42 protein-coding genes (1 of these 42 only partly in view) are annotated in these 41,344 nt (G+C 62.7%); 17 read left to right on the forward strand and 25 right to left on the reverse strand.

Translation table 11 applies throughout. The annotated features are described in order from the left end of the window. On the forward strand, window positions 1–208 hold the 3' portion of the coding sequence (locus NKH73_RS11805; protein WP_352931436.1) for a GFA family protein. 194 nt of this gene lie to the left of the window's left edge; only the last 208 of its 402 coding nucleotides appear in the window; its start codon lies off the left edge, out of view; the stop codon is at window positions 206–208. A 123-nt stretch (window positions 209–331) separates the two neighbouring features. On the opposite strand, the gene NKH73_RS11810 is transcribed toward NKH73_RS11805, so the two are convergent. Then, window positions 332–1,198, reverse strand: coding sequence for an alpha/beta fold hydrolase (locus NKH73_RS11810; protein WP_352931438.1), 867 nt, complete (start codon window positions 1,196–1,198; stop codon window positions 332–334). Continuing rightward, complete coding sequence (locus tag NKH73_RS11815; protein WP_352931440.1) at window positions 1,195–1,797, reverse strand: TetR/AcrR family transcriptional regulator; 603 nt, start codon at window positions 1,795–1,797, stop codon at window positions 1,195–1,197. The genes NKH73_RS11810 and NKH73_RS11815 overlap by 4 nt, the downstream gene beginning before the upstream one ends. Before the next feature lie 125 nt (window positions 1,798–1,922). On the opposite strand from NKH73_RS11815, the gene NKH73_RS11820 reads away from it, so the two are divergent. Together NKH73_RS11820 and NKH73_RS11825 are read left to right on the forward strand one after the other, a co-directional pair. Beyond that, window positions 1,923–2,738 carry an oxidoreductase gene (locus tag NKH73_RS11820; protein ID WP_352931442.1) on the forward strand — a complete coding sequence of 272 codons (816 nt, stop codon included), beginning with the start codon at window positions 1,923–1,925 and terminating at the stop codon, window positions 2,736–2,738. Window positions 2,739–2,859: 121 nt separating this feature from the next. Next, complete coding sequence (locus NKH73_RS11825) at window positions 2,860–3,861, forward strand: NADP-dependent oxidoreductase (RefSeq protein WP_352931444.1); 1,002 nt, start codon at window positions 2,860–2,862, stop codon at window positions 3,859–3,861. A 32-nt stretch (window positions 3,862–3,893) separates the two neighbouring features. Here the strand turns inward: NKH73_RS11825 and NKH73_RS11830 are convergent, their stop codons facing one another. The 7 genes from NKH73_RS11830 to NKH73_RS11860 form a co-directional block, all read right to left on the reverse strand. Further along, the gene (locus NKH73_RS11830) at window positions 3,894–4,622 is read right to left on the reverse strand and encodes an amino acid ABC transporter ATP-binding protein (protein ID WP_352931446.1); all 729 of its coding nucleotides are present in this window, start codon (window positions 4,620–4,622) and stop codon (window positions 3,894–3,896) included. 29 nt (window positions 4,623–4,651) lie between these two features. Next, entirely contained in the window at window positions 4,652–5,326 is a 675-nt protein-coding gene (locus NKH73_RS11835; RefSeq protein WP_352931449.1) for an amino acid ABC transporter permease, read from the reverse strand. Continuing rightward, window positions 5,323–5,994, reverse strand: coding sequence for an amino acid ABC transporter permease (locus NKH73_RS11840; protein WP_352931451.1), 672 nt, complete (start codon window positions 5,992–5,994; stop codon window positions 5,323–5,325). The genes NKH73_RS11835 and NKH73_RS11840 overlap by 4 nt, the downstream gene beginning before the upstream one ends. A 76-nt stretch (window positions 5,995–6,070) precedes the next feature. Next, a complete protein-coding gene (locus tag NKH73_RS11845) occupies window positions 6,071–6,877 on the reverse strand; it encodes an ABC transporter substrate-binding protein (RefSeq protein WP_502893898.1) in 807 nt (268 codons plus the stop codon). Window positions 6,878–6,980: 103 nt separating this feature from the next. Next, on the reverse strand, window positions 6,981–8,144 hold the full coding sequence (locus NKH73_RS11850; protein WP_352931452.1) for a saccharopine dehydrogenase family protein: 1,164 nt from the start codon (window positions 8,142–8,144) through the stop codon (window positions 6,981–6,983). Then, entirely contained in the window at window positions 8,141–8,662 is a 522-nt protein-coding gene (locus tag NKH73_RS11855; protein ID WP_292402594.1) for an Lrp/AsnC family transcriptional regulator, read from the reverse strand. Before NKH73_RS11855 ends, NKH73_RS11850 begins: the two co-directional genes overlap by 4 nt. A gap of 146 nt (window positions 8,663–8,808) precedes the next feature. After that, window positions 8,809–9,732: a LysR family transcriptional regulator gene (locus tag NKH73_RS11860; RefSeq protein ID WP_352931455.1), complete on the reverse strand. Its 924-nt coding sequence runs from the start codon at window positions 9,730–9,732 to the stop codon at window positions 8,809–8,811. A gap of 93 nt (window positions 9,733–9,825) precedes the next feature. Between NKH73_RS11860 and NKH73_RS11865 the strand changes: the two genes are divergently transcribed. Next, a complete protein-coding gene (locus NKH73_RS11865) occupies window positions 9,826–10,656 on the forward strand; it encodes an NAD(P)H-dependent oxidoreductase (RefSeq protein ID WP_352931457.1) in 831 nt (276 codons plus the stop codon). Between the two features lie 50 nt (window positions 10,657–10,706). On the opposite strand, the gene NKH73_RS11870 is transcribed toward NKH73_RS11865, so the two are convergent. The 4 genes from NKH73_RS11870 to NKH73_RS11885 all read right to left on the reverse strand — a co-directional run bounded on the left by NKH73_RS11870 (window position 10,707) and on the right by NKH73_RS11885 (window position 16,208). Next, window positions 10,707–11,432 carry a 3-keto-5-aminohexanoate cleavage protein gene (locus NKH73_RS11870; protein WP_352931458.1) on the reverse strand — a complete coding sequence of 242 codons (726 nt, stop codon included), beginning with the start codon at window positions 11,430–11,432 and terminating at the stop codon, window positions 10,707–10,709. Window positions 11,433–11,649: 217 nt separating this feature from the next. Further along, window positions 11,650–12,855, reverse strand: coding sequence for a tetratricopeptide repeat protein (locus tag NKH73_RS11875; RefSeq protein ID WP_352931460.1), 1,206 nt, complete (start codon window positions 12,853–12,855; stop codon window positions 11,650–11,652). A gap of 124 nt (window positions 12,856–12,979) precedes the next feature. Beyond that, entirely contained in the window at window positions 12,980–14,338 is a 1,359-nt protein-coding gene (locus NKH73_RS11880) for a sigma-54-dependent transcriptional regulator (RefSeq protein ID WP_352931462.1), read from the reverse strand. A gap of 13 nt (window positions 14,339–14,351) precedes the next feature. Beyond that, on the reverse strand, window positions 14,352–16,208 hold the full coding sequence (locus NKH73_RS11885; protein WP_352931464.1) for a sensor histidine kinase: 1,857 nt from the start codon (window positions 16,206–16,208) through the stop codon (window positions 14,352–14,354). A 241-nt stretch (window positions 16,209–16,449) separates the two neighbouring features. On the opposite strand from NKH73_RS11885, the gene NKH73_RS11890 reads away from it, so the two are divergent. The 6 genes from NKH73_RS11890 (at window position 16,450) to NKH73_RS11915 (ending at window position 21,840) form a co-directional block, all read left to right on the forward strand. Then, window positions 16,450–17,781: a dicarboxylate/amino acid:cation symporter gene (locus NKH73_RS11890; RefSeq protein WP_502893899.1), complete on the forward strand. Its 1,332-nt coding sequence runs from the start codon at window positions 16,450–16,452 to the stop codon at window positions 17,779–17,781. Between the two features lie 147 nt (window positions 17,782–17,928). After that, window positions 17,929–18,195: a hypothetical protein gene (locus NKH73_RS11895; protein WP_352931468.1), complete on the forward strand. Its 267-nt coding sequence runs from the start codon at window positions 17,929–17,931 to the stop codon at window positions 18,193–18,195. Window positions 18,196–18,273: 78 nt separating this feature from the next. After that, a complete protein-coding gene (locus NKH73_RS11900; protein WP_352931470.1) occupies window positions 18,274–19,353 on the forward strand; it encodes a glycosyltransferase family 2 protein in 1,080 nt (359 codons plus the stop codon). A 189-nt stretch (window positions 19,354–19,542) separates the two neighbouring features. After that, window positions 19,543–20,331 (forward strand): 2-keto-4-pentenoate hydratase, encoded by a 789-nt coding sequence (locus tag NKH73_RS11905; protein WP_352931472.1) that lies wholly within the window; start codon window positions 19,543–19,545, stop codon window positions 20,329–20,331. Window positions 20,332–20,652: 321 nt separating this feature from the next. Beyond that, window positions 20,653–21,132: a hypothetical protein gene (locus NKH73_RS11910; protein ID WP_352931474.1), complete on the forward strand. Its 480-nt coding sequence runs from the start codon at window positions 20,653–20,655 to the stop codon at window positions 21,130–21,132. Window positions 21,133–21,150: 18 nt separating this feature from the next. Then, the gene (locus NKH73_RS11915) at window positions 21,151–21,840 is read left to right on the forward strand and encodes a hypothetical protein (RefSeq protein WP_352931476.1); all 690 of its coding nucleotides are present in this window, start codon (window positions 21,151–21,153) and stop codon (window positions 21,838–21,840) included. A gap of 36 nt (window positions 21,841–21,876) precedes the next feature. On the opposite strand, the gene NKH73_RS11920 is transcribed toward NKH73_RS11915, so the two are convergent. The 5 genes from NKH73_RS11920 to NKH73_RS11940 form a co-directional block, all read right to left on the reverse strand. Further along, window positions 21,877–22,683: an ABC transporter permease gene (locus tag NKH73_RS11920; RefSeq protein WP_352931478.1), complete on the reverse strand. Its 807-nt coding sequence runs from the start codon at window positions 22,681–22,683 to the stop codon at window positions 21,877–21,879. Then, on the reverse strand, window positions 22,683–23,516 hold the full coding sequence (locus NKH73_RS11925) for an ABC transporter permease (RefSeq protein ID WP_352931479.1): 834 nt from the start codon (window positions 23,514–23,516) through the stop codon (window positions 22,683–22,685). The genes NKH73_RS11920 and NKH73_RS11925 overlap by 1 nt, the downstream gene beginning before the upstream one ends. A gap of 24 nt (window positions 23,517–23,540) precedes the next feature. Then, a complete protein-coding gene (locus tag NKH73_RS11930; RefSeq protein ID WP_352931481.1) occupies window positions 23,541–24,656 on the reverse strand; it encodes an ABC transporter substrate-binding protein in 1,116 nt (371 codons plus the stop codon). 75 nt (window positions 24,657–24,731) lie between these two features. Beyond that, window positions 24,732–25,826 carry an ABC transporter ATP-binding protein gene (locus NKH73_RS11935; RefSeq protein WP_352931483.1) on the reverse strand — a complete coding sequence of 365 codons (1,095 nt, stop codon included), beginning with the start codon at window positions 25,824–25,826 and terminating at the stop codon, window positions 24,732–24,734. Between the two features lie 278 nt (window positions 25,827–26,104). Then, window positions 26,105–26,992, reverse strand: a complete 888-nt coding sequence (locus NKH73_RS11940; RefSeq protein WP_352931485.1) for a LysR substrate-binding domain-containing protein — start codon at window positions 26,990–26,992, stop codon at window positions 26,105–26,107. A 75-nt stretch (window positions 26,993–27,067) separates the two neighbouring features. Between NKH73_RS11940 and NKH73_RS11945 the strand changes: the two genes are divergently transcribed. Together NKH73_RS11945 and NKH73_RS11950 are read left to right on the forward strand one after the other, a co-directional pair. Beyond that, window positions 27,068–28,663 (forward strand): zinc-binding metallopeptidase family protein, encoded by a 1,596-nt coding sequence (locus NKH73_RS11945; protein WP_352931487.1) that lies wholly within the window; start codon window positions 27,068–27,070, stop codon window positions 28,661–28,663. Window positions 28,664–28,685: 22 nt separating this feature from the next. Then, complete coding sequence (locus NKH73_RS11950; protein ID WP_065006680.1) at window positions 28,686–29,618, forward strand: dimethylarginine dimethylaminohydrolase family protein; 933 nt, start codon at window positions 28,686–28,688, stop codon at window positions 29,616–29,618. Between the two features lie 36 nt (window positions 29,619–29,654). Here NKH73_RS11950 and NKH73_RS11955 read toward each other — a convergent pair whose 3' ends face one another. Both NKH73_RS11955 and NKH73_RS11960 read right to left on the reverse strand, forming a co-directional pair. Next, window positions 29,655–30,113, reverse strand: coding sequence for a GNAT family N-acetyltransferase (locus NKH73_RS11955; protein WP_352931489.1), 459 nt, complete (start codon window positions 30,111–30,113; stop codon window positions 29,655–29,657). A gap of 129 nt (window positions 30,114–30,242) precedes the next feature. Further along, on the reverse strand, window positions 30,243–31,250 hold the full coding sequence (locus NKH73_RS11960; protein WP_352931491.1) for an ornithine cyclodeaminase family protein: 1,008 nt from the start codon (window positions 31,248–31,250) through the stop codon (window positions 30,243–30,245). A 160-nt stretch (window positions 31,251–31,410) separates the two neighbouring features. Between NKH73_RS11960 and NKH73_RS11965 the strand changes: the two genes are divergently transcribed. Next, window positions 31,411–31,872 carry an Lrp/AsnC family transcriptional regulator gene (locus tag NKH73_RS11965; RefSeq protein WP_352931493.1) on the forward strand — a complete coding sequence of 154 codons (462 nt, stop codon included), beginning with the start codon at window positions 31,411–31,413 and terminating at the stop codon, window positions 31,870–31,872. 8 nt (window positions 31,873–31,880) lie between these two features. Here NKH73_RS11965 and NKH73_RS11970 read toward each other — a convergent pair whose 3' ends face one another. Continuing rightward, window positions 31,881–32,630 carry an SDR family NAD(P)-dependent oxidoreductase gene (locus tag NKH73_RS11970; RefSeq protein WP_352931495.1) on the reverse strand — a complete coding sequence of 250 codons (750 nt, stop codon included), beginning with the start codon at window positions 32,628–32,630 and terminating at the stop codon, window positions 31,881–31,883. A gap of 97 nt (window positions 32,631–32,727) precedes the next feature. Between NKH73_RS11970 and NKH73_RS11975 the strand changes: the two genes are divergently transcribed. Beyond that, the gene (locus tag NKH73_RS11975) at window positions 32,728–33,621 is read left to right on the forward strand and encodes a LysR family transcriptional regulator (RefSeq protein WP_352931497.1); all 894 of its coding nucleotides are present in this window, start codon (window positions 32,728–32,730) and stop codon (window positions 33,619–33,621) included. A 70-nt stretch (window positions 33,622–33,691) separates the two neighbouring features. Here the strand turns inward: NKH73_RS11975 and NKH73_RS11980 are convergent, their stop codons facing one another. Further along, on the reverse strand, window positions 33,692–34,114 hold the full coding sequence (locus tag NKH73_RS11980) for a VOC family protein (protein ID WP_352931499.1): 423 nt from the start codon (window positions 34,112–34,114) through the stop codon (window positions 33,692–33,694). 211 nt (window positions 34,115–34,325) lie between these two features. Between NKH73_RS11980 and NKH73_RS11985 the strand changes: the two genes are divergently transcribed. From NKH73_RS11985 to galE, 3 genes are all read left to right on the forward strand, one after another. Continuing rightward, window positions 34,326–35,528 (forward strand): MFS transporter, encoded by a 1,203-nt coding sequence (locus NKH73_RS11985; RefSeq protein ID WP_352931501.1) that lies wholly within the window; start codon window positions 34,326–34,328, stop codon window positions 35,526–35,528. A gap of 379 nt (window positions 35,529–35,907) precedes the next feature. Then, window positions 35,908–36,882 (forward strand): UDP-glucuronic acid decarboxylase family protein, encoded by a 975-nt coding sequence (locus NKH73_RS11990; RefSeq protein ID WP_352931503.1) that lies wholly within the window; start codon window positions 35,908–35,910, stop codon window positions 36,880–36,882. Further along, a complete protein-coding gene (gene galE, locus NKH73_RS11995; RefSeq protein ID WP_352931505.1) occupies window positions 36,879–37,853 on the forward strand; it encodes a UDP-glucose 4-epimerase GalE in 975 nt (324 codons plus the stop codon). Before NKH73_RS11990 ends, galE begins: the two co-directional genes overlap by 4 nt. Window positions 37,854–37,929: 76 nt before the next feature. Here galE and NKH73_RS12000 read toward each other — a convergent pair whose 3' ends face one another. The 3 genes from NKH73_RS12000 to NKH73_RS12010 form a co-directional block, all read right to left on the reverse strand. Next, window positions 37,930–39,750: an ABC transporter ATP-binding protein gene (locus NKH73_RS12000; protein ID WP_352931507.1), complete on the reverse strand. Its 1,821-nt coding sequence runs from the start codon at window positions 39,748–39,750 to the stop codon at window positions 37,930–37,932. After that, the gene (locus NKH73_RS12005; RefSeq protein WP_352931509.1) at window positions 39,747–40,736 is read right to left on the reverse strand and encodes a glycosyltransferase family 2 protein; all 990 of its coding nucleotides are present in this window, start codon (window positions 40,734–40,736) and stop codon (window positions 39,747–39,749) included. Before NKH73_RS12005 ends, NKH73_RS12000 begins: the two co-directional genes overlap by 4 nt. After that, the coding region (locus NKH73_RS12010) for a polysaccharide deacetylase family protein (protein ID WP_352931511.1) at window positions 40,733–41,344 on the reverse strand (612 nt) is incomplete at its 5' end. The genes NKH73_RS12005 and NKH73_RS12010, both read right to left, overlap by 4 nt.

The following is a 41,344-nucleotide window of genomic DNA, read 5'->3' on the forward strand; positions in this document are numbered from 1 at the left end:
CGAGGGCGGCCGCGTCATCTACAGCTTCTGCCCGGATTGCGGCACCTCCGTCCACTACCGGATTGACACGCAGCCCGGTCTGGTCGCCATCCCGGCGGGCGCTTTCGCCGACCCATCGTTCCCGCCGCCCTTCCTGTCCTTCTATCACGAGAGCCGGCGCTGCCAGTGGGTCGAGGTCCGCACTGAGCCTCTGGCGACGTTCGACTGATGACGCCGGCCGCGGGCAGGCTGAGAGAGCGACGTGCGTCCACTTGAACGAACAAAAGTACGCTCTAGCACTTCGAATCCGCGCATCGTGCTTTTCGAAATCGATTCCGATTGGGCCGATGCGCTAGGCCTCGAGGAAATCCAGGGCCTTTTCCACGAAGGCGCCGTGATACTGGAAAATGGCGGTATGCCCGCCGTCCTCGTATAGAACCAGCTCGGCATTGGGAATGCGCCGAGCCAGGTCGACGGAATTGCTGGTGGGCACCATTCTGTCGTGGTCGCCATTCACCACGAGCACCGGGTGGCGGATACGCGATAGGTCGGCAGGGCGCTCCCGGCCAAAGGCACGGACTGCCTTGAGCTGCTGGTTGAAGGCGCCGAGCGCGATGGGCTTGTCGCGGTCATTGGTCCGTTCGTTCAATCGCTGCAGAAACTCGCGCGCCGCCTTCTTGCCGTTGGGGCTTTGGGTGAAGAAGAGGTAGTTCTTTGGGTCCTTGATGGTCAGCGCGGCGCGGATCATGTCGAAGATGGTGACGAACGCCACCCGGTCGATGCCGGTACCCCCGGCTGGGCCGGTTCCCGCGAGGATGATCTTGCGAACCAGATCAGGCTCCAGTTGAACAATCGCCTGGGCGATGAAGCCGCCAAGAGATAGGCCGAGCAGATCGACCTGCTCGAAACCGAGGGCCCGGATGAAGGCGATCGCGTCGCGGGCCATCGCCTCCACCGTGTTGGGAGTAGAGCCGCCTGATGCACCAACACCACGGTTGTCGAAGGTGATGACTCGCCGCTTTGCGGCAATGCCATCGACGACCCGGGGATCCCAATTGTCGAGAACCGCACTCAGATGGGTGAGGAAGATCACCGGTACCCCGGTTATAGGCCCGAGCTCCCGGTACGCGAACTTCGTGCCGCCGACGTCGACCGTTTTCGTCGGCACGTCCCTGTGTTTGAAGATCGCGGCAGGTCGCGATAGCTGGTGCACGTTCATGAGGATTTCCTTTCCGCGGGCTTGCCGTTCTCGCGGGGCTGGAGCAGCGCCTTCGCCGCTACCGCGCCTGCCTCAAGAATGCGATCGGACAGTTCGGTTCCGTTCACTGCGCGCGACAGCTCAAGCGTGCCGATCAGGGTCGCGAAGACACCGAACGCAACATCTTCGGGGTCGCGGGCGTCGGGCGTAAGTTCGGCCGCCACCTGGCGCACGAGCTTGAGCAGGTGTTCGGCGTAAACCTCACGCGTCTCGACCGGCTCACGCGCAATTTCGGGCAACAGCGCGGCTGAAGCGCAACCTTTGCCTGGATTGTCTCGATGTTCCGCCGAGAGATACGCGTCGATGGCCATTGACGGGCCACCGGCGGCCAATAGCTCCTGAATCTGGATCGCCTGAACCTCCAGGGCGGCCGCAACGCTCTCACGCACAAGCGCCGCCTTGGACGGAAAATGGGGATAGAAGGCTCCGTTGGTCAGCCCCGCCTCGCTCATGATACCGGCGAGACCTGATGCAGCGATGCCATCGGAACGAAACCGTTCGGTCGCCACATCCATAATCCGCTGCCGCGACGCGTTCTTCCTGCCCTTCTCGTAGCGCATGGTCTTTCTCCTTCGATAGGCTATTGCATTATACTCATAATATTGTATTATGATCGTAAGTCAATCGGCGGAAATTAGCTAGCCCCTTTCGGCAGCATTCCACCCCAAGAGAAGGAAAAACGAAAATGACCAAAACCGATCGTGGCGTGGCGCTCGTCACAGGAGCGTCCACGGGCATCGGACGGGCAACGGCCAGAGCTCTGCAGGTTGCCGGCTTTCGCGTCTTTGGAACCAGCCGTCGCGCTGTCGCCGAAGGATCCGACGGCGTTACCATGCTGACCTGCGATGTGACCGACGAGGCCTCCGTGGCAAAACTGGTCGATGAGGTGCTGGCCAAGGCCGGGCGGATTGACCTGCTCGTCAACAATGCCGGCATCGGGTTGCTCGGAGGTGCGGAGGAATCCTCAACCGCCCAAGCTCACGCGCTGTTCGATGTGAACGTTTTCGGCGTCCTCCGGGTGACGAACGCGGTGTTACCGATCATGCGACGTCAAGGAAAGGGCAGGATCATCAACATGAGTTCGATTCTGGGTCTGATCCCGTCTCCCTTTAACGCACTGTATGCATCGACGAAGCATGCCATCGAAGGCTATTCCGAATCGCTCGACCACGAGCTGCGCACATTCGGAATTCGGGTGGTGCTGGTCGAGCCCGGCGTTACCCGCACGTCGTTCGAAGAGAATGTCACGAAACCTGATCGGCTGCTTCCCGTCTATGATTCGGTGCGCCCTCGCATGGAAGCGTTGATGCGGAAGTGGGTAGAAGGCGGCGATGCCCCCGACATTGTCGCAAGTACGGTGGTGAAAGCCGCGACGGATGTAACACCGCGCAGGCGCTACACCGCTGGAAAACAGGCTAGCCAGGTTCGGTTCCTGCGCCGCTTCCTCCCCGAATCCATGGTCGACAAGAGCCTGCGGAAGATCAACGAACTGCCGGTCTGAAGCAGGCTACCGATCTGAAGCAGGCTAAATGGTTTTGGTGGCGGCAGGCTTTCGCGCATTACGGCGCGGCAGGACGGGCCGCAACCGTCAGGTCGCCATCGGAAAAGTACGAGATAAAATCATGAAGGCCTTCATCGTCGATCGATACGCAAAGAACGCTCCCCTGCGGCTTGGAGAGGTTCCGGAGCCGGAAGTCGGTGAGAATGACGTGCTGGTGCAGATCCATGCCGCCAGCCTCAATCTGCTGGACTCCAAGATCAGGGACGGAGAATTCAAGCTCATCCTGCCCTATCGCCGGCCCTTCGTTGCAGGCCATGACGTGGCCGGAACGGTCATTCGCGTCGGCTCGAAGGTCCGACGGTTCAAACCGGGCGACGAGGTCTATGCGCGACCGCGGGACGGTCGGATCGGGGCTTTCGCCGAGTACATCGCCATTGATGATGCGGACGTGGCCCTGAAGCCGAAGAACCTCAGCATGGAAGAGGCTGCGTCCATTCCACTGGTGGGGCTGACCGCCTGGCAGGTGCTGGTCGAAGGGGCGAAGCTGAAGAAAGGAGAGAAGGTCTTCATTCAGGCCGGCTCAGGCGGGGTGGGGACATTCGCCATTCAGTTGGCAAAGCACCTCGGCGCGACGGTCGCCACGACGACAAGCGCGTCGAACATGGACATGGTCAGGAAATTGGGCGCCGACGTCATCATCGACTACAAGAAGGATGACTTCGAGAAGGTCCTTTCGGGCTACGACGTCGTCCTGAACAGCCAGGACAACAAGACGCTCGAAAAATCGCTGCGTGTGTTAAAGCCCGGTGGCCTCGCCGTTTCGATCTCCGGTCCGCCCGATCCAGGGTTTGCCAGGGAGAAGGGCCTGAACATGGTGCTGAAACTGGTTATACGCCTTTTGAGCGCCGGCATCAGGAGACGGGCCAAACGCGCAGATGTCCGATATTCGTTCCTGTTCATGGCCGCCAATGGGGCGCAGTTGACCAACATCACGTCTCTGATCGAGTCGGGCGATATCCGCCCGGTCATAGATCGCGTCTTCTCGTTTGAGCTGACCAATGAGGCCTTGGCCTACATCGAGCAGGGCCGCGCCAAGGGCAAGGTTGTCATCAAGGTCAAATAGCTTGGCGGCGACGACCTTCGCTTCCGACAATCCTAATGCCGCAGGATCTTGCTCAGGAAAGCGCGGCTGCGGTCGGTCTTGGGATGCGAGAAGAACTCGTCCGGGGTGCCGCTCTCGACGATGGCGCCGGCGTCCATGAACACCACGCGCTGCGCGACATTGCGGGCAAAGCCCATCTCGTGGGTCACCACCATCATGGTCATGCCTTCCTCGGCCACCGCGACCATGACGTCGAGCACTTCCGAAATCATCTCGGGATCGAGCGCCGAGGTCGGCTCGTCGAACAGCATGATCTTGGGGCGCATGCCAAGGCAGCGGGCGATCGCCACGCGCTGCTGCTGGCCGCCGGAGAGCTGCGCCGGATAGGCATTCACCTTGTCGGCAAGGCCGACCTTGGCAAGCAGCTCGCGCCCGGCCTTCTCGGCTTCAGCGCGCGGAATCTTGCGCACATGGATCGGCGCCAGCGTCACGTTCTCGAGCGCGGTCTTGTGGGGATAGAGGTTGAAGGACTGGAAGACGAAGCCGATCTCGGTGCGCAGCCGCGTCATGTTGGTGGCGGGGTCGCCGAGGCGCTGGCCGTCGACCACCAGGTCGCCGTCGCGGATCGTCTCCAGGCCGTTGATGCAGCGGATCAAGGTGCTTTTGCCCGAGCCGCTCGGGCCGCAGACGACGACCACCTCGCGCGGCTCGACGCTGAGCGTGATGTCCTTCAGCACATTGAGCGGGCCGAACCATTTGTTGACGCCGCGAAACTCGATCATGCCGGTACCATTTTTGCTGCGGTTCGACGTCATAACTGCACCTCGCCATGGGCCGCACCCATGCGCTGCTCCAGCCGGCGGGCCAGCATGATCAGCGGATAGCAGACGATGAAATAGCCGAGGCCGACGAGGAAGAAGACCAGCAGCCCGTTCGGCACACGCTGCACCACCAGCCAGCCGACGCGGGTGAGGTCGGTCAGGCCGATGGCCGAAACGACCGAGGAATCCTTGATCAGCAGCACATATTGCCCGACCAGCGGCGGCAGCACGATGCGCATCGCCTGCGGCAGCACCACCTGGCGCAGGCGCTGCCAGCGCGACAGGCCGGACGCCAGCGCCGCCTCGACCTGGCCTGATGGCACCGAGCGGATGCCGGCGACGACGATCTCGCAGATGAAGCAGGCGGCCAGATTGGTCAGCGCGATGATGCCGGCGGTGAAGGCGTCCAACTCGATGCCGAGCTCCGGCAGGATGAAGAAGATCAGGAAGATCTGGACCAGGAACGGCGTGCCGCGGATCAGGTCGACCCAGGCGCCGATCGCGCCGCTGATCAGCCGGTTGCCGCCGGTCCGCAGGATGCCGAGGCCAAAGCCGATCAGCGTGCCCAGTACCAGGCTGATCAGCGACAGCATCACGGTCATGCCGAGGCCGCGCAAGGCGAGGGGATAGCTGCCGGCGAGGCTTTGCAGTTGCTGCCAGATCATGTCCGTGCCCCCGCTAGGCCGAGCCAGCGCCCGGACAGCGCCGCCATCCCCTTCAGCCCGTAATAGAGCAGAAGGTAGAAGGCGGCGATGGTGATAAAGCCTTCCGCCGGCATGAAGCGGTCGGAGGCGAGCAATTGCCCGGCGCGCGTCAGTTCGGCGACCGCGATCAGCGACAGCAGAGCCGAATCCTTGACCAGCACGATCGCCTGTCCGAGCAGCGGCGGGATCGTCACCTTGAACGCCTGCGGCAGGATGACCAGGCGCATGCGCTGGACATAGGTCATTCCCGAGGCGACGCCGGCTTCGACCTGGCCGCGCGGTATCGACAGGATGCCGGCGCGGATGATCTCGGCGACGTAAGCGCCGCTGTTCAGCGACAGAGCGAGGATACCGACGACGAGCTCAGGCAGGATGATGCCGAGCCGGGGCAGGCCGAAATAGAGGAAATAAAGCTGCGCCAGCAAAGGGGTGGCGCGCACAGCGTCGATATAGGCCTTGGCCGGGATGCGGAACAGCCGTCCGCGCTGCAGGTTCATGGCGGCGAGCACGATGCCGACGGCGAGCGCGCCAGCAAAGGAGAGGACAGACAGCCACACGGTCGTGACGAGTCCCTGCCCGAACAAAGGCAGATATTCGACGATGGTGCGGGAGCTGAAATTTTCGAGCATCGCTGGATTAGTTCCTTAAGCAGCGAAGAAAGCCGGGCGGTTCGCGCCGGTTGCGAACCGCCCGGTCCACCGCTGCTTAGTGGTCTTTCTTCCAGTCGTCGGAGTTGACCCAGTAGTCGAGGTTCTTCTGCAGGCGGCCGTCGAGGCTGACCTGGTCGAGGAACAGGTTCATCCAGGTCAGCAGATCCTGCTCGTCATAGCGCGTGGCGAAGGCCAGCGGCTCCTTCGACAACATGTCCGGCATGATGGTGAAGCTGCCGGCCGGATAGGCGGTCGACTGACCCTTGACCGCCGAGACGTCGTTGACGCCGCAATCGGCCTGGCCGTTGTTGACGGCGTCGAGCAGCAGCGGACCGCCGCCCTTGTAGCTCTTGATGTCGGCGTCGGGGAAGGCCTTCTTGGCCTCCTTCTCGCCGGTGGCGCCGAGCAACACGGCGATCTTGGTGCCCTTGGCCTTGCAGTCCTCGGTGGATTTGAACTTGCCGTCGGCCTTGGTGAAGACCGTGCTGCCCGTGTACATATAAGGCTTGGTGAACGCGACCTTCATCGCCCGAGCCAGCGTCGGCGTCATGTCGGCGACCAGAAGATCGGCCTTGCCCGACAGCAGCGCCGGGATCAGCCCGTCCCAGTCGAAATCGAGGAAGGTGATCTTGACGCCCATTTCCTTGGCCATCAGTTCGGCAAGCTCGACCGAACTGCCGGTGCGTTCGCCGGCAGCGCCGACCAGCGAGAAGGGCGGTCCCTGCGTCTGCACGGCGACGCGCAATTCGCCGCGCTTGGTGATCTCGTCGAGCGTTCCGGCGCTGGCGGCGGCCGTGAGGCCGGCGAGCGCAAGGCCTGCGATGAAAAGCTTGGCAATCTTCGCAATCTTCATTGGCTTCATTGGGCATTCCTCCTTGTTGTCGTTGTTCCACTTTGTTGTTCCACCCCTTGGGGTGCTTTTTGAGCGGCAGCGCCGTTGCCGGCGGCCACCGTTCGAAAATCCTTCAATCCCAGCTGGTCGTTTCGGATACCCGTATACCGCGCCGGGCCAGTTCATCGAGGAAGCGGCCGTCGGGCACATGCAGCAGCGGGTTGAGCAGGCCGGATTCTGTGATTTCGCCCTGCGCCAGCATCTGCGCCACAATGCTGGCGGGATAGCCGACGCCGAGGCTCATGCCGAACAGGCCGGAGGCCAGATCGCGTTCGATGATCAGGTCCGACGTCACCGTCTTGCGGCGACCGCCTTGGGTGCCGGTGAAGACGTTGCGCATCACGCAAAGGTCCTTTTCGTCGGCGCCATATTGCAGCTGCGGGCCGAGCAGCCGGCCGAGAAACTCACGTGGACTGGCGCCAACCCCGGGCACCTTGTCTTCGGAAAGGAAGCCAAGCTCCTTCAGCGGCGCCCAGAACGCCGACCAGCCCGGCCAGCGCAGCGAATAGCGGCCGGAGCGCTGCAGCCCCTTGGCGGCGGCAAGCATGCCGGCATAATGCGGCGCGTCGCCATTGGGGAAGGCTTCCAGTCTGCCCAGCCCCTCGACCTCGATCTGATGGATGAACGGATTGTCGTGCTGGCGGCTGGCCGGCACCTCCACCCGTTTGCCGTCCTCGACCAGCACGCTGTCGCGGTTCTGGCTCACCAGAACCATGTCGAAGTTCCAGCTCACCTTGTAGCACAGCGGCTTGGCCATCGCCTTCGGTTCGGGGATGCCGCCACAATAGGAATCGATTGTCGTGATGGCGTCGAACTGCCTTGCAGCGCGCGCGTAGAGCACGAGGTCGATGCCGGGGTCGAGCCCGCATTCGGTCATGATCGAGACGCCGGCCTTTTCCGCGGCCGGTGCCAGGTCGGCGATCGTCTTGCCGTAATTGGTGGTGACCAGCGGCGTGCGCGTCGCGATCGCCGCCAGCACCGCCTCGCGCATCAGCGGCTGCGGCAACAGGTCGATGGCGGCGTCGACACCCGTCAGCACCTCCGCCAATACTGGACCGATCGCGCCTTCGGGCACGACGAAACGCACGCGGGCAATGTCGGTCAGGCCGCCAAGTCGGGCCGCACCGTCCGCTGCGGTATCGACGCAGACGACTTCTTCGACACCGGCGCTGGCGACGAGATCGGCGATCGCCGCCCGGCCTTGCAGGCCGAGGCCGCCGAGAACCGCGATCTTCATGCCATTTCCTTTCGCCCAGTTTCGTCGCGCTTGGTCTCGTCTGACCAGCAGCCTTCCGGCAGGCTGACCCATTTGTTGCAGGAGGCCATGACGACGAAGGTCTCGCTGCGCACGACTTCGCCTGGCTCGCCCGCGCCGGGGATCAGCTCGCTGGTGACGCGGTAAAGATCGGCGACATCGCCGGCTACCGTCACGTCGACGATGATATCGAAGCGTCCGGTGACGACGGAGGCCGAGTTGACGAAAGGCAGTTCGCAGATGCGCTGCGCCAGCTCCCGGGCGCGCCCGCGGCCCTGCGCATTGATGCCGACGATGGCAGAGATCAGTTCGGGGCGCTCGGTCAGGTTGAGCAGCCCGACGATCTTGAGCAGGTTACGGTCGAGCAGGTTGCGCAGCCGCATGCGCACCGTTGGCACCGACACGGCCATCTTCTCTGCGAGCCGATTGACGCCAAGCTGCGCATCCTGCGACAGCAGCTTGACCAGTCGCCGGTCGGTCTGATCGAGATGCTCCCGCAAATGCTCAGGCTTTCATAAATAGAAAGAATTTATGGAGTTTTCTTTCTGATATGAAAACAGCTTAGGGTGTATCTTTTGAAATCGCAAGAGCGTTCGGCCACATGTCAACAAGGCCGAACGGTGTGTCCCGGAAGGCGGCATGCCGCCTAGCGCAGCTTCTCGATCCCCGGAATGCCGCCGATCCGTTCGGCGAGAAAGTCGACCAGCAACCGGACCCGGGCAATGCCCACGCGCTCCGGGACGATCAGCATGCTCAACGGCACGGGAGGTGGGGAATAGTCCGGCAAGACCACTTCCAGCCGGCCGGCTGCCAGAAGATCGTCGACAAGCCAGTGATGGGCGGGCGCGATACCGCGTCCGGCGATAAGGGCCTCGCGCGCGGCGAGCCCATGGTCGACCCGGAATCGACCGGCGAAGGGCACCGCCTGGCGTTCGCCGCCCGGCCCCTGCAGGGCGAGCGTCTCGCTTCCCGCGATGTTCGACATCCGGATGCCTTCATGGCCAGGCAGATCCTGCGGAACAGCCGGTCTGCCCCGCGCCGCCAGATAGGCGGGCGCCGCGACCAGCAGACGTCGGGACTGGCCGAGCGCCCGCAGCTTCATCGAGCTGTCGGTGAGCGGACCGAGGCGAAGCGCGATATCGACGCCCTCCCGCACAAGGTCGATGCGCTCGTCGGTGAGGCTGAGATCGATCCCGATGTCGGGATAGCGGTCCTGGAAGGCGAAGATCAGGCGGCTGACGTGCAAGACCCCGAGCGCCGCCGTGCAGGATATCCGGATCGTGCCGGCCGACGCGCCGCGCGTGCCCCGTGCCTCATCGCCGGCCTGCTCGACGAGGCGCAGAATCTGGATGCTGTCGGCGTAGTAACGGCTGCCTTCATCGGTCATCGTGACACGCCGGGTGGTCCTGCTGAGCAAGGGCACGCCGATGGCCTCCTCGAGCTCCCGCAGATGCCGTGTGACCGTCGATTGCCCAACGCCGAGCTCTCGCGCCACCGCCGAGAGGCTGCCGCGCTCGGCGACGCGAACGAAGGTGCGCATGCGCTCAAGCGTGACGTCGGATTTATCCATTATTCGGCTTAATCTTATGCATTACCTGGATATAGCGGATCAGCCCGGGGCTAGCTACCTTTGCACCAATCGTCCTTCCTTCGGAGTTGACCCATGAAAGTCCTGCTTGTTTTTGCCCATCCTGAACCACGTTCGCTCAACGGAGCACTGCGTGACGTCGCCATCAGGGAACTCGAGGCCCAGGGCCACGAGGTGCAGATATCGGACCTCTATGCCGATGGCTGGAAAGCCGCGGTGGACCGTGCCGACTTTCCGTCGTGGCCGCCCGAAGAACGCTTCCTGCCGGCCGGGGCCTCCAAAAAAGCTTTTGCGACCAATACATTGACCGGCGACGTTAAAGCGGAGATCGACAAGCTGCTGTGGGCCGACACGCTGATCCTCCAGTTCCCGCTGTGGTGGTACGCCATGCCGGCGATCCTCAAGGGCTGGGTCGACCGGGTGTACGCCTACGGCTTCGCCTATGGCGTCGGCGAGCACAGCGACAAGCGGTGGGGTGACCGCTTTGGCGAGGGAACGCTCGCCGGCAAGCGCGCGATGCTGATCGTGACCGCCGGCGGCTGGGAGGAGCATTATTCCGCCCGCGGCGTCAACGGCCCGATCGACGACCTGCTGTTCCCGATCAATCACGGGATCCTTTACTATCCGGGCTACGACGTGCTTCCGCCTTTCGTCGTCTACAGAGTGGATCGTTTTGGCCAGGCCGATTTCGAACCTGTCGCGGAGCGGCTGCGCGAAAGGATGCGGACGCTCGAGACAACCCGACCGATTCCCTATCGGCAGCAGAATGGCGGCGACTACCACATCCCGAGCATGCAGCTCCGCTCTGAACTGGGCGACCCGGGCGCCGCAGGGTTCGCGCTTCACGAGGATCGCGCAACCGCGAAATTGGCGACGCCGCGTTCGACTTTGCGGGACGTGGCCTGACGCAGCATCCTGAGAAGATCGGGCAAGGCGCCCGAAACCTACGGGATGAATCAACGACCGGCCCGGAAGATCGCAACCGCAGCAGCCGTCAGCGCGGCATTGCCTGATGCCGTAGTGCCGTCCGGAAGCGCCTTGCCGTCTTCCAGCCCGACGCGCGTCGACCAGTTGCGTTCCGCCGCCCGGTGCACGAACGGCCACACCGTGGCGTCGGCGCCGTGCAGCAGGATGGCGCGACGCAGTCCGGCGCGGTCGAGCACGGCGGCGATGCCGTCGCAGGCTTCCAGCGCCTCGTCCAATTCCTGCTCGGAAATCTCGATCAGGATGCGCAGCACCTGGTTGCCATGGTCAAGGCGGACCAGGCGCTCGGCATCAGCGACGGAGGCGAGCCCGGCCTCGATTCCGATGCCGCGCTGCCGCAGGCTTTGCATGATCTCGGGCGCGGCCTTCTCGCTCAGATTGACCGACGCATAGTCGGGCAATTCGCTCCAGCCGGCGATCGCGGCAAGTGTGCGCTCGTCATCATTCTCGATCCACGCGCCGGTCGACACGCCAATCAGCGTTCCCGGGCAGGCGCGGCGCAGCGCCAACACGGTCCGGTCCATCGTCGCCAGGGCAAGGCTTTCGCGGCCGTCGAGCCCGCGTGTATGGATATGCAGCTCGGCCGCACCGGCGGCCACGCAGGACGCGCCGTCACGCGCCATGGCTTCAGGATCGAGTGGCAGCTGCGGATGGAAATCGGCGCTGCGCGCGCCATTGATGCAGGTTTGGACAATCATGGACGTGCGCCCGGTTGCGGTTGCTCAGTCTAGCGCAGGGCCGCGAAGACTGTAATTGGTCGCGCGATCATCCTGACAGATGGGCGGCCAAGCCTGAACCAATGTGACAGAATGTGCCGGGCAAGCACCACGGCCCGGACTTCAATGCGCTTGCGCGCCTTGCAGGAGATGCGTCTGTCTTTCCGATCCCAAGTCTCGGCTGGGACTCATTCTTCTGTCACGGCATAACGTCCAGCGCACGTAATCTGGCGGCGGCGAGATGGCGCTCGATGTGGTCCTGAGGGCATTCGCTGGCCGCGCGCCGGTAAAGCGGCAATGCGCCTTCGTTGTGTCCCTGTAGTCGGTTGAACTCGGCGACGAAAAAATTCGCCTCACAGCGCTGTACGATTTTCGTGGCCATGCTCGCTCCGCCAGCCGCTGCCAGTACCTCGGCGGGGGTTTGTTCACCAAGAAACATATCTACCACCGGTGCCGGCCAGTTCGTCATGTCGAGCGTCTTGGCTGCTTCACGCAAATGGCCGTCATCGCGGCTGCTGCGCTCCAGGATGTGTCTCCAAATCGCGACGTAGGCATTTCCAGGCTCGAGCGCCGCAGCTTTCTCGATGTCGGCCTGTGCTTTCGCAAGCGAGCCGAAAAGCAACTCCACGAGCCCCCGGTCTCCATAGGTGTGGCCGACGTTCGGGCTGAGGCTGATTGCGTGTGAGCAATCGGCTATCGCAAGCGCCTCGTTGCCCTTGGCGGCCCAAGAGAGGCCTCGGTTAGAATATGCGAGCGTATTCTTGGGATCGAGGGCAATCGCTTGACTATAGTCGGCGATGGCCCAGTCAAAGTCCCCGTTGCCGGCCGCCGCTATGCCTCTACCGATGTAGGCACTGGCGAGCTTCGGATCGAGACGGATCGCCTGGTCAAAATCGGCCATAGCACGGTCGAGGTCGCCCTTGCTTTTCCAGACAAGTCCTCGATTGACATAGATCGCGGCTTTTTTCGGTTCGAGCTTGATCGCCGTGTTGTAGTCTGCGATAGCGCGGTCATAGTCGCCCCTGCTGAACCAGACCCAGCCTCGACCATTGTAGCCTCTGGCCTGGTTCGGATCGAGGCTGATCGCCTGATCAAAATCGGCCATGGCGCGGTCGTGGTCACCAAGTTCCACCAGAGCGTTGCCACGCTTGCCATACGCGGTTTGTCGATCGTCGGCCGGCTCCGTCGTATCCTCGATCATGCGCGTGCAGGCGGCCATCCGCACGGTCGGTTCGACCTCGTCATCGCTGACGCAATCGCTGCTGGCTGCGAAGGCCGGGAAGGTCGAAACCGTCAGGACGATTGCGGCGGTCAGCGCCCACCCCGAAGACTTGAGCCACACTCGAACCAATTTCACCACCCCACCAATCGAAGCCCTGGCGCCGCAAGCGACGCGTGGCCGCATTCTAATCAACCGATTTCAGAGAGCAATCACTGGTTGCGCCCGTGAACCGGTCATCGAGTGGCGCCGAACGGGCAGGGATGATCTGGCCGCTCCCCTGGGGCAGCGCCCGCCTGCCGGCACCCCTCTACCTCGAAAACTCGCTGCGCACGATGCCGTGGCGCTGCAGCTTGTCGTAAAAGGTCTTGCGCGGAATCCCCAGCGCTTCGATCGTGCGCCTGACGTCGCCCTCGTTGCGGCCAAGCGTCTCGCGGATAATGTCGGCCTCGTAGCGCTCCAGCCGCTCCGGCAGTTTCATGGCGGCATCCGGCTGGGCTGGGGCGGCGGGGGATGGTGTTCCAGTGTCTTCCTCCAATCCAAGCACAAGCCGCTCGGCGAAATGCGCGAGTTCGCGCACATTACCCGGCCAGTCATGCTCCCTGAGATGGCGGTGCACCGCGGCCGGCACCGTCGGCACAGGACGCCGGAAACGGGCGGCGGCGCGCTCGGCGAAATAGAAGAACAGCAGGGCGACGTCGTCGCGGCGCTCGCGCAGCGGCGGGATGGAGATCGTCACCACGTTGAGCCGGTAGTAGAGGTCCTCGCGGAACGTGCCGCGCTGGCGCGGATCGCCGAGATCGACCTTGGCGGCCGCAACCACACGCAGGTCGACCGGCCGCATTTCGTTGGTGCCGAGCGGGGTGACCTCGCGCATCTCCAGCACGCGCAGCATCTGCACCTGCGTCGAGACCGGCATGCTTTCGATCTCGTCGAGGAACAGCGTGCCGCCGCTGGCGTGCTCGATGCGGCCGATCCGCTTCTTCTGCGCGCCGGTGAAGGCGCCGGCCTCGTGGCCGAACAATTCGCTCTCGATGACCGTCTCCGGCAGCGTGCCGCAATTCAGCGCAACGAAATTACCCCTGGCGCGGCGGCTCCAGCGATGCAAGAGGCTCGCCACCACTTCCTTGCCGGAACCGGTTTCGCCGGTCACCAGTACGTCGACATCGGTGTCGGCGATCTGCCGCAGCGTGCGGCGCAGCCTTTCCATCGCCGGCGTCTGGCCGATCAGCGGCAAGCCGTCCTGCGCCTCTCCGGCCGCCTCGCGCAAGGCGCGGTTCTCCATCACCAGGCGGCGCTTTTCCGCCGCGCGGCGCACGCTCTGCACCAGCCGGTCGGCGGCGAAGGGTTTTGTGATGAAGTCGTAGGCACCGTCCTTGATCGCCTTGACCGCCATGGCAATGTCGCCATGCCCGGTGACGAGGATGACCGGAATGCCCGCATCCAGCCGCAGGATGCGGTCGAAAAGCAGCAAGCCGTCGATCTCAGGCATGCGGATATCCGATACCACCACGCCGCCAAAACCGGCGTCGAGCCTGGCCAGGGCCTCGGCCGCCACCGAAAAAGCGGAGACCGAAAAGCCGGCAAGCTCCAGCGTCTGCGCGGTGGCCTTGAGGAGATCGCTGTCGTCATCGATCAGGATGACCGGCGCTGCGTCGTCGTTGATCATGCTGCCTTGGCCATTACACTGCTTTTGAAAGATGGATGGTGAAGCGGGTGCCGTTCTCGTCGCTCGAAACCTCGATGCGTCCGCCATAATCGGCGACGATATCTTTCGATATGACGAGGCCAAGGCCGAGCCCTTTTTCCTTGGAGGTGTTGAAGGGCGTGAACAGCGATCTGAGAATCCCTGGCGGAATGCCCGGTCCGTTGTCGGACACGCCGACCGTCACGCCGTCCGCCGTGTCTTCGACCGAAACCTGCACCCGGGCGTCGTCGCAGCCTTCCAGCGCTTCCAGCGCGTTCTGGAAGAGGTTGATCAGCACCTGTTCGAGCCGGACCCGGTTGCCCATCACTTTGAGGCTCGGCGGTGGCAGGTCGATGGCCAGTGCGTCGAGCCGGCCGGAGAAGCGGCTTTTCAAGAGCACGACGGCGCCCTCGATGACGCCGCGCAATTCGACAGGCTCGGCGGCGGTGCGGCCCTTGCGGGCAAATGCCTTCAATTCTTCGGTGATGGTGCCGATACGCTCGGTAAGTGCTGCGATGGCGCCGAGGTTTTCCTCGACCGGCGAAGTCTGCTTGCGGTCGAGGAAGATGCGGGCATTGTCAGCATAGGCGCGGATGGTGGCGACCGGCTGGTTGATCTCATGGGCGACGCCGGCGGCGACTTGGCCGAGGATCGCAAGGCGGTTGGCCTGGACCAGATCCTGCTGCACCACCTGCAGCTTGGCTTCGGTGCTGCGGTGACCTGATATCTCGGCCTGTAGCCGGTCGCGGGCGCGGCTCAGATCCTCGGTCCGTTCGACGACACGGCGTTCGAGCTCGGTGCGCGCCGCCTGTTCGGCGGCGATCCGCATGTGCCCCGACTGCCGGCGCCACAACAGATACGCGGCAAGGCCGAGCAACGGTACAATGACGCCGAGGGCAAGGAGCCGCATTTCACGAACCGCTGCGGCGATCGGCGCTTCAGCCGGAACGAGATAGTCGAGCCGCCAGGGGGTCGAAGGGACTGGCGTTGAAAGCCTGAGATATTCCGCGTCGCTGCCGCCGGGCGTCACCGCGTGGACGATCGATAGATCCGGGCTGAGTGCCTGGGGGCGCGTGATCGGCAGCGGCATCAGCGGTGCGTCGCCGAACTGCTGGCTGTCCTGGATGGCGGCAAGCTCCGGGCCAGCCAGCGGAGTCGTCGTCATGAAGCGCCAGGACGGCACGCTGGTGATCAGGACGACGCCATTCTCGTCGCTGACATAGGCCGGGCGGTTCGCCTCGTGCCAGTCGGCTTCGAGTTGGTCGAACTCAGCCTTGACGACGACGACGCCGAGCGGGACGGCAGCATCGCCGACGCGGCGCGAGATGTAGAGGCCGGGGCGTTTGCTGACATTGCCGAGCGCGAAATATTCGGCAGTTCCGGCCTGCATCGCACCGGAGAAATAATCGCGGAACCGGTAGTCGTTGCCGACGAAGCTGATCGGCTCGCGCCAGTTGCTTGAGGCGATCGCCAGCCCGTCGGTGCCGATGACATAGAGCACCGAAGCCTTGGTGCCGGAGACCAGCCCGTCGAGCTTGCGGTTCAGCACATCGACCGCCGCAGTGCTTTTCTGTGCCAGCGCGTCGCGCACCTGCTGGTCTTCCGACAAAAGCAGGGGCAGGGCGCGGGGGCTTTCCAGCACGGCGCGCAGCAGCGCGACCTTCAGATTGGCGTCGGTGCGGCCTTGCGCCGCCAGCGTGCCGACCTCGGCGGTGCGGCCATAGAGGCCGGCGCCGTAAAGTGCGGCCGTGGCGATCGCAAGGGCGATGGCCGCAAACAGCAGCCATGCACGGCGCGCCCGCCTGCCGAGTTGCTCGGGCGTCGACAAGGCGGCGGCGGGGCGTTGCAGCATCACCCATTTGTGCATGTTTTCGCACAAAGCACAATTCGGCTATGCGAATATCCGCACTTTCTGTGTGCGAAGCGACCTGGTGAGTTCTTGAATATTAAATAAAATCAAAGTGTTGCCTCTTTTACGCGCACTTGGCACGGCAGTTGCAGACACGAATTCAGCGGTCGTGAGGCTGCTGGGGGTGGTCAATGCAATTGCTCCGGGAGGTCGAGCTTTCGATCGGAGCACAATGGAGGACGTCATGCAGACAGCATTCGCTGCCGCCGAGCCGCGCGGCAAACTTCCCTTCTACCGGCATCTCTATGTGCAGGTGCTGGCGGCGATCGCCGCCGGCGTGCTTCTCGGCCATTTCTATCCCGAAACCGGTGAGGCGATGAAGCCGTTCGGCGACGCCTTCATCAAGCTGGTGAAGATGGTGATCGCGCCGGTGATCTTCCTGACGGTGGCGACCGGCATCGCCGGCGTTTCCGACCTGCAGAAGGTGGGCCGCGTTGCCGGCAAGGCGATGATCTACTTCCTGGCATTCTCGACGCTGGCGCTTGTCGTCGGTCTCGTCGTCTCCAATGTCGTCCAGCCCGGCGCCGGCATGCACATCAATCCGGCCACGCTCGACGCCACGAAGGTGACGGGCTACGCCGAGAAGGCGCATGACACCACCATCGTCGGCTTCCTGATGAACATCATCCCCGACACCATCACCGGCGCTTTCGCGAAGGGCGACATACTGCAGGTGCTGTTCTTTTCGGTCCTGTTCGGCATGGCCTTGGCCATGGTCGGCGATCGCGGCCGTCCGGTCGTCGATTTCCTGCAGGCGCTGACCACGCCGATCTTCCGCCTCGTCGCCATCCTGATGAAGGCGGCACCCATCGGCGCCTTCGGCGCGATGGCCTTCACCATAGGCAAATACGGGATCGGCTCGATCGCCAACCTCGCCATGCTGATCGGCACATTCTACCTGACCGCGCTGCTGTTCGTGCTGGTGGTGCTTGGCGCCGTTGCCCGCTACAACGGCTTCTCGATCCTGGCGCTGATCCGCTACGTCAAGGAAGAGCTGCTGCTGGTGCTCGGCACCTCGTCCTCGGAAGCGGCACTGCCGGGCCTGATGGCCAAGATGGAGCGTGCCGGTTGCAACCGCTCGGTGGTCGGGCTGGTCATCCCGACCGGCTACTCCTTCAACCTCGACGGCACCAACATCTACATGACGCTGGCCGCGCTGTTCATCGCGCAGGCGACCGATACGCCGCTCACCTTCGGCGACCAGATCCTGCTGCTCGCCGTCGCCATGCTGAGCTCCAAGGGTGCCGCCGGCATCACCGGCGCCGGCTTCATCACGCTGGCCGCGACGCTCTCGGTCGTACCCACGGTGCCGGTTGCCGGCATGGCGCTGATCCTCGGCGTCGACCGCTTCATGTCGGAATGCCGGGCGCTGACCAACTTCGTCGGCAACGCGGTGGCGACCGTGGTCGTGGCGCGCTGGGAAGGGGAACTCGACCAGACCAAGTTCGCTGCCGCGATGGCCGGCGACTTGCCCGAGGAAGTCGACCTGTCGCTGCCCGGGCTGCAGCCAGCCTGAGCGTTCAGGCTGCATGGTTCATAGCCCGAAGCCGGCTGGCCGCCGGCTTCGGGCTAGCCGCCGCCAATCTCCAACATCTGCGATTGCCCACGCCGCCGCGCTGCCTCAGATGTAACAGGCTTGTGAGTCTTGTTCTCGGCGCGGGGCTTGTTCCAGCCGTATTTGAAGGCCAGTATCCGCCATGTCTTCAAGGCGCCCGTCCACTTCGATCCCGACCTGATCGCGACCGAAGGCGAGACATTTCCGTCGGGCTCGGCTGCGACCGGCCGAACCGCCGGAGCTTTTGCTGCCGCCGACCTGACCAAGGCGGCAGCCCTCGAAGGCATGGCGGCCTCGGTACGAAGTCGCAAGAGACGTGACCCGTCTCCTGACGGAAGGCGCAGGCTTTCTCTCAGGAACTCGTCGGGCACTTGAAGAGGGGGCGCTTGAAGAGGGGGCAGGCCCGTGAGCGGGCCCTTGCCGAAACCAAAGCAAGATGCGAGGTCAAACGCGATGCAGTCCGTCCCGAGGATTCCGGTATCCATTGTCATCCCGAACTACAATTACGCGCGGTTCCTCAAACGCAGCATCGACAGTGCGCTGGAGCAGGACTACGCGGATGTCGAGGTCATCGTCGTCGACGATGCCTCGCAGGACGATTCGACGACAATCATGAAATCCTATGGCGACAGGATCCTTGCCTGCCCGCGCGAGAAAAATGGCGGGCATGCCGCCGCCTTCAACACCGGCTTTGCGGCAAGTTCGGGCAAGATAGTCCTCTTCCTCGACGCCGACGATTATCTGTATCCAACCGCCGTCTCGACGATTGTGGACACCTGGGACGCGGCAACCGCCCAGGTGCAATCCAGGCTGCATATCGTCGACGAACGACAAGGCACCAAGCAAGAAGGCATCAAGGATGTCTTTCCACCGCCCGAACTGCCCTTCGATAGCGGCGACGTCATGCCGAAACTGCTTCACAAGGGCCGCTATCAGACAACCGTGACCAGCGGGCTGGCCTTTGACCGCGCAACCCTGGAATCGATCATGCCGATTCCGGAGCTGGAGTTCCGCCAGGGCGCCGATGGCTATCTTGCAACGCTGGCGCCAATGTACGGGCACGTCCAGTCCATCGACGAATGCTTAGGCGCCTACCGGATCCACGGCGCCAACCATTCGGTGTTCGGTGAAAAGCTCGCCGAGCGGGCACGCTGGCGGGTAACCCACGATTTCCGCCGCATGCAGGCGCTGTCGGACCAGGCCTCCGGGATCGGCCTGACCATCGTGCCGTCAGAAGCTGTCCGCCACGATCCGGTTCACCTGGAAGAGCGGCTGGCGTCGCTCTGCGCAGACAGGCGCCAGCACCCTGTGGCCGACGATTCCCGGCTGGCGCTCGGGGCGGCGGGCGCCGTCGCCAGCCTCGAAATGTCAGCGTCTCTGCGCCGGCGTGCCGTCCTTGCCGCCTGGTTCCTGTCGGTCGGGGTGTTGCCGCGGAAAATGGCGACGGCAGTGCTGTCGTGGAAGCTCGACGCATCGTCGAGACCGGCATTCCTGAGCCGTCTGTCCAAGACTATCCGCCACGCCATGGGGTAGGGCGACGGCAAGAATCGCTTCAACTAGTGCTTCTAGGCGCGGGCTATTCGAGCAATGTGGACTCTCGATTCCGGGTCACCTATCTTGCCCAATGTGTGGACGGGGTCCACTAGCGGAATGTTCCTTGGCGGCTCCTGATCCACGAAGCGACGGGCAGCGGGGCGTCTTCTTTGATTTCCGGGGCTGACGATGCTCGATCCAGAAAAGGCCAGGGCTGCGTCGCAGTTGTTGGTAAGTCATTGGGACAAGGGCACCCGTCTCGACGCCATACCCCAGGAGTTGCGGCCACGAACACGAATCGAAGGTTACGCCATCCAGTCGCATGTGATGGATCGCTCAGTGGCTCCGCTTTTCGGCTGGAAGATCGCCGCAACCAGTCTGGCCGGACAAAGGCACATCAACGTCGACGGCCCGATGGCCGGGCGTCTGTTGGCCGAAAAGGAGATTGAGGTCGGCGGGGCCATTTCCCTGGCGACGAGCAAGATGCGCGTGGCCGAGATCGAATTCGCTTTCCGTTTCGGCCGCCAACTGCCGCCTCGTCCAGCACCCTATGAAATCGCTGAAGTGATGGACGCCGTAGCGACCTTGCACCCTGCGATCGAAATACCGGACTCACGATATGACGATTTCTGCGCAGTCGGGGCTGCGCAACTCATAGCGGACAACGCCTGTGCCAATCTGTTCGTCATCGGCCAAGCTGTAGAAGACGATTGGCGCGATGTAGATCTCGCGAAGCACCCGGTGGTCGCTTTCGTTTCTGGGAAGTCGCAGCACCAGGGAATGGGGGCAGCTGTGTTGGGCGATCCTCGGATTGCGCTCACATGGATCGTCAATGAACTGTCGGGCTTGGGCATAGCACTCCAGCCGGGACAGGTGGTGATAACCGGCACCTGCGTGACGCCGATAAGCGTCGAGGCCGGTGATGAAGTCACTGGCGATTTAGGCAGGTTTGGCCGCGTCTCGGTGAGTTTTGTCTAAGGCGCCCGGCGCTGTATACCGACGAAAGCGATCCGCTGGCTCTCTTGCCGCTGGCATGTTTCATCGCCTTTGTAGGCTATCTCATCGCATCCTTCGGCCTTGGAGCATTGACCGCCCAGACCAACAAAATTTCCGGACTCGGAAACAAATTTGTCGAATTCGATCCAACTCGTGTCGGGCTAGACACGTACTCATGGAATAAATGAAAGGTCATCCCAATTTCAAGGACGACCAAAAACCAATCTCCTCCAAACCGCGTATGGAATGATGGCTGTCTCGTATATCGTAGCCGTGGTTTGGCTATCGCTGGGGCATTAGCAAATGAGCATTGGACCTGATATTTTATCAACGGTGGCTGCCGCCGGTTCGGCGTTTTCTGGCGCTTTCGGAAAAGTTATTATTTCATATTTACGCGATTTGGGTTTTCCAACCACGATCGGGAAATTCGACTTAGCCAAAATGCTGGATGACAGCGAAACGTCTGTTGACGAACGCCTGTTGAAGATAGACCAAGCGCGACAAAACCTCGCCGACGCTCTTGGCGCAATTGAAGACCTTTCAACACAGGCAAACCGGCAAAAGAGTGAATTAGAGGCGCTCACTGTTGCCGTAGCCAACGCGCTAGACGAAAAAACCGTCGCTACTAGCGAACTGTCAGCAATCAGAACGCTCGCGAGTCTTGATACGCGAGCAATGCAAAAAGCTTTTTCAAGTTCCTACGCGTTCGCAGAGATGGTTCGAACGGGGTTTCTCGTTTTGCCTCGGCATCTTGGCTTCGCTTATTGCGTCGTTCATTTTTGATTGGTGGAAGTAGAAGAAATGTTCGAACTCCGCTTCGGCAGCACGCCTGAACCGCCTCCCACACCGCCGGCGGATCCCATCATAGACTATCTAACGATTGGGGCGAATGTCATCGGCTCGATCGCGTGGCCGGTTGCGATCGTGGTCGTCCTCTTGGTATTCCGCAAACAGTTGGTGCGGCTCGTGGGACGCGTGAAGGCAGTGAGCGGGCCTGCGGGGATTGCTGCGACGTTTAGCGAGCAATTGGAAGAGGCAAAGGAGATCGCGCAAGATGTTCCGTCTTTCGCGCAGGCTGCTCTAGCAGAAGAAACGAAAAATGATCCCTTTCTCGAATTAGCACAAAAGTTTCCTGAAGCCGCAATTCTGAATGCATATCAAGAACTGGAAAAGCTGTTTGTGGACTCAAAGACTGGAAGGCGGTTACCAATCCCACCGGGATATATGTTTCGCGGGCTTGAGGTTGAGAATGTCAACGGCGAGGACGTCGCAGACCTCTTTGTGAAGATTCGAAGTACTCGAAATGCAGCCGTTCACTCACGGCGACCGATAACTGTTGGAGAAGCTTTGGAATTTCGGAAGCTGGTACAGACCCTCATTGCCGTGATTACGCCATTCCTTCCTCAACTCGAAGCGTGGCAGCGAGAGCGCGATGAATCAAGGCCGAGATATATCTATGACACTATCAAGGTAAACCGGGACAGATCGTAGCTTCGAAGCGTCTAAAACAAAGGCAACACTTTACCTTCACTGCCCCCCGCGCAGTCTGACCACAACACTGCGCACCACAAGCACCAGCACCGTGATGATGATCAGGATCACCGAGAGTGCTGCGATCGCCGGGTCGATGTTGTCGCGCAGGCCCATCCACATCAGCCTGGGCAACGTTATGGCGTTGACCGAGGTGATGAACAGGGTGACGCCGATCTCTTCCCAGGACAGCACGAAGGACAAAAGGGCGGCGGTGACGATGCCGAATTTGATGTTGGGCATGATGATGCGGGTGGCGCGTTCCCACACCGTGGCGCCGAGGCCGCGCGCGGCAAGGTCGATGCGTCGGTCGAGCTGGCTGAGCGAGACCAGGATCAGCACCGTGGCAAAGGGCACCGTCATCACCGCATGCGCCATGGCGACGCCGAGCCAGGTGTCGTAGCCGAAGACCGAGCTGGCGCCGGAGATCGAGGTCAGCAGGAAGTAGAGCGTGATTGCCGAGACCACCGGCGGCACCACCATCGGCAACAGCACGAAGCCGACCAGTGCGGCGGTGAAGCGCGGCTGGAACATCCAGACGCCGAGGCTGAAGCAAAGCGCCAGCACGGTCGAGAACGCGCTGCTGACGACGCCGATCCGGATCGAGAGCAGGATCGACTGGATCCAGCGCGGATCCTCGATCAGCGCCCGATAGTGGCGCAGCGACAATTCGCCTGATGGCATCGCCAGCATGCGGGTCGGCGTCAGCGACACCGGGATGACCGCGAGCAGCGGCAACAGCAGGAACAGCGCAACCAGGGCGGCGAGGATCAGCGACACGGGGCCGGGGCGGTAGGTCGGCATCAGATCATCTGCTTCGGTCTGATATAGCGGAACAGCAGCGCCATCAGCGCGCCGACGAACAGCACCAGCACCACGCTGATCGCCGCACCCAGGCCCCAGTCCGGGCTCTGGAAGATGCGGAGGTAAATCAGCTCGGCGATCATCACGCTGCGGCCACCGCCGAGGATCGCCGGCGTCACGAAGAAGCCGAGCGAAAACACGAAGACGATGAGCGCCGAGCCGATGATGCCGGAGCGGGTCATCGGCACGAAGACGGACCAGAAGGTGCGCATGCGGCTGGAGCCGAGGCCGCGCGCCGCCAGCAGCACACGGTCGTCGAGGCTGCGCATCGAAGACGCCAGCGGAAACACCGCGAAAGGAATGAGGAAATGCGTCATGCCGACGATGACGCCGAACTCGTTGCGCACAAGCGTCAGCGGTTCCGAGATGAAGCCGATCGCCTGCAGCCAGGTGTTGAACAGGCCGCGATTGGAAAGCAGTGCCACCCAGCCGAAGGCGCGCGTCAGCACCGAAATCCAGAACGGCACCAGGATGCAGAACTCGGCGACCACGCGTTGCGCTGGCGTGCCGCGCACCCACACCACGGTGATGGCATAGGCGGCGGCAACCGAGATAACCGTGACGATTGCAGCGATGCGCAGCGTGCGGATGAACACCGACTGAACCAGCGGGTCGCTTAGCAGCGTGCCATACTGCCCGAGCCCCGGCTCGGGCAGGGTGAAGCTCCATCTGACGACGCCCAGGAATGGCCAGGCATAGGCCAGCACGAGGAACAGGAGCAGCGGCGCCATCAACAGCGCCGCGCCCATCCTGTCGGAGAGATATGCTTTCATCTCAGCCCCGGTTATCCCGGTCGATCAGGCGGAGATGATCTTCGTGTATTCGTCGAGCGCGGCCCCGTAGTTCTTGGCGTACCACTCCATGTCGAGCGCGATCTGCTTCTTCATGTTTTCGGGGTCGACCGGGTTGATGCGCTTCTTGTCGGCGGGAATCAGCGCGTCGGCCGCCGGATTGGCTGGGCCCTGGCCGAGCTTGTCGAACATGATCAGCTGCTTTTCCGGGTCCTGAGCGCTGGCGATAAACTTCATCGCCGCTTCCTTGCCGCCGGGATTGCCCTTCAGCACGGCAAGCGCGCCGGGCGAGATCAGGCCCTGGTCCCAGATGAACTTGATCTTGCCGCCGGAATCCTGCTCGATCAGCGAGGCGCGGGTCGACCAGACGATCGCCATCGAGGCCTCGCCGTCGAGCAGCACGCTCTGGCTTTCGGCGCCGCCGCCCCAATAGGCGACGACATTCTCCTTGAAGGCAGCGATCTTGTCATGCGCGCGCTTGAGGTCGAGCGGGTAGAGCGAGGCCGGCGCGATGCCGTCGGCAAGCAGTGCCGCTTCCCAGCTCGATACGCCCCATTTGTAGAGCGAGCGCTTGCCGGGGAATTTCGCCACATCGAAGAAATCGGCCATGCCGGTCGGTGCCTGGCTGCCAAACTTTTCGGCGTCGTAGGCGATGACATAGGAGAAGAAATAGGTCGAGGCGGCGTGTTCCCAGCCGAAGCCCTCGCGCATCTTCTTCTTGTCGACGATCGAATAATCGATCGGCTCGAGCATGCCTTGCGCGCCCAGCGTGATGGCCGAAAACGGGTCGACGTCGACCAGGTCCCAGGTCGGCGCGCCGCTCTTGAACTGCGCGGCGATCGCGCCCTCGGTCGGGCCGGAGCCATCCATCTTGACGGTGATGCCGGTCTCCTTGGTAAAGGCCTGGCCATAGGCCGCATCATAGGCGGTGATGGCGTCGCCGCCCCAGTTGACCAGCACCAGTTGCTTGGCTTGCGCGAAGGCATCGGTCGAGCGCAGCAGCATCGGTGTGCCGGCCAGCACGAGTGCTGCCAGCTGCGTGAACTGCCGGCGCGAGATCTCACCGCGCACGGCCCTGGCGGACAACGTCTCGATGGAGTGTTTCTTGGTTTTGTTCGTCATGTCAGTTCCCCTTTTCTTGTCGTTGATATTTCCCGAAAGTTGGCCTGGCGAATTTCAGCTTCGCCATGCCGATCGTCATTGTCCTCCGTCCGGAAGGAGGAAACCTTTTTCCGCCGGCCATGTCAGCCACACGGAATTGCCCTTGCAGAGTGCTGAGGCGGCGACTTCGTTCGGCACGGAGACGGTCACCTTGGCGCCTTGGCGCGTGGTCAGATCGAGCCGCGTCGCAGCACCAAGATAGGTCGAGGCGACCGCAGTGGCGGCGATGCCGTTCTCGCCCGCTGCCGCTTCGGGAGCGATCGACATGTACTCTGGCCGGATCGCCAGGATGGCATTACTGCCGACCGCGTTGGCATCGCCGCGCAGGCTGATGGTGCGGTCTTCGCACAGGCCGGTGGCGCCATTGTCGGCGTTGCGCACGCCCTTCAGCGGCAGCATGTTGATCTCGCCGAGGAACTCAGCAACGAAGCGGTTGGCCGGCCGGTCGTAAACCTCGTCAGGCCTGCCTACCTGCAGCAATTTGCCATGGTTGAAGATGGCGACGCGCGACGACAGCGCCAGCGCCTCGCTCTGGTCGTGGGTGACGAAGACGAAGGTGGTGCCGGTCTCCTGGTGCAGCCGCTTCATCTCGGCCTGCATCTGGCCGCGCAGACCCTTATCGAGCGCCGAGAACGGCTCGTCCAGCAAAAGCACGCCCGGCTCGAACACCAGCGCGCGTGCCAGCGCCACGCGCTGCTGCTGACCGCCGGAAAGCTGCGACGGCAGTTTCTTCTCGTGGCCCTTCAGCCCGACGCGCTCGATCATCTCGCCGACGCGGCGCTTGATCTCGGCCGACGATTTCTTGCGCACCTTGAGCGGGAAGGCGATGTTGGCTTCGACCGACATATGCGGGAACAGCGCATAGCCCTGGAACACCATGCCGGCGGCGCGCTGCTCGGCCGGCCGCTCGGTGATATCGACGCCGTCGCTGTAAAGGCGGCCGTCGGTGGGCTGCACGAAACCGGCAAGGATCATCAGGAAAGTGGTCTTGCCTGAACCCGACGGTCCGAGCAGGGTCAGGAACTCGCCGCGGCCGATATCGAGCGTCAGATCGTCCAGCGCACGGAATGAGCCGAAGCTCTTGCCGATCCCGATTGCCTTGATCTCTGCGGCCCGGCCGGGTTGCTGCATCCTGCCTTTGTCCTCACGCTGAGGTAAATCGTAGGGCAGGGCGGCGGCTCACCGCAACCGAATAGTTTTCGCCTGACCGGCAAATTTGATTCATCTATGGGGATGGCGCTGCTGATCTCCCCCCTCGAGGGGGAGATGTCGCCGAAGGCGACAGAGGGGGTCGCTGCGCGTGGAGTGCGACTTCCTCTTTCTTTGAGGAAAGCCAGACTTGGCCTAGCCTAATCGGACCGACCCCCTCTGGCCGCTTCGCGGCCATCTCCGCCCCTCGAGGGGGGAGATTAGCGCTGGTTCTCCGACAGTTTCGACCTCAGCCACCTGCTGAACGCCTCAAGCACCGGATGGTTTGCTTTGGCATGCTCGGAGACGAGGAAATAGGAGCGTGGCGAAGGGATCGCGATGTCGAAGGGGCGGACCAGCCGGCCTTCGCTCAGCGCCCGGCGGCTGGTCAATTCGTCGCCCATGGCGATGCCCTGACCGGCGATCGCCGCCGAGAAAACCAGGTTCATGTCGGAAAAGAAGATGCCGCCCTCGGTGTCGGGGTTCTCGACCTTGGACAGCGCCAGCCATCGCGCCCAGTCCTCGGTGTCGCCGAGATGCAGGAGATTGGCGCGCAGCACGTCGGCGGGCTTAGAAAAGCCGCCGATCTTGTTGAGCAGCGTCGGGCTGCACAGCGGCGTGAACGAGATCTCGCACAACAGCTCGACGGCGCGGTTCGGCCAGTTGCCGACGCCGAAGGCGATGAAGGCGTCGGCCTCGGCATTGCTGACATCGTCCAGCCGCCGCGGCGTCAGGATGCGCAGCGCGACGTCGGGGTACATCTGCCGGAATTCGCCAATGTGAGTGCACAGGAACAGCGAGGCGAACCCCGGCGTGCAGCTGACGCTGAACGAGCCGCCGACGCCGGTGCCGGCATGGCGCGTTACCGCGTCGCCCAGCACCGTCAACGCCTTGCGCACGTCGCTGGCGTAGCGCTGGCCGCGCGGGGTGAGCGCCACGCCCTTGCCGATGCGCTCGAGCAGATCGAAGCCGAGATCGCGTTCGAGCAAGCGAAGCTGGTGGCTAACCGCGCTACGGGTCAGGTGCAGTTCGTCGGCGGCGCGCCAGACGCTGCCGTGGCGGGCAAAACTGTCGAGGGCGCGCAGCGCCTGCGTCGAGGGAATTCTCAAGAGGTGAACCGAATTTGCATGAGCCGGAAAAACATATCACTTTTTGGCGAGGCGCTTCACTGCTTTCTTTGATCGATGGAGGAACCGGTGACGAACTCGGCCCAAGCGACCGCGCTTGCTTGTCTGGACGACATCCAGCCGTCGCTGTCGGCGTGGACGAGGACCATCTTCGACTTCGGCGAGACCGCCTGGCGCGAATACCAGTCGGCCGCGTGGTATGTCGAGCGGCTGAAATATGAAGGTTTTTCCGTCGAGGAAGGCTCTGGCGGCATGCCCACAGCCTTCTGCGCGCACTGGACCAACGGCGCCGGGCCGACAATCGGCATGTATGCCGAGTATGACGCGGTGCCCGGCAATTGCCAGGATGCGGCGACCGTCAAGCGAGCGCGTCCTGGCCTCGGCGAACAGGCCGGCGGCCACACCGATCCGCATTCCGGGCTCGGCATTGCCAGCCTGGGCGGGCTTTTGGCGGCGAAGGCGGCGATGCAGCGCCACGGCATATCGGGCACGCTGCGCTTCACCGGCGAGCCGGCGGAGAAGGTGCGGGGCTCGAAGCCGATCCATGCGGCGAAGGGCTATTACGATGGCCTCGCCGGCATGATCTCCTTCCATCCGTTCTACATGCTGCCGCTCTGCAACACGGCGCGCTGGGACACGCATTGCGGCGCGGCCTATGCGATAATCTACCGTTTCGTCTGCGACGAGCCCGAGAATTGGGTTCGCGCAAGCGATGGCGCGCCGATCCCGCAGGCGCATTCGGCGGTCAGGGCGCCAGGCGCCAACGACGCGCTCATGATGATGTACATGGCGTCCAAGGCCCTTCGCGATTCCATGCTGCCGCATCAGGGCGGCTGGTCGATCAGCGAGGCGATCCTGACGGCAGGGCAGGCGACCGCCGACAATCTGCCGGCCGGGCTGGCGGAGATCCAATACATGATCCGCGCGCCGACGCTTGCTATGGCCGAGCAGGTGACCGCCGTGCTCGACCGCAATGCGGAAGCCGCCGCGAAAATGAGCGGCTGCCGATATGAACGGCACTGGGTGTCGAAGTCGCGGCCGGGGCTCGCCAACCACGCGATGGCAAGTACCGCCTATGAAGCGCTGTCGACAGTCGGGCCGCCGCGTTGGGACGAGGCAGCCAAGGCAATCGCCCGCGAAATCCAGGTCAATGCCGATGGCACGGCGAGCGAGGAGCCGTTCATCGCCGAGATGGAGCAGCTAATTGCGCCGCAGGATGCAGAGGCGATCCTGCGCCGCGACCTGCCGCCATCGCAAATCAACTCGACCTCAGACGATTATACCGACATGTCGTGGCATGCGCCGACGGCGCGGTTCTATGTCGCCCGCCCGGCGCTGCGTTCTGGAAGTGGCCACGCCTATCCGTCCTGGGTGATGAACGCGCTGGGCGGCATTTCTACGACGATCGATCCGATGGTCACCTGTGCCGCGAAGACGATCGCGCTGGCAGCACTTCGCCTGCTGGAAGACAAGTCCGCCCGCGATGCGGCGATGGACGAATTCATCAGCCGCACCGGCGGCGGCATCGGCGGCTCGAACTGGATCGCGCCGCTCTGCGACTACGACCCGCCGATCCATTTCCGCTGGCCGGAATATGTCACCACCCCGCGCGGACGGGACTGGTGGATACCAAGCAACCCGCAACCCGCGTGATCACCCAAGCCAGGAGAATCCCATGACCGTTCATGACCGCATCGTCGCAGAACCGTTTTCGTTGCAGCGCCGCAACCCGGCCGGCGGCACCAAGCCGCTGACCACCTGGGGCTTTGCCAACGAAACCGACGTCCTGACCGACGTGCTGCTCGGCTCGCCCAATTTCCTGCGCCACCTCTCGACCAGCTCGCTGTCGCGCAAGCATCTGCGCGAGGCGCCGTGCAACGTCCAGATCGCGCAGGCGCAGCACAAGGACCTGGTTGCCGCCTACGAGCATTTCGGCGTCAACATCCACTGGCACGAGCCAACGCCGGAACTGCCGATGCAGGTCTACTCCCGCGATTCCAGCGTGATGACGCCGTACGGCGTCATCATCACCGCGATGGCCAATTGGTGGCGGCGCGGCGAGAACTACGCGGCGATCCGCACTTATGAAAAGCTCGGCATCCCGATCTACGACATGGTCACCGCGGGCACTTTCGAGGGCGGCGATTTCAACGTCATCGAGGACGGTGTGGTGCTGATCGGCTGCGGCGGCGCCCGCACTCAAGAAGAAGGCGCCCGCCAGGTCCAGGCCTGGTTCGATAAGGAAGGCTGGGAGACCCGCATCGCCTTCATCGACGAATATTACGTCCATATCGACTTGATGGTGGTGCCGATTGCCGAAAAACTGACGGCCGTCTGCCTCGCCTGCACGGAGCCGGGCATCGTCGACTGGCTGAAGGGCAAGGGCCACGAGATCATCGACGTGCCGTTCCAGGACACGATGGCGCTCGGCTGCAACTTCATGTCGCTGGGTAAGGACAGGGTGATCGCGCCGACGTCCAGCCAGACGCTGATCGGCCAGCTCAAGGCACGCGGCTTCGAGGTTGCGGCGGTCGACATGAGCGAGATCTCGAAGACCGGCGGCGGCATTCATTGCATGGCGCAAGCGCTGAAGCGCGAGCCGGCGTGAGGGGGCAGGTGCGAAGCCGGACCTGACAGCGGCGCCTTATTCCAGCGTCTTGCGCAAGAAAATGCGGGCGTGACGGTCGTCGCCGAACTCAACCCGGCCAATTTCGTCGTAGCCGTGCCGGAGGTAGAAATCCGGAGCCTGGAAGCTGCTTGTCTCGACGACGGCGCGCTTGCAGCCGCGGCTTCTCGCTTCCTCCTCTACCGCCGCGAGAAGCCGTGCACCTTGCGATTTCCCGCGCACGTGCTCCGGCAGGAAAAACATGTCGAGAAACAACAGCCCAAGCTCGGTCCGGCCCCAAAGGCCGCCCAACACCTCTCCCGAAGAGCTGCAAAGCTCTGCACCGATCGGCATTCTGTCGTCGATCCCGGTCTTTTCGATATTGTAGCGGTAGAGAGAAGCGGCGGCCCGTTCCTTTGCCTTGAGGTCCGGTACCCGGAGGTCCGTTGTATGCGTCAGCCGGACGGTCCATCCCGCGCTGTCGTTTCGGTTTCGCATGGCGCTCCTCCATTGCCGCAACATAGGGCAGGAATGGTCAACGCAAATGCCGGCTCGATCAGCGCCAGCCACCTCCGTGAAAGCGCCACTTGTCAGCAACGTCGATTCCGCATGGCTGGCGGCACGCGCCTACAGCACGATCAGCTTTCCCTTGCGCAGACGCCGGGCGCAACGATAGGCGAGGTCGGCGGCGACCATATCTTCCATCGCAATGCCCATCGCCTTGTAGGTGGTGATCTGCCGATCCGAAACGCGACCCGGCGCGCGGTCGAGCAGCATGGCGCCAAGCTCGGTGCCGAAATCCGGGTCGAAACCGGCAAGCTCGCAACAACCGACCGGGGTCGGTTTGAACGCATCCTTGGTCTCGACAAAAAGACTGGATTTGCCGATGAGCTCGATCGGCATTTCACCGCCGGGAGGCGCCACTCCGACCGACGAGACGTGTGTGCCCGGCTGGACCCAGTCTGCCTTGATCACCGGCTTGTAGGAATGCGTCGCCAGGCACACCACGTCGGAACTGCGCACTGCCGCTTCGAGGTCGGCGACCGCCACCACCGACGGATGCAGTCGGGCAAGCGCTGCCGCATCGTCGAAGCTCTTTGAAGCGACACGGATTTCGGCAAAGTCGCGCACCAGCGGCAAGAGATGAAGGTGCTGGTTGGCCTGCACGCCGGCACCGACCACGGTCGCTATCCTGGCGTCCCGGCGGGCAAGCGCGCGCACCGACAGCACGGCGGAGCCGGAGGTTCGTACCGCGGTTATGAAGGTGCCGTCCATAATACAGACCGGCAGGCCGGACAGCGGATCGAACAGGCTGATCGTGGCGAGGTGGCTGGGCAGGTTCTTGGCCAAATTGCCTTCGAAGACATTGACGATCTTAACGGTCAGGTTCATGCCCTCCATCCACGCTGGCATGGCGAGGCTGTAGCCGGCGGCGGGGATGTCGAGTTGCGGTCGGGGTGGATTGACGACCTTGCCTTGTGACAGCGCCTTGAAGCCGTCTTCCAAAACATCGAGAAGCTGACTGAGGTCGATGCATTCCCTCACGTCGGTTTCGCTCAGCACCAGGATCTCGGTCGCTCCCTTGCTGATTTCCGCCGCACTCCTGCCGGCTGGGCTGAACGCTTCCTTGGTCATCCTGCACCCCCTTTAGTTCGTCGAAATCGGCTCGCACGTTTGCTTTAAGCGGATGAGAGAAGCGCAAGTTATTGGGAGATTTTATGTGATGAAATACCTTGATTCCGGCGTCTCTGCGTGAAATCAACGCAAAAGTCCCAGAGGTAGCGTGGATTGTGAAATGAGCGACCTCGACCAGATAGACCGCAGCCTGCTCCGGTTGCTGCAGGAAGACGGACGTCGGACGACGCTTGATCTTGCTGGGTGTGTCGGGCTGTCGCCAACCGGAACCAGCCAGCGGGTGAAGCGCCTGTTCCGCGACGGGTTCATCACCGCGGTCAGGGCCGTGCTCGATCCGCGCAAGGTCGGCCGGGGAACGCTGGTGTTCATCGAGGTCCGGCTTGACCACACGGCGCCGCACGTCTTCGACCGCTTCGCCGAAGCCGTGGCGAAAGCCCCGGAGGTTCTGGAGTGCCATATGGTGGTTGGTGGTTTCGACTATCTGGTCAAGGCGCGGATTTCCGATATGGCGGTGTTCCAGGACTTCCTGCAGCGGGTTATCCTGCCACTGCCCGGCGTGCGCGAAACGCACACTTTCGCCTCCATCGCCGATGTCAAGCCGAACGCTCTCTTGCCGGTGTGAGCAGATGCCTAGCGCCAGCCCCCCGAGGCGGTAATGCGTTCTCCGGTCAGCCAGGACGCGTCGTCGGAGGCGAGGAACACCGCGATGCGGGCGATGTCGTCGGGCTGGCCGAAGCGGCCCAGCGGGGTCATGGCGATGATTTGCTTTTCGAACTCGCTGCCGACGATCCCGATCCACCGCAGGCCTTCGGTGTCGACGCCGCCGGGCGCGATGGCGTTGACGCGGATGTTGCGGGCGCCGAGCTCTCTCGACATGGAGAGCGTGATCGAATCCACCGCGCCCTTGGTGGCGGCGTAGACCAGCGAGTTCGGCTGCGGGTTGAGGCTGGCGACCGAGCTGATGTTGATGACGCTGCCGCCTCCGGCGCCGAAATGGTTCACTGCTTCCCGGATGGCCAGAATGGTGCCCAGCACATTGGTGTTGAATTCACGGTGGAACTCGGCCTCGGTCACCGCTTCCAGTGGCTCGAATGCGAAGACGCCGGCGTTGTTGACCAGGATGTCCACCGCGCCGAACGAGGATTTGGCGGCCTCGAACAGGCGGCGCACGTCGGCCGATTGCGACACGTCACCGTGGACGGCAATGGCTCGGCCGCCTGCGTCCTTGATCGCGGCGACGACGCGGTCCGCACCTTCCCGCGACGAAGCATAGTTGACGACCACGGCGGCACCGGCCGCCGCAAGGCCCTTGGCGATGCCGGCGCCGATACCCTTGGAGGCGCCGGTGACGATGGCCACCTTGCCGTTCAGCTTGCTCATCAAATCTCTCCTTCGTTGACGATGAGCGGTATTTAATAGTGATCAGATAGCGTATTAAGGTCGCCTCGATCGGTTCTTTCGTGCCTGGAATTCTTGAATGACCACCATCCTTGAAAAGACCGCCGGTCTCGTCGCCTTCGTTCGCACGGTCGATGCCGGCTCGTTCCACGCGGCCAGCCGGCTGGTCGGCTCCAGCCCTTCGGCGGTGTCGAAGAGTGTAGCGCGGCTCGAGCGGCGGCTGGGCGTCAGGCTGGTCCAGCGCTCGACGCGCCGCTTGGCACTGACCAGCGAAGGCCTCGCCTATTACGAGCGGGTCGCGCCTTTGCTGAGAGCGCTCGATGATGCCGAGGACATCGTCCAGATGGCCGATATGGCACGCGGCCTGCTGCGCGTCACGGCATCCGTGGAACTCGGGCGCGGCCTGATCGCCGCATGGGCGCAAGCGTTCCTGGCTCAGCACAGCGAGGTGAAGCTCGAGCTCAGCATCACCGACCGCCATGCCGACCTGATTCGCGAAGGCTACGACGTCGCGGTGCGGATGGGGACGCTGTCGGACACCGGGCTCATCGCGCGCAAGATCGCCAATCTGCCGATCGTGCTGGTGGCGTCGCCGACCTATGTCGAACGGCGCGGCCGGCCGGCCTCGATCGAGGATTTGCAGAGCCACGACTTCGTCCGTTACCAGATGGCCGGCCGGCCTTATCCCGTCACATTTGCCGACGGCGCTGTGATCGTGCCGAACGGTCGGCTCGATACGGACGACGGCGGCGCAATCCGGCAGGCGGCGCTTGCCGGAGCCGGCATCGCGCATCTGATGCAGTTTGCCGTGCAGGACGATCTCGACGCCGGCCGTCTGGTCCGCATTCTGCCCAAGGTGGCGATGCCGACAATGCCGGTGCACATCGTCCATGCGTATGGGCGACAGCTACCGGTCCGCGCCCGGCTGTTCGTCGACTTCCTGGCGGGCCAAATGGCGGCGCTGACGCGATAGGCAAAGTGGGATGGCGTCCACAGTCGATCCGATGCCATCGCAAGCAAGATTCTGCCGTCGTCACCCGTGATCAGAACGTAATCTCCACCGAAGTGGCGCTGCGGTTGGCGGACCCGTGAAAGACGGCCTCGATGTTGTTGCCGTCGGGATCGAGCAGGAAGGCGGCATAGTAGCCGGGATGGTAGTGCTGCCGCTCGCCCGGTGCGCCATTGTCCGTGCCGCCGCCATCGAGGCCGGCCTTGTAGAAGGCGTCGACCATCGCGCGGTCCTTTGCCTGGAAGGCAAGGTGGTGGCGTCCGGTCAGCTTTCCCTGGGCGGCTCGGCTGTCGATGCTGGAAACGAACAGTTCGTCGGCCCAGAAATAATCCTCGGCGCTGCCACCGATTGGAATATCGAGCACCTTGAAAACCGCCTCGTAGAAGCGGCGGCTGGCCTTGAGATCCCTGACCACCAACTGGACGTGGTCGATGAGACGGCCCCGATGAAGTTCCATGCCTGATAACTCCTGATTGCCAGGTTGGAAATCTAGCTCAGGACGGTGCACGGTCAATGCAATGGAGCAATCGAGTGGCGCGATTTCATGACTGGATAAAAAATGCAACCGGATTGTAGGATTCGAAATGTCGTCGTCGTCCTTCGGACGCAAGCGGTGTGACGAAGCTCGAAGAAGTCGCGCCGTGTCCAAACGATCTCGGGAGAAAAATATGAGCATTTCCTATCGTTGGGTCATCGTCGCGGCTGGCGCCCTGATGACCTGTGTCGCCCTCGGGGCGATGTTCTCGCTGGCGATCTTCCTCGAACCGATGGCGCTCGACACAGATTGGTCGCGCGCCGGCATATCGAGCGCGATGACGCTGAACTTCCTGGTGATGGGCCTCGGCGGCTTCGCCTGGGGCGCCATTTACGATCGCTATGGCGCTCGCATAGTTGTGATGACAGGTGCGTTGCTGCTCGGGCTGGCGCTGGTGCTGGCCAGCCGCACCGGCTCGCTGCTTGTCTTCCAGATCACCTATGGCGTGCTCGTCGGCCTCGCGGCAAGCGCCTTCTTCGCGCCGATGATCGCGCTGACCGCCGCTTGGTTCGACACCAATCGCAGCTTGGCCGTTTCCCTGGTCTCGGCGGGCATGGGCGTGGCGCCGATGACGATCTCGCCCTTTGCGCAATGGCTGATCACGGCCTATGACTGGCGCACCGCCATGTTCGTCATCGGCGTCGCGGCATGGGCGCTGCTGGTGCCGGCCGCATTGCTGGTGCGCCAGCCGCCCAAGCCCGCCGCCGACGGGGCCGCCGCCGATGTTGCCGCCAACGATACCGGCATGTCGGTTCCACAGGCGCTGCGCTCGCCGCAATTCATTGTTCTGGCCCTGACCTTCTTTGCCTGCTGCGCGGCGCATTCCGGACCGATTTTTCACATGGTCAGCTATGCCATGCTGTGCGGCATAGCGCCGATGGCGGCGGTCAGCATCTATAGCATCGAGGGCCTGGCCGGCTTAGGCGGCAGGCTTCTATATGGCGTGCTTGCCGACAGGCTGGGGGTCAAGCCGGTTCTGATTACCGGTCTGGCGATACAGGCCGTCGTGATCGCAGCCTATCTTGCCGTCAGCGAGCTTGGTCAATTCTACACGCTCGCGATCATCTTCGGCGCCACCTATGGCGGCGTGATGCCGCTCTATGCGGTGCTGGCGCGCGAATATTTCGGCCAGCGCATCCTCGGCACGGTGTTTGGTGCGGTGACCATGCTGTCCAGCATCGGCATGGCCTTCGGCCCGCTCGCCGGCGGCATGGTATTCGATGCCTATGCCAGCTATTCCTGGCTGTTCATCGGCTCGGCCCTTGTCGGGCTCGGCGCGGTGGCGGTGGCGATCGCCTTCCCGCGGCTGCCGCGCAGGGAGTTGCAACCGGCTTAGGCTTGGCGGAGCGAGGACGCAGGGGTCGAAAGTTGACATCGGCTATGTCAGCTTTTGACGCCAACCATGGGGCCCCGTCGGCAACGATGGAAGCTTTGTGCTCTGTTAGTCAGGTCGGTGAGAACCGTGTTCTCATCTCCGATTAGCGATCGATCATGTTGCATTGCAGCGCGCTCGCACCAGGATAAGTTTCGAGATTCGGACAAAACTGCCGAAATAGGCAAATTCAGGCAGTTTTCGCGCGTTTCGCAGATCACCACCTCACGCGACTATTTCAACCACGTTAACATTTTGTGTTGCGGCGCAGCATTTTTTTCCTATCGTCGCCCCGGGCATTAGGCATTCGATTGCGTGAAGAACTGGCGTGAGGGTCCCAAATATGCAGCTGGCAAAGCGAATCTTGGTGACTGGGGGCGCAGGTTTTCTGGGATCGTTCTTATGCGAGCGGTTGCTTGCTGAAGGCCACGAGGTCGTATGCGTCGACAATTTCTTCACAGGAAGTCGGAAAAACGTCTCGCATTTGCTCGACCACAGATCCTTTGAGATCATTCGCCACGACGTGACATTTCCGCTCTACATAGAGGTTGACGAAATATACAACCTTGCTTGCCCGGCAAGCCCCGTTCACTACCAGTTCGATCCAGTTCAGACGACAAAGACCAACGTTCATGGGGCGATCAACATGCTAGGGCTCGCCAAGCGGGTCCGCGCAAAGATCCTTCAGGCGTCCACGTCTGAAGTCTACGGCGATCCCGAGGTTCACCCGCAGACCGAGAACTATTGGGGCAGGGTAAACCCGGTGGGGCCCCGTTCCTGTTACGACGAAGGCAAGCGGTGTGCCGAAACCCTGTTTTTCGACTATTGGCGGCAGCACAGGCTGCGGATCAAGGTGGCGCGCATCTTCAACACTTACGGTCCGAGGATGCGTCCGGACGACGGCCGCGTCATCTCCAACTTCATCGTGCAGGCACTGCAAAACAAGCCGATAACTGTGTACGGCACCGGCGAGCAGACACGCTCGTTTTGCTACGTCGACGATCTCATCGACGGTCTGGTTCGCCTGATGCACACGGCCGACGATGTTACCGGCCCAATCAATCTCGGCAACCCGGTCGAATTCACGATGCTCGAACTCGCCAATCTCACGATCGAGCTTACCGGAAGCCGATCCAAGATAGTGTTTTTACCTTTGCCAATCGATGACCCAAGGCAGCGACAGCCTGATATCGGGTGTGCCTTGCGCGAGCTCAATTGGAAGCCAAGAATCGCGTTGCGCGACGGTCTCGCCAAGACCATTGCCTATTTCGATGACTTGGTCTCATCGGGATATGCTCGCTCCGCTGCAGCCGAATGAAAACAGTCTTGGTCACTGGCGGGGCGGGCTATATCGGCTCACACTGTTGCAAGGCATTCGCCGAATCCGGTTGGTCCGTCATTGGGTATGACAACCTCTCGCGCGGCTGGCGCGACGCGGTCAAGTGGGGACCGCTTGTCGAAGGTGATGTTTGCGACGGCGCAGCGGTGGCAGCGGCGCTGCACCAGTATCGGCCTGATGTGGTGGCGCATTTCGCCGCTTACGCCTATGTCGGCGAGTCCGTCGAGCGCCCGGAACTCTACTACCGAAATAACAGTTTTGGGACGCTGGTCTTGCTCGAGGAGATGCTGAAGGCCGGCGTCGACAAGCTGATCTTTTCGAGCACCTGCGCGTCTTATGGCGTTCCGGTTCGTTCTCCGATTGACGAAACGCATCCGCAGTCGCCCATCAATCCCTATGGGTGGTCGAAATTCATCATAGAACGAATGGTGGACAATCTTTCCGATGCCCATGGCCTCAACGCGGTTGTGCTCCGGTATTTCAACGCGGCCGGATGTGATCCCGACGGCGAGGTCGGTGAGCGGCATGAACCGGAAACGCATGTCATTCCGCTCGCTATCGAGGCGGCGCTCAGGTCGGGACGGGTTTTTACCATCAATGGCACCGACTTCGACACAAGGGACGGAACCGCGGTGCGGGACTATGTCCACGTCACCGATCTCGCCCGTGCTCACGTTCTGGCAGGGGAGAAGCTTCTCCGCGATCCGGGAGTCCACGTCTACAATCTCGGCACCGGAACAGGAACGACGGTGAACGAGTTGGTCGAGGCGGTGAGCCGGGCTTCGGGAACGCGCCTCCCTGTGGCCTACGGTCCGCGCAGGGCAGGTGACCCGCCTGCGCTTGTGGCCGCGGCTGGCAAGGCGGCCCGGGAACTCGGCTGGACGCCTGAGCAGTCCGGAATCGACCGGATCGTCGAAACGGCGCTGGCCTGGTATCGCCGCCGGTTGTGAGGACGTCCCATTCTGCAGGCCAGCCTACCGCCCACGGCCAACTGAAGAAGCGGCCAACTGAAGAAACCGCAGGAGGTTACCGCCCCTTACTCTGAACGTCAGTGGCAGATACAATTTCTTGCTGGTGCTGTTGATATTGAGGAATAATGAGGGAGGCGGGCCCCTGGCTCCTCACTCTGCCGTTCTCGATCCAAATGACATTTGCGGCATCACGCGCCGTTTCGATGCGGTGCGTGATCAGCAAAATTGTCCGGTTGCCAAGCTGGCGATCAATTGCACGCCGCACCTGGTCCTCAAGCGCGGTATCGAGCGCGTTCATCGCCTCATCCAGGATCAGGAAGTCCGGATCGCGCAAAACAGCTCGTGCGAGGCCGATGCGCTGCCGCTGGCCCCCCGAAAAACGCAGCCCCTCCTGCCCAATCCAGGTGTCATAGCGGTCGGGGAGGCCCTCGACGAATGCAGCGACGCCGGCACTGCGGGCGGCGGCAAAGATCTCGTCTTCGGTCGCATCGGCTTTGGCCATTCGGATGTTGTTTGTTACCGTGCCCTCGACGAGGTCTACGTCCTGACCCGTTACGGCGATCTTGGACAGCCAATCGTCCCGCTTGATGTCTTCCAGCCGGGTACCGTCAATCTTGATGTCGCCGGAAGTCGGCTCGTATAGCCGCAGGAGGAGATTCACGATCGTAGTCTTGCCTGCGCCACTTGCGCCGATCAGCGCCGTGGTTACTCCGGCTGGAATCTCGAACGACAGGTCATTGAGCACAAGCGTATCTGGATCATATCCAAAGCTTACGTGCTCAAAGACGATGCTCGCGTCAAGATTCCTGAGCGCGATACTACCCTGCGATGGATAGTCCTTGTCCTCGGACTGGATCATCTCCAAGACTGAGCGCAGTTGCGGCTGCATCTGCGCCAGAAACAGCAGGTTGCTTTCGAACTCCTGCGTATGCGGCTGTAACCGATACAGCAGTGCGACAGCGGCCAGCGTCACCTCGAAGCTGATGTGCCACCACCCGGAAACCAGGACGATAGAGCCCAACATTCCCAGATAGCCGATCTCGGTGGTCGGGCCGATCCATGACGAAAGGCGGATAAGGGACAACGAGGCGTTGCGTGCGGCCGCCGACGATTGCACGAAACGGCGCTGATGAAGCGTCTCCTGTCCATAGGCGCGAATAGTGCGCAATGCCTGGAGCGTCATGAGCATGTGCTCGCCTAGCGATTGATGGATCTTCTTCACCTGACGCCCCAGGTCACGGGCGGGCCGCGAAAAAATGCGCAAGATTGCCGAAATTGCGATTGAGCCGACAGCCGCGATCAGCAAGATCTTCCACGAGATCGTGAGCAGGAAGACGGCGAACACGAAGATCGAGCAGCTATTTATGATAAGTCGCGTGACCGCCCCGTAGGCTTGCGCAACCAGCCACGATTCGGTCCCGAGCACTTCCATGAGCTGCGATTGCTCGTGCCGTTGGACGAATCCGAAGGCGACTCTGAGATATTGCGCGTGGACGAGGTTGCGCGTGCGCTCGCTGATCCGCTCGCCGATGCTGGAGCTTATCAAGGAGTATACCAGCGCCAGTGCTCCACGCGCGAGAATGAGCAGGAGGATCGCCACCGCGAGCCGGGTAGGACTACCCAACCAGGCAACTGCCACGCCCAGCGCTCGACCCTGAAAGCCATCTCCTGTGTCGGTGATCCGGTTGGAGACCAGATAAAGAAACAGCAGGATCAGCGTGATGCCTAGGGTTTCGGCCACGGACGACAGAAAGCCGAGCGCGAGCAATGCCGGCGTCGCCCAGCGCGGCTTGCCAACGATGCGCAGCAGGTGAGACAGATCGCGCAACGAAGCACGGACTGCACCGCGCCGTATGACGTCACTGGCTTGGCTCATTTCAGCTCCCCCGCGGGAAAGCGCGCCGTCACCTGCGGGGGGATCGGCCGGCGACCACGCACCAGCCTCGTCACGGCGCGTTTGGCCCACTGCGCGCCGACCCGCGGCAAATCGACGGCGATTATCCGCATGGCGATCGCGGGACGATGGCGAAGCAGCAGCGACATGATCGGAAGGACATAGCGTGGTTGCCTCTGGTGCAACGCCCGCTCAATGAGCCATGCCGAATAGAAATGCAGGCCCTTACGCAACGTCGGTGCCGCACCCGGGTGGCGGCCGAGCATCTCGTCCACCACAAGCATCCAGGATCGCAGCATGCGAGTCATATCGCTCGACATATTTCCCGGCAAATAGCGATACCCGATCAGCGGCTCCTCGACGACTTCGAAGTGGTACCTTTCGGCGACGCGACAATAAAAGAGGATATCTTCGCAACCCTGCGCGCCCGCCTCGCGCAGCCGACTCTCGAACCCATCTGCGTCGATCAATGCCTGCCGGCGTACCAGCGCGGCGCTGCCGTTGCCGACGAAATTACCGTGAAAGAGGCGCTCAAGCACATCGCCCCGCCAGTTTGGCCGGTGCTGACGATCAGTTATCATGCTCTGTGCATCGATCACCAAATACCAGCAGTAGACGAGCCCCACTTTCTCGTCTGTCCTATCGAGCACAGCCAGCTGACGCTCGATCTTGGTCGGCGCCCAGAGATCGTCGGCATCCACGAATGCGATCAGGTCGGATCGCGCCGCTCGCCAACCCGTATTGCGGGCGGCGGCCACACCGGCGTTTGCCTGCTCGATCAGCCGCACCCGCGGGTCGATCTCCGCGTGACATCGGGCGATCGCGGCAGTCTCGTCGCGTGAGCCATCGTCAACAACAATAATCTCGAGCGCAGGATAGGACTGTGAGCGCACGCTGCGGAGCGTCTCGTCGATTGTATCTTGCGCATTGTGAGCGGGAATAATGACACTGACAAGTTCACCGTTCATTCGAGAACAGCCTCGACAGTGGCGACAAAGTCATCGAGCGAGCGGTCCCCGCGAATCTCGATGCGCGGAAGGTCGATGGGATCGCAATCGAGGTCCGCCGGCCCGTGTTTGCCGCCGAAGCCGATTCGATAGCCGCACTCCTTGGCCAGCCGGCCAAGTCGTCGGTCGGTGACAGAGAAGGGTGCCGCGAACGCCGTGGTTGGCTGACCGGTCCACCGTTCGATGAACATGCGAGAGCGAAGGAGCTCGGCGGCCAAGTCAGAGCTCGACAGACCATCGATCGCGCGATGCGTCGCCAGATGGCTTCCGAAGAACGCGCCTTCGGCGGCGAGGCGTCGCACCGTCCCGGCGTCCATAAGCGGCGTCGGCGGACCGCTGTCGGCGTCCCACCGTGCACTTTCACCCACCAGATCCGTCACCAGGAACACTTCCGCGGTCAGATCGTTCGCGCGCAAGGTCGGCCAGGCATGGTCGGCAAAGTTCTGGAAACCGTCGTCGAAGCTGATGAGCACCGGGCGGCCAACGAAAGGATGACGGTTGGCGATGAACCATTCCAGTTGCTCGGACATGATCGCGTGAAAGCCATTGGCGCGCAGCCATGCCATCTG

The sequence above is a fragment of the Mesorhizobium sp. M0938 genome (assembly GCF_040319125.1).
GTDB lineage: Bacteria > Pseudomonadota > Alphaproteobacteria > Rhizobiales > Rhizobiaceae > Mesorhizobium > Mesorhizobium robiniae.

Coding starts and splice junctions, on each gene's coding strand:
- NKH73_RS11810 (WP_352931438.1), bottom strand. CDS start 1,198: ATGAACGTGCACCAGCTATCGCGACCTGCCGCGATCTTCAAACACAGG.
- NKH73_RS11815 (WP_352931440.1), bottom strand. CDS start 1,797: ATGCGCTACGAGAAGGGCAGGAAGAACGCGTCGCGGCAGCGGATTATG.
- NKH73_RS11820 (WP_352931442.1), top strand. CDS start 1,923: ATGACCAAAACCGATCGTGGCGTGGCGCTCGTCACAGGAGCGTCCACG.
- NKH73_RS11825 (WP_352931444.1), top strand. CDS start 2,860: ATGAAGGCCTTCATCGTCGATCGATACGCAAAGAACGCTCCCCTGCGG.
- NKH73_RS11830 (WP_352931446.1), bottom strand. CDS start 4,622: ATGATCGAGTTTCGCGGCGTCAACAAATGGTTCGGCCCGCTCAATGTG.
- NKH73_RS11835 (WP_352931449.1), bottom strand. CDS start 5,326: ATGATCTGGCAGCAACTGCAAAGCCTCGCCGGCAGCTATCCCCTCGCC.
- NKH73_RS11840 (WP_352931451.1), bottom strand. CDS start 5,994: ATGCTCGAAAATTTCAGCTCCCGCACCATCGTCGAATATCTGCCTTTG.
- NKH73_RS11845 (WP_502893898.1), bottom strand. CDS start 6,877: ATGAAGCCAATGAAGATTGCGAAGATTGCCAAGCTTTTCATCGCAGGC.
- NKH73_RS11850 (WP_352931452.1), bottom strand. CDS start 8,144: ATGAAGATCGCGGTTCTCGGCGGCCTCGGCCTGCAAGGCCGGGCGGCG.
- NKH73_RS11860 (WP_352931455.1), bottom strand. CDS start 9,732: ATGGATAAATCCGACGTCACGCTTGAGCGCATGCGCACCTTCGTTCGC.
- NKH73_RS11865 (WP_352931457.1), top strand. CDS start 9,826: ATGAAAGTCCTGCTTGTTTTTGCCCATCCTGAACCACGTTCGCTCAAC.
- NKH73_RS11870 (WP_352931458.1), bottom strand. CDS start 11,432: ATGATTGTCCAAACCTGCATCAATGGCGCGCGCAGCGCCGATTTCCAT.
- NKH73_RS11875 (WP_352931460.1), bottom strand. CDS start 12,855: ATGCGGCCACGCGTCGCTTGCGGCGCCAGGGCTTCGATTGGTGGGGTG.
- NKH73_RS11880 (WP_352931462.1), bottom strand. CDS start 14,338: ATGATCAACGACGACGCAGCGCCGGTCATCCTGATCGATGACGACAGC.
- NKH73_RS11885 (WP_352931464.1), bottom strand. CDS start 16,208: ATGCTGCAACGCCCCGCCGCCGCCTTGTCGACGCCCGAGCAACTCGGC.
- NKH73_RS11890 (WP_502893899.1), top strand. CDS start 16,450: ATGCAGACAGCATTCGCTGCCGCCGAGCCGCGCGGCAAACTTCCCTTC.
- NKH73_RS11900 (WP_352931470.1), top strand. CDS start 18,274: ATGCAGTCCGTCCCGAGGATTCCGGTATCCATTGTCATCCCGAACTAC.
- NKH73_RS11905 (WP_352931472.1), top strand. CDS start 19,543: ATGCTCGATCCAGAAAAGGCCAGGGCTGCGTCGCAGTTGTTGGTAAGT.
- NKH73_RS11910 (WP_352931474.1), top strand. CDS start 20,653: ATGAGCATTGGACCTGATATTTTATCAACGGTGGCTGCCGCCGGTTCG.
- NKH73_RS11915 (WP_352931476.1), top strand. CDS start 21,151: ATGTTCGAACTCCGCTTCGGCAGCACGCCTGAACCGCCTCCCACACCG.
- NKH73_RS11920 (WP_352931478.1), bottom strand. CDS start 22,683: ATGCCGACCTACCGCCCCGGCCCCGTGTCGCTGATCCTCGCCGCCCTG.
- NKH73_RS11925 (WP_352931479.1), bottom strand. CDS start 23,516: ATGAAAGCATATCTCTCCGACAGGATGGGCGCGGCGCTGTTGATGGCG.
- NKH73_RS11930 (WP_352931481.1), bottom strand. CDS start 24,656: ATGACGAACAAAACCAAGAAACACTCCATCGAGACGTTGTCCGCCAGG.
- NKH73_RS11935 (WP_352931483.1), bottom strand. CDS start 25,826: ATGCAGCAACCCGGCCGGGCCGCAGAGATCAAGGCAATCGGGATCGGC.
- NKH73_RS11945 (WP_352931487.1), top strand. CDS start 27,068: ATGGAGGAACCGGTGACGAACTCGGCCCAAGCGACCGCGCTTGCTTGT.
- NKH73_RS11950 (WP_065006680.1), top strand. CDS start 28,686: ATGACCGTTCATGACCGCATCGTCGCAGAACCGTTTTCGTTGCAGCGC.
- NKH73_RS11955 (WP_352931489.1), bottom strand. CDS start 30,113: ATGCGAAACCGAAACGACAGCGCGGGATGGACCGTCCGGCTGACGCAT.
- NKH73_RS11960 (WP_352931491.1), bottom strand. CDS start 31,250: ATGACCAAGGAAGCGTTCAGCCCAGCCGGCAGGAGTGCGGCGGAAATC.
- NKH73_RS11965 (WP_352931493.1), top strand. CDS start 31,411: ATGAGCGACCTCGACCAGATAGACCGCAGCCTGCTCCGGTTGCTGCAG.
- NKH73_RS11970 (WP_352931495.1), bottom strand. CDS start 32,630: ATGAGCAAGCTGAACGGCAAGGTGGCCATCGTCACCGGCGCCTCCAAG.
- NKH73_RS11975 (WP_352931497.1), top strand. CDS start 32,728: ATGACCACCATCCTTGAAAAGACCGCCGGTCTCGTCGCCTTCGTTCGC.
- NKH73_RS11980 (WP_352931499.1), bottom strand. CDS start 34,114: ATGGAACTTCATCGGGGCCGTCTCATCGACCACGTCCAGTTGGTGGTC.
- NKH73_RS11985 (WP_352931501.1), top strand. CDS start 34,326: ATGAGCATTTCCTATCGTTGGGTCATCGTCGCGGCTGGCGCCCTGATG.
- NKH73_RS11990 (WP_352931503.1), top strand. CDS start 35,908: ATGCAGCTGGCAAAGCGAATCTTGGTGACTGGGGGCGCAGGTTTTCTG.
- galE (WP_352931505.1), top strand. CDS start 36,879: ATGAAAACAGTCTTGGTCACTGGCGGGGCGGGCTATATCGGCTCACAC.
- NKH73_RS12000 (WP_352931507.1), bottom strand. CDS start 39,750: ATGAGCCAAGCCAGTGACGTCATACGGCGCGGTGCAGTCCGTGCTTCG.
- NKH73_RS12005 (WP_352931509.1), bottom strand. CDS start 40,736: ATGAACGGTGAACTTGTCAGTGTCATTATTCCCGCTCACAATGCGCAA.